This is a genomic window from Paenibacillus larvae subsp. larvae, from assembly GCF_002003265.1.
GTDB classification, from domain to species: domain Bacteria; phylum Bacillota; class Bacilli; order Paenibacillales; family NBRC-103111; genus Paenibacillus_H; species Paenibacillus_H larvae.
This window is the reverse complement of record NZ_CP019687.1, coordinates 913,769-971,439: the sequence shown is the minus strand read 5'-3', so window position 1 is coordinate 971,439 and position 57,671 is coordinate 913,769. Positions and strand designations below refer to the sequence as shown.

Sequence of the window (57,671 nt, the reverse complement as noted above, 5' to 3'; positions counted from 1 at the left end):
AATCAAACATCAGTGTACACATCACGACCAAAAACCCCATGATAAAACAAATAACAAATTTACTCGAATAATATTTCCTTCTGGTCGTGCGGATGATGCTGACTTTCATATATCCGTTCTTTCTGTCCAGCCATAACGAATCCGAATAGGGGATAGCAACAAGCAGCGGAAGAATGAAGTAAAAGGAAAAGTGCATCGCATTCATACCGTCAATACCCATCCATAGATTATACGGGGTATCTAGTTGGGAAAGTTCTAAAGGGACAGGCAGATTGGGGAGAATGCTGGTGACAATATGGATGCAGGACATCGCAATCCCCACGAACAAGGCGCCGAAAAAATGTTTATTCCAGAAAGCTTTGGCCCACTCTACTTTTAGCAACTGAATCATGATTTTCACTCCAGACAAGGAGCAGCAATTCCCAAAAGGAAGATTGCTGCTCTATGTAATTATGTAATTAGATTGAATCCGGACTCCACCAAAACCATACGTTATATGTAGAATAGATTTCGTCCTTAAAACCTCTAATCGTAATCTGACTGTTTCCGAAACGTTCGTAGGCATTATTTAATAAATAATTACCAGATCCATCAGGTCTAATTTTTAATCCTTTCTTTCCCGGTAACACGGCTGATACATAGGTTCTCGGATCATCCGAACTAAATTTTTTAGGATTTACGTATGTTGTTGCATACCACACCCGAGCATTATCTGCTTTATGCCCTTTCACATAAACAGAAGTAGCATCGGTTTTTTCCCTCGCCGGTCTTACAAAAGATGAATCCGTATATCCGGGAACATCGAAGCCTAAACAATAGTACGTGTCCTCAATATTGCCTGCTGCTTTTGCATCCGATACGCCCAGACCTGCAATACCTGCAGCACATACGGAAGCTAGGATTGCATGTTTAATAAATTTTTTCATTTTATATGTACCTCCTTTTTTTTGGCAAATCAAGTATATAGCAGAATAAGATAGTATTCAATATATTTTTATATTAAGTTTTCTTTATTTTACTAATATACGTCATTTATTCAATAAATTACTCTAAAGGTATGATTAGCCTTCAATTTTAACTTAGACATTCCGATTGCTATAATACAATACTTAAAGAGACTGCTTTCCTAAATTGTAAGGAAAGCAGTCTCTTACTAATGATTTGAACGCAGCCCCTTTAAGGATGCGGCTTTTAGTTTTACTTATTAACTCTTTTAGAAGCTGATTACTAGTTTTTAATTGGACCTTCAATTGTAGGGACGCTTTGAACAATCATTGTATGACTAACGTCAGTTGATATAACTTCACCTATTCCACCAGCAACTATGTTGGTAGTTACCACACCTTCGAATATAACTTGCCGTTTTATATCGGATAGTACAGAAATTCTTGGAGTCTCTGGTTTCCATGTATGGCCGTATGTAACGCCTAACAAAGCACTTCTAGCGGTAGTTTTTGTTATTTTCCCTGACCGTGGAACATAATCAATTGTTACGTATCCTTTAATCCAATAAAGATAATTATCATAAATGTTCTCTTCAAACGTTTCTGTTTTAATATTCTCTCGAGAGTTTAAACTTTTCGTTAGAGTGTTTAAACTTCTACTTTCTTTATCCATATAAACTGTTTGAACCTGACTTTCTGCTAATTCTTTTTGATCTTTCATATGCGATAATAAAGCTGCTAATTCATCTGGAGTTTGAACACTATAAGCATATTCACCTTTAGCTTTCTCTGCATTTGTCATTGGTCTAACTTCTTGTCCGAAAGCGGCATAAACTTGATCAAAAGATCGAAATTTACCTTTATATTTCAAAAGATAACTTGAAGGTAAACTTTCTGCAGAATTTTTCATTGCTGGCGTAGAGTTATTTTCCGCAAATACGGAAGTTGATAATGTAAAACTAAGACTAGCTATTAGAAATAGTGATAAAATACCCTTTCGCATTCAAACACTCCCCTTTTTGGAATATTTTATTTGGACATCTATATTATACTATATAAACAAAGTTATTTATGGTAATATGTTTTCTTATTTATAGTAACATGTTTACCGTTCACCCAGATACTTAGATAGTTGTTGGTTGAACGGTAGCAATTCAGGAGTAAATATCTTCATCTACCCCGACCGAGGTACTTCGCTCCCTCCATTTTGCTTTTTAATTTTGCAAAAGGTAATTATTCCACCACTGTTCAATTTGCAGATACCCGAGGAATGGAGAATGTCAGTACTAGTATATCGGCGATGGCGGACACTCAAAAATTTTTAATTCAAAAAAACGTTCATTAGAATACTAAAAACATCAACACAGACTATACGACTAAACTATTTTCTTGCTGAATTTCAAAAAAGTTATACAATGCCCCAAATAAGTTTGCATCATTTTGAAATTTACATGTAACGACATTTGGATAAACATTGCTGCACTTTTTGCATCATTTTCTATCGTTACAGGAATATTACATTGATCTTGTAATAGCCCTGCCAGGTTTTGCTTGTGTAAATACGGTAACGCACCACCGTGATAAATCATCCCCGCATTTACATCTACTGTTCCCGGACAGCTGATGGCAATTCCCTTTTACCTTTTTTTCATTTTCTTTATATACTTTTGTCATGCCCTCCAGATAATTCAAAAAAAAGAATGCACCAGCATTGGGGACCTCCTCTATTGTGATTGAACATTTTCTGGATAGGATTACAGCATAAAGAAATAACTTACAAGCCAGGCTGCATTCCATAATATGATAGCGGCTGCCACCAGGTTGAGTCCGGAAGCACAATAGCCGTTAATTAACGGGTTCAAAAAGCCCGGCTCTTCAACCAGATTTCCGAACCCGTTAATTTACAAATGAGATCCGCCACTTGCATCAATCAATTGACCGGACTTACCATAAAAATAGCTCCTGGCCCGGTATCATTTTATTTAAAATTAATTCGATTTAAAAGCTTCGTTTTCTGATAATGAAACATGGATTGAGATAACTCAAATATCGTTCCATTTACAAGGTATACTGTATTTTCAATAAGAAGCGCCGGATCATGTTCATTTACTTCCAATAATTGTGCACTTTCTTTGTCTATCTTTTCACAACTAATCACTTTATCTGCAAACCCGATGTTGAGGTGCAAGTCTTCAATTAGATAACTGTATATGGAGTTTAATGCGATTTCTTCATTTAAATATGGCACAACGTCTTTTTTAAAGAAGCTTATTTCAATCGAAAATGATTTACCGTCTACAATTCGTAATCGTTTCACAAAATATAGTTTCGTTCTTAACTGACATTGCATCCGTTCAGCTAATGCCTCATTGGCTTCTATTACATGTAACTCTAATACTTTTGTTTCAATATTTTGTGAAACAAGATTTTTCGTTAAACCACGCAGACTTCCTAAATTAATATAATCTGTTATGGGTGTTTCCCGTAAAAACATCCCGCTTCCTTGCACCTGAAAAATGTAACCCCGATTGACAAGCTGCCCCACAACTTTACGTATCGTATTTCGGCTAACTCGGAATATACTCATTAACTCTTCTTCCGTCGGCAACTTTTTTGTCTCATTGAATTTTCCCTCGCGAATATCTTTCTCTAAACTGTCCGCAATTTTTTTATACTTTACGTTCATATTCCGTCTCCTAAAATTACCTTTTTCCTTTTATAACTCTTCCCCCCTCGTTGCAATGATATGCTTATACCAGTGAAACGAAAGCTTCTTTTTACGTTTTAAGTTATTATCATGATCTACAAAAATAAAACCATACTGCTTCTTGTAACCATTTAACCAGCTTAACAGATCAATAACTGACCATGCATAATATCCTTTTAGATGAATTCCTTCTTTGATAGCACGCTTTATAACTTTTAAATGTTCTTCAACATATTTAATTCGCGGTACATCTACAATTTCTCCATCAATAATTGGATCTTCATCACCAAGCCCGTTTTCCGTTACATACATTTTAATGTTGCCATATCGCTCTTTTAACATATGCAGGCCATTTAAAAAACCTTCCGGTGATATTTCCCATCCCCATTTTGTATATGTTTTGTCTTTCATCCGTACTGTTCGATAAAATCCGTCAAAAGAAGGATTACCTGGAGCAAGAGTAGATGTTTCTCTAGAATGTTCCTCATTCTCAATATCCTTATAATATCGTTCCACTCGTATGGGTTGATAATAGTTTAAACCGATAAAATCGTTTTTCCCGGCGTTTTGTTTGATCATCTCTAACTCTTCAATCGTCCAGTTAGGTATCCATCCCTTTTCTTTTAATTGCTGTGTAACATAAGATGGATACTCTCCTTTCAGAATCGGATCATAGAACCAAAATGTCTCATATTCATTAGCATGACGTTCCGCCAAAATGTTATCCGGCTGATTATCTATGCTATATGCAGGCAAGAAAACGTGTGTTATGCCAATCTCTCCATATTGCTTTAACTGTTTGTACAAATTAACTGCTTTCGCATGTGCATAAAACACATAGTGAGTAGCTTGAAAATATTTTGGAACATCATTTTGAATGCCTGGCGGATGGGCACCTTTTAAATACCCTAACCCGCAAAACATAACGGTCTCATTAAATGTAATCCAATGTTTCACCCGGTCTCCAAATGCTCTAAAACAAATCTCTGCATACTTTACAAACGCCTCTGCTGTCCGCTTATTCGTCCATCCGCCATCTTCTTCCAGTGTCAATGGCAAGTCCCAATGGTACAAAGTAACAAACGGAACAATCCCATATTCTAAACATTCATCGATGATTCTGTTATAAAAATCTATTCCTTTTTCGTTTATCTCTCCATCACCAGCCGGTAGAATCCGTGCCCACGAGATGGAAAAACGATAAGATTCCAAGCCCATTTCAGCCATTAATCGGATATCTTCTTTATACCGATGATAATGATCAATAGCCACGTCGCCATTTGTCTGATTATATGTTTTACCGGGAATTTTTGAAAAAACATCCCAATTCGTAATGCCTTTTCCATCTTCATTCCATGCGCCCTCTACTTGATAAGAAGCTGAAGCAGCCCCAAATAAAAAATCATGTGGAAATTTCAATAGATATCCCTCCATTTATAATAACGAATTTGAATTATATCTCCCTATTTAATTTATAGGTACAAATTTTAAACTAATTATACTCTAATTAACATGCTTTTTCTATATAAAGATATCATGAACGAATCTAATCCTTTACTCGTAATTTTCAGGTTAATTTAACGAGTTTGAACTATTTGAGCAACATCGTTTGGAAGATTGGCTTATTAGGGCACAAATTCGTTTGAAGGACAAAAAAACAAAAACCAGAACGAATGAACGTCAGTCATTTTAATAAAAATAAAAAACTATTGGAAAATATCCAATAACTTCTTTATGCTCTAAATAACGATCTTTTTAAAAAGTTAAATATCTCCTCCTTAAACAATTTCAAGTTATCAACTTGCTCAAGACTTATATAAAATCGTTCAGCAGCATTTTCAACAAGATTTATGATGATTTTAGCTGTCGATTTTACATTAATGCCACCGATTATCTCGTTATTTTTAATGGCTTTATTTAATATATCCTCAAGCCAGTGATAATAAGGCTGATAGATCGCTTCCCATTTCTCCATTGAATAATCTATAGCTAGACCGGAATAACAAAGGACAATAATATTTTTGTATGCCTCTGTTATATTAAAGGTTTCGTCAATCACAACTTCCAAGACATCCCAGAAGCTTTCTTTGCCTTGAATCTTTTCCTTAATTCCTTCGAAAGTAATTGTAAGAAGATTATCAGCAATGGCTGGTATTAAAGCGTTTTTTGATGAAAAATATAAATAAAAAGTTCCTTGTGCAATGCCCGCTTTCTTTACGATATCTGAAACGGAAGTTTTATCAAATTTTTTTTCGGAAATGACTTCAATGGCGGCTTGTAAAATTTTATTGTATTTCCCGACAGAAATGTTTGCCATGTCGTTAAGAACCTTTCTCACAAAAATGAATAACTATCAGTCATCAGTCATTATTATATAGCAATACTAATATAATGTCAAAACTGATCCAGTATATATTTTCAGCTTGCTTTTATTTTTTTATTTTGCTAAAATAACTGACGAACGTTCGTCAAAATCTGAGGTGACTATTTTGAAAAGCGACGAAATCAAGGAAGCAGCTCTTAAGTATTTCACAATTCATGGTTATGAAGGAGCATCCCTTTCTCAAATAGCTGAAGAAGTGGGTATGAAGAAGCAATCCATTTACGCTCATTTCAAAGGAAAGGATGATCTTTTTCTGCAAGTTCTGCGTGATGCGAAAGAAACTGAGCTGTCTTCAAAACTCCAATATTTCAGTAAAATTGATTCGCAAAATCCCGAAAAGGATTTGTACGGATTTCTACAATTGGTAATCGACCTTTTCCAAAAAAATGAGCAGTTAAAGTTTTGGCTGCGCATGTCTTTTTTTCCACCGGTCCATCTTGCAAAAGTAATCGAAAAGGAAGTCTTAGATACCGAGAATAAGGTACAGGCGGTACTGCAAAGAAAATTTGAGGATTGGATTGATGCTAAAGTAATATACGGAGATGAAGCAAAAACCTCGAACCTCGCCTTCCTGGGAGTAGTCGATTCCATTATGTTGGAACTTGTTTACGGTAATGATGAGAAACAGCTCAAGGATAAATTAGAATCCTCTTGGAAAGTATTTTGGAGAGGTATTTCACATCAATGATACGGAAAGTAGGTGCTGATACATGAAGAAACCAATAAAAGAACAGAAGACGGTATTAATTATTCTTCTAAGTAATATTTTTATTGCCTTTCTGGGAATTGGTCTAATTGTCCCTGTTATGCCATCTTTCCTGAATATCATGCATTTATCAGGAAAAACGATGGGTTATCTTGTAGCCGCATATGCTTTAGCCCAGTTGCTTATGTCACCACTTGCAGGACGCTGGGTTGACCGTTACGGCAGAAAAAAAATCATCATAATCGGCGTATTCCTTTTTGGTATTTCGGAACTTATCTTTGGTTTAGGCACGCATGTGTCGGTGTTTTATATATCAAGGATTCTAGGGGGAACTAGTGCTGCCTTTATTATGCCCGGTGTTACTGCATATGTTGCAGATATTACATCCATTCAGGAAAGGGCAAAAGCGATGGGCTATATTTCCGCGGCTGTTAGCACTGGCTTTATTATAGGACCTGGCATCGGTGGCTTTATTGCAGAATACGGTGTACGCATACCTTTCTTCTTTGCGGCTATCCTTGCCTTTTTCGTAGGCATTTCATCCATCTTTATTTTAAAAGAGCCTCTAACAAAGGAGCAGCTTGCAGAAATTTCTGCTAATGCAAAACAAACAAACTTTATAAGCAATATAAAAAGGTCTGTTAATCCTGTTTACTTTATTGCCTTTATCATTGTATTTGTTCTCGCTTTCGGTTTATCTGCATATGAGACTGTTTTTAGCCTATTTTCTGATCATAAATTCGGCTTTACTTCGAAGGACATTGCAGTCATTATCACCATTAGTGCAACCTTCGGTGTTATTATGCAAATATTTATGTTTGGAAAAATGGTAAATAAACTCGGGGAAAAAAAATTGATCCAATTATGTTTAATCACAGGTGCAATATTAGCGATAGCATCCACCGTAGTGTCCAGCTTTTTAAGCATGCTGGCGGTAACTTGCTTCATCTTCCTCGCATTTGACTTGCTTCGTCCGGCATTGACCACATTTTTATCAAAAGCTGCCGGGAAAGAGCAAGGATTTATTGCCGGAATGAATTCAACTTATACGAGCTTGGGTAACATCCTTGGACCAGCAATTGGTGGAATACTGTTTGACGTAAATATCCACTATCCTTACCTTTTTGCTGCTGTCATTATGGTCATTGGACTCGGTATTACAGTCATGTGGAAAGAAAAGCAATTTGCAGAAAGCTTGTCGGAATAATTGGAAAGCGTAGACGCGTCTTCTAGGGAAACATGTATTAAAAGGGGCGATCCCAAAAGTCATTTGTTCATGACTTTTGGGATCGCTCCTTCATTTCTTTTATAGAGTAAACAATTTTTTCGCCGTTTCTATGGAGAGATAAAATTTTTCTGCTATTTCTATGCTTCCTCTGCCCCTTCAATTCTTTGCCGTTTTCCTATGCCAAAGATATAGTAACTCAGAGTGACGATCAGAATGAATGACGCTCCAACAATCAAAGACATGCGAGTATCCGGATTGAACCACATTCCGATTAACACCAGTGATAAAAAGATAATCGTGATGTAGTTGCTGATTGGAAAGAAAAAAGACTTAAATGGATGATCTCCCATTTGGTTTTTCCATTTTTTTCTGAATTTGAATTGACTGAATGCCAAGGCAAACCACGGCATCATACCTGGAAGGATACTGGCACTGTAAATATAAAGGAACAATTTGGAATCAGGAGCCAGGTAATTAAATAGAACTCCCACTAACAGCAACAAAATGGTTACCACAATACTGTTCTTTGGGATGCCGCTCCTGGATACTTTCCCAAAAATTTAGGAGCTTGCCCATTTTTAGCCAGCGTGTACAGCATTCTTCCCGCACTGTAAATTCCACTGTTGCACCCTGACATAGCTGCCGTCAGAACAACGAAATTAATAATGCCCGCAGCGGCAACAATTCCTACTTTGGCAAAAGTCAAAACGAAGGGACTGCCGATCTCTCCAACTTGGTTCCAGGGATAGATTGTGACGATGACAAAGATGGCGCCCGCGTAGAAAATCAAAATGCGCCAGACAATATTTTTAATCGCTTTTCGCAACGTGAATTTTGGATTTTCCGCTTCACCGGCTGTAATTCCAACTAATTCTATGCCTTGATAGGAAGCCGTTACAATACAGAGGGCAAATAGAAAACCTTCCAAGCCGCCAGCAAAAAAACCGCCATGTTTATAGAGATTCGAGAAACCGATGGGATGTCCGCCATTACCTAAACCGAAGAAGATCATCCCCGTTCCAATAACAAGCATAGCAACAATCGCGATAACTTTAATCATAGCGAACCAAAATTCAAACTCTCCATAAAATTTAACAGCAGCTAAATTGGCGGCCGCAATTATAGCTACACCCGCCAAGGCTGGAATCCATTGCGGAATGTCAGGGAACCAATACCCTACATAAATGCCGATTGCGGTAACTTCCGCCATTCCCACCGTAACCCACAATAACCAGTAGCTCCAGGCTGTGAGAAAACCAGCCAAAGGATGAATATACTTATGAGCGAAAGTTGCAAAAGATCCGGTTACCGGTTCGAGAATCAGCATTTCTCCCATGATTCGCATTACAAAAAACATAATGATACCAGCTAAGAGATATGCCAGCAGTACAGAAGGACCAGCCCATTTTATTGTACTTGCCAATCCCATAAATAAGCCAACGCCAATTGTGCCTCCGAGCGCAATCAGTTCAATATGCCGTGCCTTAAGTCCTCTAATTAATTGTTTTGACTCCTCCAAAAAAACACTCTCCTTTTGTGTTGAAGATAAAAATCCGGATTATGAAATATTTTATTTATTCAAGGAAATTATATATTCCCCCTTCCTTAATGTGGCAACAATTTTCGTGCACCTGGGTAAGAAAAAGCAATTCGGACTTTTATAAACTTTCCGATGGAAATTCCCGCCTTTAACACAAATTTTAATGCTGCTCATAATCATTTCCTTAAGACATACCCCTATCCAATTTTTTATGTAAAGCGGCTAGACGAATTACTGCTGTTGGAGTGCGGCGGATCTTCCCTTATTATTTTATAATCAGAATCGTCTAACGTCTATTATTATTGATACGATTAATCAAAAATTGCAAAAAAACGCAATTTATAACTGCCCCAGACAGTAATCAGTTCTCAAAAGCCGGCCAGGATTCGATAATTTAATTTAAAGGATAGTACGATCCGAATACTTTCGGCGAATAGTAATTGAGTCAAGTATAATAGCTTTTTGACTATAATTCTCGACATCGAAATCCCTTGATTCAGAACCGATTTCAGAAAAATGAAACAACCGATCCCCAGTTGAATACCGGGAAACGGTTGCTGCATGAGATGTCTTTTTTTGTTACTTGACAGGGTTATGACCACTTTTTCATAGATATTTTTTATTTCTCATCTAACTTTTTTAATATATTTTCCGGAACGTCTTCTTTCTTCACTACCGCCACATCGTGCATTCTTGTGTCACTGCCTTTTTTTACAGCTTTGATGTAAGTTCCGACTGGATGTTTTTCTTTAGAACCAAAGCCTAAATCAATTTTGTTTAAATCTTTATCGTACCCTACTAAATCATAAGAATAAGATGTTACACCGTTTTCCTGTGCTTTTGAATCTAGTTTTGGTTCCCCTTTGACTACACCATATACATCTGTTTTACTTGCAAAAGGACTATACCGGTCGATATTCTCGCCAAGCGAACAACCTGACAAAACGATGACAAACATTGCTGCAAGTAATATAAAAGTAAGACTTTTTTTCATTTTTTATCCACTCCTTCTTAATCTTGTTCCAGTATATCACCAAAAGAATGCTTATAGTCTTACAATGTATATAGGAATCTTACAGTTCCGTAAGGTCTTGAAAGCTTTATGCGCCGGAACTTGAAAGGGCAGCTCGAATTGCAGCATTGATAAGATATCCGAACTCTTCTGGATGGATGACAATTCTATGAATCCCTATTCGTTCAAGCCTTGCTGCGATTGCAATCGGTTAATGCAATTAACCCATGCCTTCCCGGTTCGGCATTCCGCGGATACTGGCCTTACATGGACAATAAAAATCATGAAAAAAGACCCTAGTCGTAAAAACTAGAGTCTGTAAAGCAGTTCAATTGTTATATTTTCTGAATTTCATTTTTGCTTCGCCGCAAAGAAAACCCATTGAATAACCCGCGTACTCCATATACCCCATTCGCTGCCGTACATGCGACAACATGGCGGCTTGTTTGCAGCGGACGGGTAAAATTCAGATTTTTTTGAAGTTGTTCAGCTGTAATTCTTTTTTTCGACAGCGCGTCATCAAACTCATTCTGTGCCGCCTGTTTGGCTTTAAACAACATCATCTGCACACGGCTTTGTACGTTAACCGCCCCGTCTCCCGTCGTTTCGACCGGCAGAAAAATAGCGTCAGGATATTTTTCTGTTATGAGGGATTGTACCCCGTCGGATACTCCGGAAGATGGCATGCAGCCAAATGGCTTGACGGAGATAGTCATGTTGACTTTCCGTTTTTTAACGTTCAGAATCAGTTTCCCAACTTCCATATGGCCCTCTCCGCCGCGCAGATGGTTATTATAATGCTCATGGGCAACCTGAGCAATCTCCTCCATGTCCGGCAGTTGATAACGATACAGTCCGAGAGTTCTGGCATACATTCGGAACATCACGCGAATAGCACGGTCGGCGATCCATAGCATACGTAGGCGTTTTGAGGCATTTATCCCTTTAAGACCGAATTTACCGGAGTCGGCCTCACGCAGGTTCATTCGCTTCAACGTATCAAAACGTCCTGCCCAGATGAGAAACAGGATCCAAGCCGTTACCGATTGTACTTCGACCTCGGCTCCTTCATTTTCCAAAAATCTCTGCAACTGATAGTTGCCGTCTCCCTCAGTGGTCATGGCCCAAAACTCACCGATAATGCTTACTTTTGGCTTAACTTTGGTGCGGTCTACCCGGACCGCTTCCAGTTCTTTGCGGCTTTTGGTCAATGCCGGTCTCAGTCGCCTGCGTTCGCTCAGTGCTTGGTATATATATTGCTTGCATCGCTCTAGAGCAGCATCCGTTGAGCCGGCTTCTACTTCATAGGGACGAATGCGGTAAGCGAGTGCATTCAGGATATCTCCCAGGAAAACAGCCTTTAGGAAGCTCAAAAAGAACGATGTGTCCAATTTCAAGGCGGATTCCCCGCCGGTTGCCTGCTTTAAGCCGTCCGTTTGTTGAAACAAAAGAACCCGAAACCCGTCAAAACCCGCATCGCGCAGAGCCTTTCGGTATTCCGTGACATAAGTCCCGAAGCGGCACGGGCCGCAGGAACCGCTCGTAACGAACAGGTAGTTTTTGATGATCTCTTCTTTTGATTTCCCCTCCACATCACGAAGGTATTGCAGGTTCTTAATCAAATTTCCGACCGTGAAGTATGTCGGGTTACACTGGCCGCGATTACCGAACTCTTTACCTAGGCGTAACGATTCGTTGTCCGGACAATCCAAATGCTTCACCCTATATCCTAATCCCTTGAGCGCTCCTTCCACCAAATAATCATGAGCCATCGTTAGCCCTCCGAAAAGAAGGGTTGTATTAGGCTTTTCTTTAGCCAAAAACTGTCGGGGAACAGGATCGAACCATTGGTTTTTGTTTTCTTGATCCAATCCCAGCTCCTTTTCCTGTTCTCTCTGATAGTTCAGCAGTTTGTCCTCGAGAGATAACCGTTCTTCGGTCTTTTCCTTACTTCCGGCCACCGCCATGTTCGATTTCACTCCTTTTATAAAATTGAAAGTTACATAATCCCGGTATGTTCATCACGTTTCCTGCCCATCAGTTCAGCTCGTTTTTGTTCTAAGCGTTGCTGCAGCCTCTCTTTTTTACGTGCCAAATCCTCCAGCCGCTCTTCATGAAGCCCCAAACTGTGAGCATATGTCTTGACCCTAATTTTGATCGAGCCGCCCGGTTTGTTTGCGTCGATATCGTGCAACGCCGAATATGGTGTACCTGCCGTTGATATGATCGAGTCAATTAACCCGTATGTGGGAGCATCGTGCCCGCATTTAAAGCTGGACAGGTCCAATACGGCCACATTTGGGTGGCGTGCGGCGAATTTGGCCGCCCATACCTTTTGCACGCTGTTGGAACTGAAATTTTCCGGCCATACATCAGTAACTTCAAGTGCATATTCCACCCGTCCGCTCATCAGGTCGTCTTTAAAAAACCGGTGGAGCCAAACTTCATGCTTCGGAATAGAACGCATGGATAAAATGGGATAACCCAGCACCTGAAATTCTTCGAGAACTCCGTGATTCATGCCAGGATCAAAATGATACGGACGACCGATCATCAGAATGGCAAGGCGATTTTCCTTTTCAACCTGCTCCAGAATGCCTCTGCCCTTCTCCTGCATTTCGGCATCGAACCGGTCCATCGCTTTCCAGCCCTGACCTGCCGCAAAGTCACTTTCATCTTCCGTAATTTGCAAATGTTCACCAAACGCCTCATACAACTGCTTCTTCAACATGTTTGGTTCGGTGAATGTAACCGCAGGATCCAGATAAGAGATTCCTCTCGTCTCGAAGAAATTAACCTCTTTAGTGAAAGCAGCCTTGATTACATTCGGGCTCCTGCCACAATTGGACAGCTGGCCGAATCCATTACATTATGCAAGTGGGTCGGAATATGGGTGATGCATGGAAAGACGATATAATCCAGCGCTTTTTGCTCGTGGTGCTTAAACAGCAAATTATGCACATGTGCCTGGGCTACTTTCGAAGGATAGCATGGGTCGATGGACCCGTACTTGCCTCCTTCCTGCCACATCTCTTCGCTCGTGTTATCGCTGAATACAATGTTGCGCCTATCAATACCCAGCGTTTCAAAATAGGTTCGCCAAAAAGGAGCAGTGGACCATATGTTCAAGACTCGGGGGATCCCGATCCGGACCCGACTGCGTCTTTTCATTGCTTCAGTGGAAGAGCGGGCGAACTTGCGCCTGTCCGGAGTTCTTCGAATTCCGCCAAGCCCTAACCAGCCTCGTGTCAACCGAATATCATCCGCCTCTAGTTCAGGTTCTGGCAGCGGCTCTGCATCGTAGAAATGCTGGAACATGCGGCGTGCCTCATATTCAACGAGATTCGGATAATGCTTTTTCAGTTCCTGCCGGTCCCTTGTCAATTTGACCACAGCTTCCTTGTCTTCCACTGTTCCCTTTTCGCAGGAAAAACCGGAAATGTACCGGGCAGTTTTGCCGTCCGGTGTCTTAGAATCGATAAATGTCCGGCTGCAATGGTTGGGGCAGAAGTTGCAGCGGGTCGATTCGTCGTTCCGGCTTACATAATGCAGATTGATGGCGGCTTCCAGCCCCAAAAAGGTAGAATACCCGCGCCGCTTTACTACGCGTAATGTTTCCATAGCGGCTCCAATCGCTCCCGCTTCTCCCGGATGGGGATGAACGTATATTTCAGCATCGGGAACCCGTTGTTTGATATAATCAACCTGAGCCTTGACCGCCGCCAGGTTGTATTGGGTTCCGCCTTGCAAGACGAACTTTCGGCCAAGTTCGGCCATCCGTGGAATCTGTACCACATACTGCCATACATTTTTCGGCAGAACGAGGGCGAGTCCGGCAAGCAGTTCCTCCTTGGAATATCCCTCCTTCTGAAAATTTACCCGGTCTGCATCGAGGAATACCGCGCACCCGTAAGAAAATTTGGGACTTAAGCCGGCACTGAAAGCCGTATCCGCATACTCTTGTATCGGAATGCCGAACTGGTCTGCCATCGCTTGCAGCAGCATGCCGTTGCCGGCGGAACATTGGTTGGAAAGCTTGAAGTTGCGAATATCCCGGTTTTTCAGAAAGAGGACCTTAATGTCCTGACCCCCGATGTCGCAGATCACATCGATGTCTCCGAATTGATGGACAGCACTCATCATATGGGCAACGGTTTCTACAATATTAACGTCAGCATTTAACGTTTTTTCCAAAACGTCAGCGGCATATCCGGTGGCGCCGAATCCGATAATCTCCAATTCCGCACCCTGTTTCTTTACTGTATCCCGTATCCGCTTTAACATTTCTTTAGTATCCTCGAGCGGATTTCCTTTCGAAAGTTGATATTCTTTAAGCAAGATTTCTCCTTGTTCATCAACCAGAACAGCTTTAGATGAGGTGGAACCGCCGTCAAGTCCGATTACTGCTTTCACCGCCTGACCCGAAGTGAACGTTGCTGCCGAGTAGCGGGGGATCCTGTAATTCTGGCGGAATTGTTCCAGCTCATTTTCATTAACAACCAGAGGTGGTCCCGCCTTCCCGCCGAGCCTAGCTTTCCGGCCGTGGATAATAAAATCCTTCAATTCTTTTAATCCCTTATATAAACCGATATCAACCGGTTCATGCAGCCCGTAAAGGATGGCTCCGTAAGCTGCATAATACTGTGAATTATCCGGAACGAAAATTAATTCCTCAATGGGTACATCTTTCGGATAATTGTATCCCCTTTCCTGCCAAGTCCTGGGAATCCGCTTTCGCCAACATTCCTGCAGGAAAGGCAGGTATGTATTTGGTCCTCCCAGCAGGAGAACACGATGCCGCAGTGTATTTCCCCGGGTGAGAACGGAAAGGTTCTGCATCACAATGGCATCTGCCAGAGAGCACATAATTTCCGCTGATGGAATACCGCTTTTTATAAGATTTACAATATCCGTTTCGGCGAATACCCCGCATTTAGCGGCTACATGGTGCAATTTCGAATCGTCAAAGTGCAATTTTCCCACTTCTTCCGCAGGCATCCCCACTTTGATCATGCACTTATCGATTGTGGCACCCGTACCCGAAGCACATTTGTCATTCATAGAGGTGAGTGCTTGCTTGTTCCCGGTTTCCGTATTTTCCTTGAAAATAATAATCTTTGCGTCCTGTCCCCCGAGTTCGATAACACTCCCGACATCAGGATGCAGATGCTCCACCGCCATGGTGACCGCATTGACTTCCTGTACAAATTTCGCCCCGATGTGCGGGGCAATAGGACCGCTGCCGGAGCCCGTTGCGAATACACGGATATTCTCCTGTTTTACATCTGGAAACTCATTCCCGATTGCAACCAACAAATCCAGTACTTTTTCCACTTGCTTCGTATGGTGACGCTGATAATCCGACCATACGATTTGTTTGCTTTCCGAATCCACTACCGTGGCTTTAACCGTCGTTGAACCTACGTCAACTCCAATAATGAGGGAGTCTAAGCGGTTATTGTACCTCATAACTTTTACCCCCCTTATTTCAATTTAAAAGCTTGGATTAGTTTATGTTAAAAGTGTGATATTTATCACACCGGAACGGCAAAAAGACCATATTTCCGAATAATTTGGAGAACCTCACTTTGACTGGCATCAACCGGTACAGAGATAATCTGCGGACTCATGATATCCTTCATGAGGCTATCTGGTGAGGAAATAATTAATTCTCTCAGGAATACAACACCAAGTAATCGGCTGTTCTCATTTGTCACATGCAAATAGTAAAAGGTCTCAGCCCCTGATTCTTCGTGACTAAGCCTCTTCATAACATCTGTCACCGGATCAGTTTGCGATACAATGACCACATCAATGGAAACAATCGTCACTAAGCAGCTCGCGATGCAAATAACCATGCTCGGTTTTAGACCGAGCTGTTTTTGTTTAACCTGTCTGTCGATCCCGATCAATAATCCAAAAAGTAAAGCAAGACCAAGCTTTATTACCGTTTCTACTGTCACTGATATCACCTCTTTCGATTTATCATTTCCAAATAAAAAAGCTCCCCCTGTAAAGAGAGAGCTTTACCTTTATGAAACTGCTTAGATTGAACCCGCATATCAAATAGGCCTGTTTAAGCCCATCCAATCGGCTAATGGCCACGGATGAGAATCAAAACAAGGAGAACATTTAAGACACAGATAATGCTAAATTGCAGCGAATTGAATTTTTTCAACATAACTCATACAGAATCTGAATATGGTATACAGGTAATCTTTTACCTGGAAAGGGGATGTCCTATGTATCCTGTTTATAATTATATAGGATATGAACAAAAGTGTAGAAACGTACCGGTTGCTTCCCCCCCAACACCAGGATTGGCAACCCGGACTTGAATCTATCATGGTTCCAAGGCCCATTTCGGAAAATCCAGATTATAAGGCGTGTGGGAAATTAAGGGATAAAGTGGCAATTATCACAGGTGGAGATAGCGGAATTGGCAGAGCAGTTGCATAGCGTTTGCAAAAGAAGGTGCGGATGTTGTTATTTGCTTATCTTTATGAACATGAGGACGCGAAAGAAACAAAAAACAGAGTAGAGCAACTTGGCAGACGCTGCGCTCTCCCTTATTTAAGGAGTGCAGTACAATCATCAATACAACATCTGGTTCTGCTTTTGGAGGAAACAAATACTTAATTGACTACTCGGCCTCAAAAGGGGCTATCTTATCCTTCACCCGCTCCCTCTCTCTAATTGAAAAGGGAATCCGAGTAAATCGGGACCCATTTGGACTCCACTCACTGTTTCCTGTTTTCCGGCTGAATATGTTAAAACATTCGGTACTGAAACACTTGCTGTACCTATGATGCGCGCAGGACAACTATTTGAAATTGCCACAAGCTATGTATTTTTAGCTTCAGACGACTCAGGCTATATGTCAGGGCAAATCTTGCATCCAAACGGTGGAACGATTGAGTAATAAAAACGTTACATGAAATAGAAAAAACTACCTCTCGACAATTTCATTCTACCAAAATTGTATACAATTTGTATTCCTTATTTTTGTTGGTTTTGTGTCAATTTCAATATATTAGGAGCATGTAACTGAATTTGTGTGGTAAACTCAATTTTGTATACACTATGCCTCTATATCTGAAAATGAGTTTGAATAGGAAGAAAGGGAATGTGGATGGCGAAAACATTGGTACAAGCAGCTTATATTAAAATTAAAGATAATATTATAACAGGCAAATATGAGGAGGGACTTCGTTTAACGGAAGCCAGATTAGTTAAAGATTTAAATATGAGCAGGACTCCGATTCGCAATGCAATTTCCCGTCTAATATCAGAAGGATTCATCAACCATCAAAGTCACTGTGGAATTACCGTAGCCAAGACGGCAACTTCATTTGAGGACATTACTGAATTTTTAGAGATTCGTCTATTATTTCTTAAACACTCTATTGAAAAGGCAATTAAGAAGGATAACAACTTTGATACCCCCGGCTTGAAAAAGTATTTGGAAGAGTATAAAGCTGCTTTGGAGAAGGAAGATGTAAAAACATTTTATGATGCATTGTGGAAAGTACATGAATTGTTGCTGATTCCAGCCGAAAATAAAACGATGATGAACATAATGAAACACATTCAAGGGAAATTACTGCTAGGCTCAGTCAAACATTCCTATATAAAACGAAAACCGTATGTGCATGAACAAATCGGTTTAATTGATAACTTCATTACGTATCTTGAAGAAAATGAATATGAAAAAGCGTTTCTGACATTTGAACAGATAACTAAAGAGATTATTATAAGTTTATTGTAGCCGAATTGTGCGGAGGATTAAGCGGCTATAGAGGATTTTCAAAGCAGGGACAACTATAAAATGCAATTCTTTAGGAAGTGTTGCATTGGACCTAAGCGCGTAAATAAATTCAGGGTTTATCCGAACCGGATACTCCGGATTATAGTCAAATGAAAAAGAGTATTGGTATTCCATTTAAGACCGTCAGGGGATTTATCCCTGACGGTCTCGGTTTAAACCTATCATCAACGTTGTTTTCTCTACTTTTGATAGCTGAACGTTACACAAATGTCTGATTCAACGATTGCCCTCCATCCAGCGTCAAACATGCACCGTTCATATATGCCGCATCGTTTGACAATAAAAAAGCGGCAAGTCCCGCAATCTCTTCTGGCATCCCCAATCTGCCAAGCGGCACGCTATCAAGCATGCGCTTTCCTTCTTCTTCGGAAGCAATAAGTTTATCTGCTCCACCGGTTCGCTCGATCAGGCCCGGAGCGATGGCATTGACCCGGATGCCATAACGGCGGCCCCACTCCACCGCAAGCGTGCGCGTCATAGCTAATACGCCTGCTTTGGCGCTCGCTGAATGAATAACCCCCGGCCCTGCATCCCAAGCATACGTGGCCACCATATTAATTATGCTCCCCGGAATGCCTTCAACAATCCAGTACTTACCGACTGCCTGACTGCAATAGAATGTTCCGTTCAATACAATGTTGATCACCGCATTCCAGCCATTAATAGATAAGTCCTCTGCTGCACATAAGAAATTGCCAGCCGCGTTATTAATCAGCGCATGGATACGTCCAAAAGAAGCAGCTGCTTCGTCCACCATACGCTGTACATCTTCCGGCTGCCGCACGTCCATTTGCACAGTAAGTACCTGTCCTGCAAACGTTTCAATCTCCTCTCTTGCCTCTCCCAGCTTCTCCGCCGAACGGCCCGTAATGACGACCGATGCTCCATCCTTCGCCATGCGTTTGGCCATTGCCTTACCCATGCCGCTGGAACCCCCTGTAATGATAACTGTCTTTCCTCTCATTGTTCTGCCTCTCCTTCATTGTTTACTTAATTCCCCTTGCATTATAGTTTAACATGAATATTCATGTATTTCTTCCTTTTTTTACTATATATCTCTTATTCATACACGCCAAAAAGCCACAATAAAGCGAATTGGACAGGTAGACCTAGAAAATAATGATAACGATTCAGACGGATAACCCAATCTTGTCCCGTTAAAATTACGAAAGCAGGATTTGCAACATAAGATATCCTTGCAGATTCCAATTCTTTTTCCATCCATTTTTTCCAATGCCCACTTCCTGAGTTACGACGACTTGACACCACCATCACACTATCAAAATCTTTACCTTTAACTGAATGGATAGTATTTATCGATAACAAATTTAAATTATTAATAATTTAATAAATTAGCTGAAAATTATTCAATAAAGTCTGGAAAATCAAAAAGATATCAAATTAATCCTGCATTTCATAAATATCTCGATATTTACAAAGTATGATTTTTAAGCTGATGTGTTTAGCGTTGTTGATCTTGGGTTGATTTGGAAGAGAGACACGAATTTTTGTTGATTTTAATCTTTAGAATAGTAGTATTTTCCTAAAAACTACAATTTATTTAAGTCTATTATGGGTTACATTAGAGATTTTTCATAATTTTTCAACCATGCCCCAACCCAAAACACCTCGGATGTCCCTTCAACCTAAAATACAGGGGGACTTTCTCAGTTGTAGGTTCTTATCGGCGTCCTGAATCCTATGAATCCTACTATTAGAATAATCCCTCCTGCCAAACAGAGCGCTGCCGCTGAACTGACATAGCTCCCTATGGCACCCCAAATCAGAAAGCCAAGCGGCGACAGCAGGGAAGAAATACTGGCAATCCCTAGCACCCTGCTTCTGAATTCTTCCGAAGGTACTGCAAACAAGATCGCTGTAGAGATGGTGCTCGTTATCGCAAATACAAAGCCAATGAAAAAAAAGATCAAAGATAGAAAATGATGCCTTGAATAAACGGGATCCAGATATAAAACAATCCACCGAGCAGCAGACTGACGATATATACGTACCCGCGTCTGCTTTTAAGTTTAATCACACCTAAAGTCATCGTGCCCAAAAAGAACCAAGGGAATAGAATGTCAAGAGGACACCATAGTCACTGGAGCTGAACTGGAGCTCGTTCTGAATAAGATTTACTAAATTGACATTATAACTGACGACGGCGATATTGGCTAAAGTAATAAGGAACACGGACCAGAACAGCAATTTATGGCCCCAAAAATACACCAGTCCATTTTTTAAATCAGAAAACAGATTGCTTTTTTTGATCTTAACGATTAATTTTGCGTTTATTCGCAAAAGGGAAGTGAATAATGCTCCAACTAGAAAGGTGATGCCATTAAAAAGCACAAACTGGCTGAAATTGAGCAGCATGATTGCAAACCCTGCCACAGACGGAGCCAAAATCGTTGCTGTACGAAAGACCATCTGATTGATTGAGGCTGCCCAAGTCACGTTATCCTTCTTGATCAACTCCGGGATCAATGCTCCGTATACCGGATTAAAGACGGCATCGACCATTGACAGCGAAAAGGTGAATATATAAACCTCAACTAGATTAAACGTTCTGCCAATTAAAGAAATCCCCCAAGCCGTGGTCAGCGTAAATCGCAGCAAATCAACAATAATTAGGAATTTTTTCTTCGAGACCTTATCTCCTACGATCCCGGCAATGATGGAAAGCACAATCTTGGGAACCATTCCGACTAACAATACAGTCCCCATGACAAGCGGAGAGCCAGTTTGCTTCATCACATACCACGCCAGCGCAATATTGTAGACCATCGACCCGATACTGGAAATGCCTTGCCCTACCCATAAATAAAAGACTGGAGGGATGTTAACTTTAAATGATGCTTTCAACTTTCCAACTCCTTTATGTATCGAATTCCTTTTTCCTTTTATTCAATTTTACACAATTATAAAATAAATAATGCAGCTATATAGGTTTAAGACCAAGCAGGAAGCTCACCAAGCGATATTCAGGTACATTGAATTCTTCTACAATCGTAAAAGAATCCATAGAGCTTTGGGCTATTTGTCGCCTGTTCAGTATGCGGCTCTTTTTCAAAATAAAAAGAAGAAGTCTGCTTAGTTATACGTTAGCCAAGTGTCCACTTTCTTTACAGAGGTCCATGGGAGACCAATTCCACTAGTAGCCTCTCAAACCTAATAGTATAGATTGGATGAATGTGGTATAGTTGTTCCAAAAAGAGAAGTCGACATATGCGCCCGATCAAAATCCCGTCCGTTTAACCGTGGAAGAACAAGCAAGCTTACGAGCCCTCATTTCCAAAGGCCAATCATCGGCACGAGCCATTAGACGCGCCCAAATCTTGCTGGTAGCCGATGAAAACAGACCCGGCGGTGGTTCTTTGAAGGAGCTAGAGATTGCCGAGCGGATGCAAGTGCACGTGAACACGGTATATATCGTCCGAAAAGCGTATGCCCAGCAAGGCTGGGAAGGCGCCATCGGAAGAAAAAAACGAGCTACGCCGCCGGTTCCACCAAAAGTCACTGGTGAAGTCGAGGCAAAAATCATCGCACTTAGTTGTAGCGCCCCTCCAAGTGGCAGGAGCCGCTGGACACTGGAACTTTTGGCCGATCGAGCGGTAGAGCTGAAATACATCGACAGCATCTCTCACGAGACCGTCAGGCAAGTCTTAAAAAAACGAACTCAAACCTCACCTTCGTAAATGCTGGTATCCCTCCTGAGCAGAATGCGGCGTTTGTGGCGACGATGGAGGACGTCCTGGATGTATATCAGTTGCCTTATAACGCCGACTGTCCGGTCATTTGTATGGACGAAAAACCGTATATCAATTAAATGGATGAAGCTAGGCAACCGATCCCGATGAAACCCGCCAAGTCCTTGCGGGAAGATAGTGAGTATGTCCGCAATGGAACCTGCAGCATTTTCATCTTCACAGAACCTTTAGCAGGTTGGCGTCATGTCGCGGTGCGCGAACGGCGAACTCGTATCGACTGGGTGGAGCAAGTTCGGGAATTATTGGACGTTCATTATCCCAAATGCTCCAAAAATCAAATTAGTAATGGATAATTTAAACACCCACTCCATCGCTTCCCTCTATCAAGCGTTCGAGCCCGAAACGGCCCGTCGCTTGGCTAAACGGTTGGAGATTCATTACACACCGAAGCATGGTAGCTGGCTAAATATCGCAGAGATTGAACTGAAGCGTGATGACGAGTCAATGCCTGGGACGACGCATACCTTCCATATCCGAATTAGTTCTTGAGCTATCGGCATGGGAAAGTAACCGAAACCAAAAACAAAAGGGTGTCGACTGGCAGTTTACCACCGACGAAGCAAGAATCAAATTAAAACGTCTTTACCCACAATTTAAGGATTGATGGTGTAGTAGATGTTATGAGCGATAAGTGTGTAAGCTACAGGGTTTGCTCATTCTATAATTTCCGCTATTCACCAAGAAAGTGATCTAATTTCAGTTTTTTCAATTCCCCATCCCGATATTTGTGCATGCAGTCGCCCTTAGGTGTGCGGTGCATGATTTCCGAGATTTGGGGAATGGTTCAGCCATGTAATCGAAGTAGCACAACCAAATAGCGCTAGTACATTCGTTTGTTAGAGGCTGTTTCCTGGCTTGTTGCTGGTCCTTCGAGTAATTCCATTCATCTGAAGTCTACTTTTCATTGAAGAAGAAACTGTGCGTCAATCTGGAATCTTCAACGGTCGTTCCAAACTTTTCAGTAATGGAATGAAAATACATTGACCCTTTAAATAAAACCAGCCTATTGTATCTCATAGGAATCAATTCTATCAATTCCCAAGCTGCTAAATTTTTAGTCTCAGGTACTACAAGCCTTCGATCCATATCATAAAAGTCCTCATAACCCAATTCCTTAAATTTCTCTCTATTCTGTGGCACTTTAAATATTCCTGTATTTTTATGGCGGTAAATTCCCAAACCGCCTTTACAATCTTTATCGCTGGTCAAATAAATCATCGCAGCCCAATCCGGACTGTCAATATGCATATCACTGTAAGATTTAGAGCCGTCCGGCGAATATCTGAACTTTCCGTATATATACCGGTCCGGATTAATATATATTTTCCGCTTCATTAACTCTTCAAATTTCATAGCGTGGTCTTGGGTATAGAATGCCTGGAGGCTCTCATATCCCGGGTAATTGGCATTATCGCCGAATTTTAAGTATTTCACATGTAAAGCTACATTCCTAATAGAATTAGGATCTTCATAGAAATTATCTACTACATAAAGATTATCCAGCATGTGAATCCCCCTCAATTTGTTATTTTCATTATTCGCCTATTATTCAAATATTCAGGAACCGATTTCAAAATGGCAAGCAGCTGTTCATAATTGCTATAGCTTATTCGACTAAATGCAACCTCTCTTGCAACAACGCTCAAAGTGATCATACTTTCCTTGAAGCTCGAACCCGCATATTGATAATGCTCAACGATATTCCTATAAGCTTCATCAGAGGATATTCCTGAAATTCCAATGTAGCCGCTTACTCTTTTGAGAAAAAAACCGTGGTTAATCATTGCAGATTGCCGCGCAACTTGTCTAAAAGCTTCTCTAGCAGTCATTGCAAACTTAGTTACTTCACCGTCTATTGCTGTTCTTGGAAGCACTAATCTGGGAAAAGGTTCAACCAGCAAACTTCTTCTTCTCAAAAAAACCGTTTCATCTGTTAAAAGCTCATAGGAGTCCGAATTATTGACGATTTGCAAAGCTGAAGTTGTCTTACCGCTGCCTTTGGGTCCGATGAATAAAATAGCATTGTTCTGCCTATCTTTAACTGCTGCTGCATGCAGACCTACAAACATATTCGCAAATGGTTCTTTTACAAAGGGCGGCAGAGGTGGGTCATACGAGTCCCACTGCTCTACTTGTCTATCTCCGGGTAATTGGTAAAACACCCCTTCTAAAATAGGTCCTCTATAGTCTAAGGGACTTGTTCTGTATAGATATCTGTCTGACTGTTCCCAATCACAATAAATTATTATATCTGGCACCGCAAAATTATAGCTGATTGAAGTGGAGAAGAAATCCATTATTCCATCCAGGCATTCTTTATGTTTGCATCTGACTTCAATCAGTCCACCAAGAATTTTTACCTGAATTATATACTTGCAATCAGCAAAGTCTGTAGTCCCCATAGCTCACAGCTCCTAAGAAAGTTTTATGACTGTAATATAATTCTTCCTGAAGTTAAAGTGGTCAGTTCCAAGTCCTGTAATCCTACTTTTGTAATAATTCAAGCACATCCTTCATTTAATAGCACCTTTTACGGATCAGTCATTCGTCTAAAATTTTTTCACCTGGCATCACAGTAAATTTCATTTTACCAATTTTAGCAAGAGCGCAATAAATCCAATTCAATGCGAAGGCAGTACCCATCATTCATTTCGAATAAACCCTTCATTTCTCCAGAAAGAAATCCCTACTATTCATATCGAACATAAATGTCTCTCAGGTTGTAAGGGGGTCAAATTGGATAAGCCTATTCTAACTCTTCCAGTGTTATGAAATGATTTAGGCTATCGGAAATACAGACGATAAGCATCATTTTGTTACTTAAAATTCCCAATATCGGCGTAAAAAAACTTCACATTGCCACAGGTATTTTCACGAGCAGCTTTAATCATCTCCAGGGGGAGCTATCCAATCCGGAAACCTGATATCCATCCACATACAGTTGATTAGCCAGTTGTCCCGCGTTGCAAAAATCCAGAATCCTGTCATTTTCCACAATGCTTGCTATACGTGGGAGCTAGCAAATCATAATTCAAATATTTTTTGGCTACTCATTTTTTTTACTTTTATTGATCAGTTGTATGACGTCTCTTAATTTTACTGGCTTTCCGTCAATTGATTTCATTAATGTATTTAACTCATTAAATAATCTGTCATTGATAAAGGATATATAATTATCCGTTTCATCGATTAATACTGTGTACTTCTCAAACGTTAAAAAATGACCAATTTCGTATAAAGAAGTCATAGGCCGTATCGTTTGTTTTCATATTATTCTCCCTTATACCCTATAGTAAAATGATATAATGCGATCTCAAGCGATTTATCCATTTTCAGGGTATTAAACGAAATTTCATCCTTAATTGCCGGTGTCATAAAGGTGCTTATGCCTTCTTCGGTGCAAGCAATACAAATTCTTTGTCCAACTGCTCCCAAACTCATTAAACTCATTTCATACATGGCCGGATTCAGACATTCAACTTGTTTCTTAATCCAAATGTCAACCGCTCCTGTACCTGCCCACTCCTGCCCGATGACCAATGTTCTTACTTGATCACCCGACAACGCTTCTCCTACTAAAGAAAGAATAGAATTTCTCCACACATACAAGCCTGCCTCAATGGTTTCAACATGTTTCACATTGACAATTAACTCAGTTGTATCTCGTTCATCTATGGGGATAGCATTTTTTAAGATATGATTAAATTGGGACAAGGAAAGCTTTCTGCCAGAAAACTTCCGGGTTGTTTTTCTTTCGAATAATAAGTCAGGGTTTCTCAATATCACATCGCGGCGAAAAGGGGGTTCTTGTATTCTCTCGCTGCTGTTTTGAACCTCACAATGCAACAGAAAACTCATATACCAGTTGTGATTAATCCATAATAGTAGCTCACTGTATAATTTTTTCGCTATATTTTCCGGAATCAACAAATAGGATCTACTTAATTCTGCTAGCTTTGTTTTCCCAATAGAAAAGTTCATTAATAAACCTTTTTGAGAGATGTCCCGGTCTCCTCTTCTGGAAGGCAAACAATGAGTCAACACCTCGAATTCCTCATAATTTATAACGGTCGATTTAACATTTGGCCACAAAGTATTGCATACCAGTTGACCTTCCTTGAACGTAAAATATATGCAAGGATTTGTATTATACCTTTTGGAAGCCGGCAAAGCTAATGGAACATCGGGGACAAGATTGCTTTTATTAATGGTCTCCGGGCTAACATGTAATGTACACAGATGAGGCTCCCTTACCCAATCGAAGTCATCGATATTTTCTGCGTGGATTGCTTTCGTAAGAGTTGTATAGAACCCATTGTACTCGCATAGTTGTCTAATATTTTCAATTACATGACCCGTATCAATCATCACTGCTCTGAATGACCGTATCTCTCTGTAGCGCCACATCGGGCGTTCCACTCTAGATCTTATTAAAATGGAAATAGATTCACTTCCGTAATGTGGCGGATAATCCTTTTGAAAACTATGATTTTCTATTAACGCATGGTTTTCTGCGTCATACGTATAAACGCCTTTTCTAAGCTCTCCATAATCTTTATATAAAAACAATACAGCTTCGGTCGGGTGTTTCGCGCCTCCAGATGGGCTGCGCCAATCGCGAATCCGAGCCCTTGATTATCCTTCACTACAAAAGCGTTCATACCGATGACTTGGCCGTTTAGATTAATAAGAGGACCTCCGCTGCTGCCAGGATTTATGGCACAGTCAGTTTGAATAATATTTTCAAATACCTTGTCTGAATTGGAAAATGCAAATGTCCTATTTGTTGCACTAATTACACCTGTCGTAATGGAATGTTCCAGGCCTAATGGATTTCCTATAGACATTACCCATTCACCCACTTTACTTTTTCCTGAAGATCCTAACGGTAATGGAAGAGGAGTTTTTGGAGAGTTGATTTGGATAAGTGCAATATCGCGAATAGGATCACTCCAGAGCACTTTCCCCAGGTGTGATTTTCCATTATATAACTTCACGGTGACTTGCTTGGCTTTATTCACCACGTGTTCCCCTGTCAATATGATTCCTTTCCTGTTAATAAAAAAACCTGTCCCAATTCCCTCAGTCTCTCGAGGTTGCAAATTGAAAAAGGGGTTTCCCCAATCAACATCCTCGTGATTTAGGGTTCTGATGGATACTACACTTTTCCGGGCTTTGTTGAAAATGCGTACAAAATAATTCCCGTGGTGTTTATAAGCTGAAGGTTTCCTCATTCTGGCTTGTTGTCTCAATTTGGACCAAGCTCCTTTCAATTTCATACAGCGGTCTTAATACCTTACAGTAGGCGATGAGCCAATTTCTGTTCTGAATTATTCGTATGGAACATATCGTTTAAGCCGCGTATTATAAAAATACGTCAGACAAGGAGAAAGTGATACAACTGTATTTACGTGGCTATAAAAACGGTACTATGGTTTCTTGCTGTTTTTGGTCACGCTTATTTTGAATTCACTACAATGGAGGAAGAGAAGTGGAATATCTGGATTAGATTGCGAAGTTAGGAATAACCGGAACCCATCCGGGCGGCCTTCGAATCACAACAGGCTTCTCTGGTATTCATCAAATTCCAACTAGAGATGACTGGGTGCAAGAATTGGAATTGGAATTGGCCGGGTTCGATGTTTGTTTTCCAATTTCATTATTAGGCATATGGAACCAGTGCAGCGGGGAAAATACTGATGAACATGAAATAGACTTTTCTATTTTCTCGGTTCCTGAGATTGTTGAAGCGTTATTGAACTATGCGAATTATTCCATTTGATTCCCTCCTCTTCACTCACTTGATGAACTTCCGGGTAAGCTTTACTTATAGCAGCTTCCACATCCGGCGCCATTCGGGACCCGTCCCCGCAAATATACAGGCGTGCATCTTCGTCAAGTAATTGTATCAGTTTTTCTTTATCTTCCGGGATTTTGTGTTGTACATAAACTTTAGGAGTATTACCCCGAAATCCCCTCAACATTATTTCATTATCTTAGAATGATATCCCCTTCGATGGATTGTCCTAACAGTCTTGATTACCGACATCATTTAGGTTACTATATCAGTGGTAACCTAAGCAAAGAAGAGAAAGAGTGGGGAAAAACTTGAATTTTCGTGTTTACATTTTAGCCATTGCGGCATTCGTTGTCGGGACTGTCGAATTGATTATTGGAGGGACGCTGGATTTAGTTGCGGATGATTTAGGTGTATCTATTCAGGCAGCAGGGCAGTTCATTACCATATTCTCTGTTGTATTTGCCCTTTCAGGGCCTATTTTACTGGCATTAACAGGAAAAATTGAACGCAAAACCATATATATCGGAGCATTATCTATTTTCTTAATTGGAAATCTGTTCTCAGCCTTTAGTTTGAATTATGCTATGCTGATGTTCTCAAGGGTAATGTGTGCAACAAGTGGATCACTTATCATTGCATTGTCGTTAACGCTAGCTTCCAGTGTTGTGAAGCCGCATTTTCGTGCGCGTGCGATTGGAGTTATTTTTATGGGCATAAGCGGATCACTTGTACTTGGCGTCCCATTAGGTCTTTTGCTTGGAAATGCATATGGCTGGCGGGCACCATTTGTATTCATTTCGGCTTTAACTTTCATATCGATTATTGCTATTTCTATATTCTTAACAAAAGTACCACCGGGAGCTGTATTATCTCTAAAAAAGCAAATTGCTCCTTTGAAAGAAAAAAGATTGTCAGTGCACAATTAACATCTTTTCTTTTTTTAACAGGGCATTTAACCCTATATGCATACCTGACACCGTTTTTGAAAGACATCATGCATGTTGAGGCAAAGTGGATCAGCCTGTTTTACTTTATTTTCGGAATAGCAGCGGTGATTGGCGGTGGATTTGGCGGATGGCTTGCCGATAAGTGGGGGTCAAAGAAAAGTATTATCTCTATTATTATCGTTTTTGCATGTGCCATGTTCCTATTACCTATCATGACATTTTCATTTCCGTTATTTATTGTAATGATGGCAATTTGGAGCATGCTAAGCTGGGCAATTTCACCAGTAAAGCAAAATTATTTAATAGAAATTGCACCGGAATCGGCCGGTATTCAACAAAGTTTAAACAATTCTGCGCTTCATTTAGGAATTGCCTTTGGCTCAACGGTTGGCGGGGCTGTTATTAAAACATCATCTGTTATTTATAATGCTTGGATAGGTGCCGGGTTTATTATATTAGCGCTGCTTTGTGCAGTCTTTTCTATTACGAGAAAACAATTTTTTACCGCAGAAAAAAAAGAATCTATCGCATGATAGGTTCTTTTTTAATGATTTCTTAATATCGCAGTTTCATTAAAATGCTGCGTATTTCCTCATCATTCATAAAGAAATCATGATGTTTTTCGGTAATTTTCGCAAGGGCAACATCATGATAGAAAAACTCTGTAAAGAATTTTACAAATGGCTGTGACATTGTTTTTATTGCTTGCCATGATTCTTGTTCAACCCCGGCAAATAAAATTTCCCGGTCATCCACGATAAGCAGTAAGTAGCGTTCTAATGCATCATGTTCTTTAGTTGGAATGAGGAAATGAACGTTCGGCAGTTTTGTTTCCAGGTCTCCTACGGCAAGGGCTTCAATCGTAATATCCTGCTTTGCTTTCTTTTCGAGTAAAGGAAGATATTCCGGAAATGTATCATTCCATGCGGAAATACGGATGGAATGTTTGGCATGCTCGATAAGTTGTTTACTTTGGAAGTGAATGGAAGACTGCATTTTCAAGCTCCAGACACGATCATCTGTAAAAGTTCGTTTTGAGACGGTTGATTGCAGTTCTTTAATATTGGATTGAAACTCCAGAGTTAACTTCTGAATGGCAAGCTCCAATGGCAAAGCCGTATACATCTTTTTCTTTTCCGAAACAGAATCCATGATCATACCCTTGTCGATGAGTCGTGCAAGTACCTCATATATTTTGGCTTTTGGAACACCTGAGTGTTTAACAATCGCTGATGCATCTAACGGCTCATCGCTTGAGATTACAACTTCATAAGCTTGGCTTTCATATTGTGAAAACCCAAATTTTTGCAGCATATTGCCTCCTCAACAAGTTTGACTTTATAAATTAGAATAAAGAACCATTTGTATTTAGACAACTATTTTCCTCAACATTTTTTCTTGCCAAGTTTCATTCCCTGGTTAAGTCATAATATGTGCGGGCTAAACTGCCCATAATACAAACAGGAAAATTGAAACCAATATGGAGAATGCCATGGAATTTAGAGTAGTTACCTTTAATATTCATCACGGTAGAGGAACAGACCGGAAGCTGAACTTGGACCGGATTGCTCAAGTTATTGAGAAGTCCCAAGCAGATGTCATCGCGCTTAATGAAGTGGATAAATATTTTTCACGGAGAAGCGAGTATACGGACCAGTTAGGCTGGTTGTCAGAGCGTTTAAAACTGGACGGAATTTTTGGCGCGGCAAAAACGAACAAAGTATCCGAAGAAACCGACTGCATGATTAGGGAGTACGGGAACGCTCTTCTATCCCGCTTTCCGATTGTTGATGTTAAGAACCATAACTTGAGTGTATACCCGATAAGACTTGAAGGACGTGCGTTATTGGAGGTCACTTTATTAATTGGCGGACAATGGCTTAAACTATATGTCACTCATTTAAGTCTGACCCCGTTTATACAATCCATACAGGCCGACATGATTTTGAATAAAATAATCGATGATCACCACCCCATGATTTTATTAGGAGATTTCAATACATGGCCTCAGTCTAAATTATGGAGGAAAGTAACGGCAAAGCTTACCGATGTTAGTCACTCATTTAGAAAAAAACCTTGTCTTACGTTCCCTTCGTTTCGGCCCAGAGTACGACTAGATTATATCTTTATCAGCCATCATTTCCATATATCTTCAGCTGAGGTAATCACAGAAGATCCTGCCGCGTCGGATCATTTACCATTAATAGCAACATTGAAGTTTTAGACAAACATAAATAAAGGGGATGATAGGTTTGAAAAAGGTGATTGTGCTTTTGGTCGATTCTTTGATGCCCGATACTTTAGAGGCTTGTATCCGCCATAAAACAGTTCCGGCCCTGCAATTTTTAATGGATCGGGGAAGATATTGGCCGAATTGTGTCACCGTCTTTCCAACTATGACTGCTTCAGTCGATAGTTCTCTCGTTACAGGAGTTTATCCAAATATTCATAAAGTACCCGGACTAATCTGGTACAACCCGGAGGAAAAAACCATTATCAATTACATAAACGGCTGGAACTGTATCCGGAAAATCGGCATTCGTAATTGTGCGGAGAATGTTCTGTATAACTTAAATGAAAAGCATCTTAGCAAACAAGTGACCACTTTGTTCGAAGAGCTGGACAAAATGGGGTTAACGTCTGCTTCCATCAATGCGATGGTGCACCGAAGTACTAAAAAACATCAAGTCAGGTTGCCGTTTTTACTTGATTTATTTACAGGGTTCCGGTTTAAGGAAAAAATATCCGGCCCGGACATCGTGACCTTGGGCGCAATGGCTGATAAGGAACTGAGACAGCATATCCCCCGGCATTTAAGGAAAGCTCAATACTTGTACGGAATAAACGATAAATACGCGGTAAGTGTTGTAAAGTATCTTATTAAATCCGGCAACCAGCCTGATTTTATGCTTGTTTATCTTCCCGATAATGACCATGAAGTTCATAAGAAAAACCCCGCCCATGCGGAGGAAGCGCTAATTCGGGTTGACGCGAAAATCCAGGATATTTTAAGTACATTTGCTTCTTGGGATGAGGCTTTGGATCAATGCACTGTAATCGTAATTAGCGATCATGGACAGACACGAATCGGTAAAGAAAAGAAATTTAATATTGACCTGGATATATTATTGAAATCTTTTCGGGTTTATCAACTGGGAGAAAAGCTGGAAAATCATGATTTGGTCGTATGTAATAATGAACGTATGGCTTATGTCTATCCGTTAAAGGAGAAAATTCATGATAAAGTTATAGACCAGCTTGTGGCTGATGCACGGTTTGATCTTATCGCCTGGAAAGAGGAACCGGGAGTACGAGTCAAGGAAGGAGGCTCAGGCCGGGAAATTTATTTTGAAAAAGCAGGGATTATTACCGATGTGTACCAGTGTACATGGCATATTACCGGGGAATGGTCGGTATTGGATTTGAAAAATGAAGGGGATATTTTAAATTACGGGGATTATCCGGATGCCCTTTCAAGGTTATTTGGCGCACTCTACTCTCAAGATATTCCTGTGGTTATAATTACAGCCCGCCCCAGGTATGAACTGAAAAGCCGGTATTACCCTACTCATCTGAACGGCGGCAGCCACGGCTCTTTACATAAATATGATTCACTGATCCCCCTTATTGTGACGGGAACGAAGCATCCAGTGAAAGAGCCTCCCCGGCTTGTCGACTTAAAACAATTTATAATAGAACAATTCACCGATAAGAATTAGGGTTTATACATTTCGCTGAATGAATCTAAATTTTTCAATGGAAAAAGTTCCGGCGTTAAAAAATCACCTAAGCTTATGCAGTTCTAGGTGATTTTCCCGTATTTATTCAAAAGAACATGTTTGGACATAAATAAATACATGGGAGCCTGCTTTTTTATAAATTTTAACGGGGAACGGGCAGATAGGAAATAGATTGGCAGCATGGTTATACATTTGCACCATTTATATATTTTGCTGGAGATAGGGATGGTTTCAAAACCTAAGCTGCCACATCCTCTGTTTAGCATCGTAATCCCGATAATTCCTTTGATTTCCCGGGATTTTGGATGGTTATGTACATATTCTGCAAGATCCGGCAACGAGTTTAGAACCATTCGGTAAAGAAGTCTTCCCTTTGCGATTTCATTTTGTAAAGAATTCATGTTCTTTAAAAGAATGACATTATGCAAATGAAGCTTCAACAAAATATCGCCTTTGTTAATTCGGGTTCCGTCGGATAAAGTTATATCTCGTCCTCTGTAAAAGGTCAGTCTGACCCGAAATGTACTCTTTCGTCCTTGCTGTCCAATACACTTTAATCTGCTAAAGGAATAATAGATAGGATCTATAATATTCCAAATGGACATAGCGATTGTTTTTACCCGCATGAAAATTTCCCCTTCATGAATGATGATACTTTTATTTTGTCGTGGGAAATAAAAATTCATGTCTGGAAATTTCAGTTTTTCTTCCTCTTCCTTAAATAGCCAAATTCTATTTTACAGATGTTTTTTAAGATGTTACATTCTCTTCATACCATGGGTTTAAATGCACCATTACTTCTTCAACATCCTGAATTTGATTTTTTATGGAATTCTTGATCAAGCGGCTAATGTCATGGCCTTCTTGAATTGTCAAATCGTTCGAAATGCTCACCCTTATATCAACAAGAATATAATGGCCGTGTTCCCTTGCCCGAATTCGATCAATTCGTTTAACTTGTGGGATCGATCGGACTATATCCTCCAATTGAATCAATTGTTCTGAAGGCAGATTTTTTTCCATTAGGATCCCAATAGATTCCTTTCCCATTTCATAAGCTAATTTCAGAACAAAATAGGACACGATCATTCCTGCAATCGGGTCTCCATATTGAGTGAAGGGAATACCATAACGCTCACCAATTAATGTAGCACCAATTCCTGCTACAGCAGCAGTAGAGGCATATACATCAGCAAGATGGTCGTTTGCGGTTGCGGTCAAACTTTTACTTCTTTGTGTTTTCCCAAGACGGATACAATATATATAGAGGCCTTGCTTCCATATTAAGGAGATGAACGCAGCAATTAATGCAATGATACTGGCTTCTGCTGCCGGCTCAAATAGGACTTCTACAGATTTAAAGACCATCAAAACAGCTGCCATAGCCAGAATAATTGCAACAATGGCTGAAGCAATGACCTCTGCTTTACCGTGACCGTATGGATGGTCTGCATCAGCAGGTTTCTTCGACACCATTGAAGAGGTTAGTGCTGCGAAAGTGGCAATCACATCACCGGCATTATGAATACCGTCAGCAATAAGCACTTGGCTGTTGAATAAATATCCAACGACAATTTTTAATGCAGTCAGCACTACATTGCTTATAAGACTAATCCATAATGCAAGTAATGAAGATAAATTATTCATAACATGCTATCCTCCTCCACTTTCGATACAGTACTTTGACATTGTACCGGATCAAATTCGTGTGGGTCTAGAGAAACAGTTTTGAGTCGATCTCTAAAAGTAAGACAAATGGAAAACCATTATTCCTTGGAAAATAAGTTGCGGGAAAGCAAATTACTTTAGCTAAAAAACACAAAATCAAGGCATTATGCCTGAATAAACAACCTCAGTTTGGTTTTTAACCAGACCAAGGCTGTTAGCCTTATTCTTAAACATTGAGGAAGGAATCGGAATAAGAAAAAGCTATCTAAAATAAGGATACGGGTGCCTAGTCATTGTACAAAGTACGATGACCAGAAGAATGAACAGAATGAGAAGAAGCAGAATTGTACCGATATTTTTCATCAGGCCACCTTAGCGGAAAACCGCCTATTCCTTTCTAAAAAAATAGAAAATTTAATTTATTTTATGGTGTAAATCAAACAGATGCTTGGACCTTTTGAGAAATGTGCAATTATACTTTCCCGAACCAGAATTATTCCATGTAATTGGATACCTCAACCAAATTCTCATCCGGGTCCCGTACATAAACTGAAATGATCCTGCCGGCAGAACCTGGAACTGCCCTTTTAGCCTTGGGCTCAAATTCCTTCCCTGCTTATAATAAATCCGTCAGTCCCCCAATGATGACCCAGCCCAAAAAACCGCCTAAAGCCGTTCCCGCTACATAGACCCCCATCCCGATTGCCTTCGGAGAAAATTCTTCGTTCAAAATAAGCCATCGCAATGGAAGGAAATCCTGCAATGCTAATACCCTCCAAAAATTTTTTATTTAACTTCCAGCAACAAAATACGACTTATGAGCAATGGCAGACATTTATTGGTATTTATTTAAATATTTTCACCGATTGTATTTACATATTTTCTAATATATGTTATTTTTTAGATGGAATATACTTTTATATGATTTCATCTACTAGTTGTTGGAAGGAGGTGAGAAAATATGAAGAAAGGTGTTCTATTTTTGCTGACACTGGTATTATCTATAGCTCTACCCATGAGTGCAATGGCAGCCATAGTAATCGATGGTGACCAAAAACTAGATAGCGATGGTGAATGGAAAGATTCTTTCTACTACTCTAAAAGTGATGGCAATGAAGGCCGTTTCCACATCAATGATTATACGAAGACCGGACTGACAGTAAAAATTGTCGATCCAAATGGAAATACTATCTCATCCTATAATACCAAAAGCGGGTTCGAAAAGACTGTTTACTTTACTCCAAATAAAGAAGGAAAATACACAGTAAAAGTAACACATAATAACGGAATCGGTAGTAAAATTTTCGGAATAAGAGTTAGGATCTACTAAGCCTAAAGGCTAATACTTAAGCTAAGTTTTCAAAAGGGTGCAAGTTTTTGTCCTGATCGAAAGACAAGAACTTGCACCCTTTAGTCACCGGAGTTAATTATTCGAATAGATTCTTTCAGGTACCCGATTACCCCCATCTTCTGTTGATTCGTCGGCTTATTACATGACTAGTTTACTTTTATTCCTGAATTTATTCCATATGCTTCGGAATCTCCCCTTCAGGAATTTCCCCCTCTCTATTCAAGTAATAGTGACGAACCGGTTTTAAATGATCATCTAATTCATAAACTAGGGGTATACCGGTTGGAATATTTAAGCTTGCTATACCGTCAGGCGATCTATCATCCAAGTATTGAACAAGTGCCCGTAGTGTATTGCCATGAGCTGAGATGATCACTTTTTTTCCTTTTTTCAAGTTTGGCGCAATTTCTTCATCCCAATAAAACAAAACTCTTCGTTCTGTATCTTCGAGATTTTCCGTAAGAGGAAATTCCCCTTCCTTTAATCCTTTATATTTTGGATGAGCAGCTTCGTATCTTTCATCATTTTTTGTAAGGGCTGGAGGGCGGACATTTGTTGATCTTCTCCATAACCGGACCTGGTCTTCTCCATATTTTTTTGCTGTTTCTGCTTTGTTTAACCCTTGAAGGGCCCCATAATGCCTTTCATTTAAACGCCATGTTTTGTGGACCGGAATCCATACAAGATCCAATTCATGAAGGCAAATCCACAATGTTCGAATGGCCCTTTTTAAAACAGATGTGTAAGCAATATCAAATGAAAATCCGTTTTTTCTTAAAATGATTCCCGCTTCTCTCGCTTCGTTGAGTCCATTGGGGGACAGGTCTACATCTGTCCATCCGGTAAACCTATTTTCAAGATTCCATATGCTTTGTCCATGACGAATCAATACAAGTTTGATCAAAAGTGAATCTCCTTTCAATAAAACAAAAAACAGTGAAAAGTTCTTGCAGGTGAATTCAGTAATTTTTTGATGTCAATTTATCCAGCCTTTTAAATTCATACCCTTGTTTTCTTGCATTGTCAATGATTCTGCCCAGAGCCTCTTTGTTATCCTTAGAAACCGAATGAAGCAAAATGACCGCACCCGGGTGAAGTTGATCCATGACCTTTTTGTATGCATAGTTCCATCCTTTTTGATCTCTTATATCCCAATCTTTATAGGCAAGGGACCAAAAGACGTTGGTATACCCCAATTCCCTGCTGGCTGCCAGTATCCGGTCGCTAAATATCCCTCTTGGCGGACGCAAAAAATGCATCTCTTTTTGTCCCGTTAAACTTGTGACTTCCTGCTTAACTCTATCAAGCTCATCCCTTATTTTATCAGTGGAAATTTGGGTCATATCGGGATGGCTCCACGAATGATTACCTACAAGGTGGCCTTCATCAACCATTCGTTTCACTAAATCCGGCTGGTCTTTTACAAAATGCCCGGTAACAAAGAAGACTGCTTGAACCCTTTTTTCCTTTAAAACATCTAAAACTTTGCCTGTATTTCCATTTTCATAACCGTTGTCGAATGTAAGAAAAAGTTCCTTTTGGCCTGTGTCCCCCAAAAAAATAGCTCCATGTTTCTGGATAATATCTTTAAATCCCTCCTGGTCAATAGAAGGAAGTTTGCCATTTTTGCTTTTTTTGAATCCAAAATGGTACGGATGATTTTCTTTTTCAGCGGCTTCCACAACTAAAGGAAACAGGAAAATGAATAGCGCCATTAATGTAAAAAGCAAGGTATTCCGTTTCATTGATGCAATTCCTCCATTATCATGAACTATGACTCTGGAAGTAATATGCCACTAAGCGATTTGTTGTATTCAGTTTAACTTTATTTTTATGACCCTCAAATCAATTGTTTCTGCTATATCTCATTTCTTCTCTTGGTTATCCTCCAAAATCTGATGAGTATGTATAGAATAATACAACCGGTAAAAATTAAAATATTTTCAAAAGACCGGATTGATCCCAATATGCCGTTATGCAGGATAGAAAATTCTTGTTTAGTACAAAGAAAGCCTATTGTTACTAATAAAAGCAAATCAGCCGATAATAGCAGGACAGGAAAAGCACCTTTGCATCGTTTTTGTAGAACAGCAACATTCCAAAGTAAAGCCGTTAATTCCAAAACAAGTACGCTTATCGCGGCACCCGCATAACCGAATCCCGGAATAGCCGTTAAATAATAACCCAAAACAGTCGAACAAATAAGGCCAAGTATTAATCCTGTAAGAGGGGCTCTTTTGAAATCGGATGCCCAAAGGACGGTTGTGATTAATTCCCGTATACCCGCAATCAAAGGAGCAAAGGCCATAAAACGGATTGCTTTGGCGGCTGAGCTATTACCGAAAATGAACACAGAAAGCTCATCAGCGTGAAAAAAGAAAAATAACATGGAAGCAATGCCGCTAAGCCAACCGATTTCTATGGATAATCTGGAGCGTTCAACAAAGCTGTCCTTATTATTGTTCTGCCAGTCTGCTGCCAATTTTGCAGCAATCGTATAGGATAATGCTGCCGTTAAAATAGTAGGCATATATACGATAATTGATGCCATTCCGAATATTTCCCCATAAATAGAAATGGCATCTGATTGGTTCAGGCCAGATTCCTGTAACCTGTTTGGTATGATTAGTGCATCGAGAAAATCGGCTGCCGGCATAATTAACCGTGTTAAACTGATAGCAAATGATGTTTTCAGTAATAATAGGATCCCTGATCCAACTATGAAGGATGGGCGGTTTGAATTTTCAGAAATGCCGTTCATCAATCCTTTCTTGTATATCGTGAGCCAAAGAAACCATAAAGCAGCAATAGCCCCCGTGCAAGCACCAAAAACAGCTCCCCCTGCCGCAGCGTGGGTGCCATAATTGATCCATAATAGAACAAATAAAAGCATGGTACTTACCCTGACAGTTTGTTCAATTAATTCAGAAGCGGCTATATACCCGTAAAATTCGATGCCTTGAAGAAAACCGCGGAATAATTGAAGCAGCGGTACAACCAAAAGTGCTGGCGCTAAACAGCGGATAGGAAACTCTAATTGACTATCCCCGAGCAAACGGGCGGTTTGGGGGCTAATGCATAGCAAATCAAACTTGAAATTCCGCCAAAAACTAAAAAAGGTATAACCAAACCTTTGAATAGTCGCCGGCCGCGCTGTTTATTTTTGGCAGTGGTTAGTGCTAATGATGTTGGGAAACCACCGGTAAGTAACGTTAGCACAAATCCGTAAACGGAATAAACAATTTGGTAAATCCCTGTTCCTTCAGAACCCAGTATCCGGAACAAGGGGATGCGAACTGTGAAGCCAATGATTTTAACAAGAAAAATTACACTTGTTCGTAACGCCGTTTGTTTAATAAAGGAAGGAAGTTGCATCTTCTCACCCCGGTATAACCTTGTCTTCTTTGATTATATGAACAAGATTGTAGAGGTAGACTTTCTGCAGCTTCCCAATTAATCATTGATATGAATAAGAAGATACTTAGTTGATTTATCCCAGCCAAGGTCAAACGGGACACGATAACGGTCTGCAGTATGAGAGTTGACTAAAGGATATCCTTTCGCATCATGTCCGATTACAACTGAAAAATGGTCAACATCCCCTCCAATATGTAACCAATAACATCACCTGGTTGTAATTTAGCAATTGCACCATCAGGAAATTTATCATTGGATCGGGTAACTTCCATAAAATCTCCCTTTGCAATCAGACGCCCGTACCCGGAATAAAGCAAGTAATTTTTAAAAGCATCAGTTTGTACCCATGCCCGGCTTCCGCCTCCCCAATATCCCCAAGCACCGTTCATGCGTAATCCGCCGCCTTCTTTTGTATCCCCAAGTACCTGGGATACAAAATTAGTACAGTCGCCACCCAAGGATGTGTAATCTTTGTACTTGCGGTTATACCGGTTATTATTCCCGGCTCCCCAGGCTAAACCCGCATATTTATTGGCATATTCTACCGCATGTTCACGGTTGTATTTATTTCCTTTATTGTTTGCTTGTATAGAATCACTATTGGCAAAAGGATGAGGAAATCCGGCCGGTGGATCGGGTATTAAATCCGGGTTTTCTTCAAGCGGATCCAAATACCACTCACGTAGTACTTTCCAATTGCCGTCTGTCTTTTTTACTGTCAATGCATGTCGTGTACCGACTCCAAACGATTGTGGCGGCAGGTCAAGTTCTTTGTAGCCATAAGATATTTTTGCTGATTGCACCAAAGAAATTTTTGCCAATTCCCCATCTCTTTTAATCCGGGTGATTCGTATTTCGGGTACCGCCTCCGTAAGACTTATACCACGTTTATCTGCCCACGAATTGATATACTGGCCGCGTTTGAGTTCCATTTGGTAAGCATAACGACTTCCCCTTAAATTCTGGACATAATACTTATTTATCGTTTCGGGGAGCCGATTTATTAGAAAGGAGTTTCGGTCTTTGTATAACTGCTGCAAGAAAAGCGTGATTTCCTCTTTTACCTTATCCTGTTGTTCATTTAACGCATAAGCATTCAGCGGTGCCAACCCGACAATTAGTGTGATCCCAATTAAAACAAACAAACGGAACAAAGCAATGCCTCCTTATACTGGTTATCAGGGGTTTAACTACAAGACCATTCCACATTAAGAATTTCCCCAAAAAATAAAAATATGTACGGAGTAGGTCACGGAAAAAGGATAAGTACAAGTTATATTAGTCCCTTCGAGGTAACATTGTTTATTTTATTTGAATATGATAATCCTGGTATTTCCTAACATTGTCACCCCTCTTCCCCCCAGCCCTGTGCGGGGGGTTCTTTTTACTTTCTTAGTACACTTATTGGCTATTTCGGTGCCCCTATCGTTCACGACAAGTTCTCTCCAATTCCGCTCATTAAAATCAGGCATACAATAATAAGGAGCAAGATCCATCGCGACACCATAAATCAGACTGCCTTCGGAAGAAACTTATTATTGGAAACGGAGGGGAAACTCAGCGTCATAATAACAACTGAATTTAAAAATGAACCGCTCAAACCAACGGTATGAACGGTTCAATCCTTATTCAAGCAGCAGTTGAAAACCTTCCAGTTCTTCTTCTGCATCCCGAAAAAGCTGAAGTAAAAGCCGGCTATGATCCCCAAGCTTTTTTTCACTTTCTTGAAAATGTACCCACCGAATAGTAAGCGGCATGGCAACATATCCTGTAAGACAATCCCATAATGCGTCAAGATTATTCCCATAATAATCGGGCAACTCCAATGCTTCTTTCAAAACAGTATGCAGTTGTCCAAGGTTACCGATTTTCCTGCCATCTAATAAAATATCGTGCAACCCCAAATCCCTCCTATCATTCATTTCATTTGTTGAAATGTTTCGTAATGGTCTTCCGTCTTGTAAATTAAACCATCATTTGAAAATACAATTCTGTCCTTACCCCGGTGGCCTGATTTATAATTGATATCCGCTTCATGTAAGACTCTTCCTTTTTTGTTAGGTAATTTTCCTTCACGATTTTGATAAATATCACCCCCAATGCTTTTTCCTGGAGCAACATTCTGCAAGTTTCCTTTCTGGGGGTCCCAGCCCAGTTTTTTAGCTTCATTTTTTGTAATGAAATTATCCGGCAATTTGTTATGGGCCTTTAGATAATTTGCCACATCTTCGAAACTGGTCAGGCTATTTGCTGGTTCCGTCTTTTTTTCAGATAAGCCGCAACCAGCGAGAAGAAACAAACTTAATAATACAAACAATACAGTTTTCCAGACTTTCAATACAATTCATCCTCACTTTATTCATATTGAAGTTGTTATGATTAGACGAAATTCGCCTATGGTATTTACGGAGTTGATAATATTTGGTTCCATTTATTATCCAGCTGATAAATACTCTTCTTGATTAATTAGGCATTTTCTCTTCCAGCTTCTTTTCATGTAATTGGGAATATATCCCTTGACGAAGTGCTGACGTAACCTCATCCAACAGAACAATGGGTGCATCTTTCAACATCGCTCTTGAAATTGCAATCCTCTGTTTTTGTCCCCATTGCAAAAATTGTCGGTATATTAGCTTTAAACCGCAGGAGCTTTGGTTATTCCCGGATTTCAAAATCTCATGGCACGACCCGGCCTGGATTTTCTTAAGGCCGGGTCGTATAACATATACTCTATCTTCTTTTATTAAACATTTTGCGACCAAGGTAATGAAAGCTTCATTAGCATACTACTTCTGATCCCATCGTCCCTTCTTTACATAACTCTTTTTGCAATGCCCAGTACGACGCCCGTTCCGGATTATTTACTTTATAATGGGCAATCCTTCCTCACTCCATTGCACGATTCCCCCTTGCAAGTTCATGACGTTTGTGTAGCCGTGAGCCTGCAAAATGCTTGCAGCAATTGCCGAGCGCCCTCCTGTCCGGCATTGGACCAGTACCGGCTTGTCGGTTGGCACCTCGTGAATGCGCTCCGGCAGCTTCCCAAGCAGGATATGCTGCGCACCCGGGATATGGCCTTCCTCCCATTCCGCCCCGGAACGCACGTCCACAACTGTCAGTTCCCCGCCTTGAACCTTGCCGGCAATGTCTTTAGGCGTTACCTCAGGATATGATTGCAAACCAGCCATTGCAGCATGGGTATCCCTCCACATCGCGGAAGTTTCAATTATCCCCTCAATCCGGTCGATACCGATGGAACGCATGTCACGGACAATCCCTGGCAGTAGTTCCGCCTCCCCCATAATGTACAACGGCCGTTCGTCTTCTATGAGCCATCCGGCCCATGATGTAAAGGAACGGTTGTAAGGCAGATTAATCGTTCCCTTCACGTGCCCGGCTGCAAAACCCGTGCAAGGCCTCGTATCAATGATAACAGCTCCTCTTTCCACAAGGCCGGCGGCAGCTGCTATCGTTCCCTCAATCCGCTTTGGTTCGGGAAGATGGGAAAGAAGCGCCGGACCTTCCCGGTTCATCCGCTTCATACGGGGAAAATAAGTTGGGGGCTCGGGCTGCCCGGCTAATAAGGCGGTGGTAAACGCCGACTCAGCATCAAAGGACAAGCCCCAATTGAAGCGTTTCTCATAGCCTACAGTAGAGGACGGAATTGCACCGAGCGCCTTGCCGCATGCACTGCCCGCCCCGTGTGCCGGCCATACCTGGGCATATTCAGGCAACTCCGTGAAGCGCTGAAGGGATTGGAACATCTGCCGCGCCCCCTGCACAGCAGTGCCTGCCAGCCCAACCGCCTTCTCCAGTAGATCCGGCCGGCCAACATCGCCGACAAATACGAAGTCGCCAGTGAAAATGCCCATCGGACAATCAGCTCCTCCGCCCCGGTCAGTCAATAGGAATGATACGCTCTCGGGAGTATGTCCCGGTGTATGCAGAACCTCAAATTCGATTCTGCCCACATGGAATCGGTCTCCGTCTTTCACAATCCGGTGCTTGACCTTATCACTCATGAAAGCATAGGACCAATCCGGACCGCCTTCGCCTGATACGTACAGCATTGCCTTGTGTTCTTCCCCTATTTCGCGGACGCCTGATATGAAATCAGCGTGGATGTGGGTTTCCGCAGCGGCAACGACTGTTAATCCTTCAGCCTGTGCCGTCTCTAAATACGGTAGAACATCACGGGCCGGGTCGATAACGATCGACTCTCCCGTCGCTTGGCAGCCCACGAGATACGAAGCGTGAGCCAGTTTCTCATCATAAAAATAACGCAGCAGCATAAATGCCGCTCTCCCCTTTCTCTGAAACAGTAAACTTCCCCGTTCCTGCCCCTTGCCTGCTGCATTGCCGCTGGCTACATGCGTCCCTTCAGCATGCCGTTCCAGTACAACTTTGGCAGCAGATCTTTCTTCAGCACATACATACTGTACCGCTCCTTCGACTGATCGAACGGGAATGTCTCCCGCGGAGTTAAGTCATAATCAAACTCCGCCAAAATAAGCCGATTATACCCAGTTACTAGCGGACAAGACGTATAACCGTCGTAACTTGCATCGGGCGGCTGTCCCGCCAGCACATTCAACACATTGCGGGCTACCACTGGAGCTTGCTTGCGAATAGCTGCACCTGTTTTTGAGGTTGGCAGATTGCTGCAATCTCCCAAAGCAAACACATTCGTGTACCGGACATGCTGCATAGTATGCTTATCAACCTCAGTCCATCCGCCCGGACCGGCTAGGGGACTATCCCGTATAAAAGACGGGGAAGACATCGGGGGCACGACATGAATCATGTCGTATCGGAATGTCTCCCGTTCCTTCGTGTCCACATGTTCGAAGATAGCTTCCCGGTTGCCGGAGTTAATTTCCACCAGATTGAGTTTGTATTTTGTCGTTATTCCTTTACGCTTCACTACCTGATTGAGCGATGCAGCATATTTCGGGACGGCGAAAATAGATTCATTACCCGAAGCGAAGATAATCTCGCTCTTATCCCTTACACCCGACCGCCGAAATGCATCATCGGCCAGATACATGATTTTCTGTGGCGCGCCACCGCACTTGATGGGTGTGTTCGGGTGCGTGAAAATCGCGGTACCGCCGCGGAATTCACGGATTGACCTCCAGGTGCTGTCCACGTAATTGTAATCATAGTTGCTGCAGACGCCATCGCGCCCGATACATTCCCTCAACCCTTTGATCCGGTCCCAATCCACCTGGATTCCCGCTGCAACAACAATAACATCGTATCGGACGATGGTTCCGGTTTTGGTTACGATACGGTTTTCAACCGGGTGGAAATACGCGACCCTCTCCTGAAGCCAGTCGGCTCCCTTTGGAATAAGCGATTGTTGGTTGCGCTCTGTTATTTCCTTTCGTACAACTCCGCCGCCGACAAGCGTCCACAAGGGTTGATAGTAATGCTTGGCCTGAGGATCGACGATCACAACGGAATCGCGAAGTTCTTTCGATGCGCGCAGCAAGCGGGCTGCAACCGATAATCCGGCGCTGCCCGCCCCGACAATGGCAACGGCATAATGAAGTTGCTTTTGCATTACTTCCCCTCCCCCTGCTCCAAAATACTGCCGATCTGTTTCAAATGCATCATGCTTTGAGACTCCCACGGCTAATGCCGCAAGCTGACACCTTCGGTATCACTGGGATTCTTGGGTGGTAGTCGGTCATGCATTTCTGCTAACCGTAGTTCCCCCAAGTTCAGGGCTGTCTCATCAGCCCGTCCTAAGACAGTACATATAGCATCTTAGGCTGACAGACTGTTACCATCTGCCACAGGTTGATTCATGATATTGATCGCTCCAACCCGATCTCGATGAGCGTTGAATCCGCATGAACATTCGTACCCTCTGTCTTTCGCTTTGTTCTTCTCCGCACAGGCAGGACATGTTTGAGAAGTGTAGGCAGGATTTACCTCCACAATCTTTATGCCGACTAGGTTTGCTTTGTAGGAGATGAATTGTTGAAGCTGATAAAAAGTCCAACTATGCAGATTCTTTGCGTTTTTGCGGCTTGTTCTTGCCGTCTTGCGAATATTCTCCAGTCGTTCAAGCTTGATTATGGACACATTTTCCTGAATGGCTGTATCGACAATTTGCCGACTAATCTTATGATTTTGATCTTTCATCCAACGTTGCTCTTTATTACCTGGCTTACGAATGGCAGACAATTTTTTGAGTTTACCTAATTTACGTCTGCGTTGTTGGTACTTTCTTCGTATATACTTGTTTTCTCTGCCGTTTCCAAAGAATCGGGTTTTACCCGTAGAAGTTACAGAAACAGCGGGAACTTTCAAACCAAGATCAATACCCATGATGTTTTCGTTGTTTGTTACGCTTGTAGGTACTTCTATTGAAATTTGAGCGTACCATTTTCCTGACTTTTCGATAATACGCATCAATCCAAGTTTGGCTTTTCTTAACAGTTCCATATCTCTGCTAGTCGCTGTAGCCCGAAACGCTGTTTTCTTCGTCTTTTTATCTACAACGATAGGAAACGCAACTGTATTTTCGGATACCGTGTAGTTTTGATTGTTAACGAAATATACAGATTTTTTAAGAATTGGACGAACACCAAGTTTCTTGATTTTACTGAAAACACTTTTGGCATCACGAATCGCTTGATTACAAACGGCAGACGGAAGAACTGTTTCTACATCTTTTGTAGTCATTTTCGGAAATGCCCCTAATTGTTCAGCCCGTTTGGTTAATTGATTGACTACCCGAATGTACTCATTTCCCAATTGACGTAGAATGGCTGGTTGATCAGGAAATATGCGTATTTTAACGGTTAAAGCTTGCATGTGTTCACCCCCTTTTCTTTTGTTCTTGGGCATAACGCTTTACTGTTTCGCTTGATACGTTTCCTGCTGTACTAACGAAAAAAGAACGTGTTCACAGACTAGGCAAATGAGCAAGATGCTTGAACTCCTGCCTTAATATTCGAGAGGTCACTCCCTTCACTTTTGCCATTACGTCTGATGGAGAATCGGTGGGAAGGCAATTCAGGAACAGATGGACATGATCGGGCATAACTTCCATTGCCACAATAAACCAGCTATTCTGATGGCATATTTCAGCCAATAGCTCCTTGAATCGAATTTTCACTTGTTTTACTAACACTTTTCTTCGATAACGAGGGCAGAATACAAAATGATAGTTAATGAGAGATACTGTTGTAGCTGTACGTCTATATTCTTGCATAAACCAATTGTATCCGTTCAACTATACAACTACAACAATTGAACGAAAAGTACACGCACATGGCTATGTGTTTGCCCTGCCCATCCCATGAAGGGATGTTCTGGCAAAGCCGGCTTTCATCCCACGATTAAAACCGTGGGCTTTCAGTCGGAAATTACTGTAATCCAATGTCTTAAATGGATCATTCATGCACCAATGGTCAAATTATATAGAATTTATTTCCTATAAAACGGCAAAAAAGCAGTCTCTGCCCAGTGTTCTTCTCTTTCAATCCGGATAGATTGAAAAGAAAAAACACCGAATGATGCCGGAGAATGTTCATTACAATTCTCTTTCTAGGTAAAACTAATTTTGAAATACAATGCCATTAATCCATACGAGACCTGCTCAGACCATATGTTAAAATATACCATAATTTATAGGATATATCAAAAGTTAAAGCTAAAAAAGAAAATGATTAGAGAAACGACTCAATTTCTTAACTTATTTCCATCCGAAGGGTACAAGAAATAGTTAAATCTGAACCGTATTCATCTACATCTTCTAAATTAAACGCTCACCAGTTATTTTATGAAATTGATCCAAACAATCAAATTGGGTGATTTTCATAGGGATAACACCTTTTCCAATCGTTCTTGTCTAACATATAATGTGGAACATTGCTCCAAATATTTGGTAGAAAGAGGGGATACATCTCGTGATTGAATTAAGCTTGGCTTTTCAGGATAAAGATGGGGCCTACGCAGAACATGCCGGAGCTGTTCTAGCCTCAGTATTCTGCAATACGAGTTCCAGTGTTAATGTCCATATCTTGCATGATGAGACTTTGACCGAAGCAAATAAACAAAAGTTAATTGAATTAACAAGCAGCTTTAATCAGACTATTCATTTTTATCCCGTTACAATTCCTGATAATATGCTTCAAGCAATGGCAGGTGTGAAATCTATTAGTTTCTGGACCCAGGCCAGCATGTACCGTTTGCTTATTCCCGCATTAATACCGGTAGACAAGATTATTTATCTGGATTGCGATGTATTGGTAAATATGAACATTGCTGAGCTGTGGGAAGTACAATTGGGTGATTTTTATTTAGCTGCAGTTTGGGATCAGGCCATTATGGCAGCAGTGCAGCATATTATCCCCTACGGGCTGAATCCAGATTCCTATTTTAATTCCGGGGTTATTTTATTTGCGTTGAACAATATCCGTAAAAAAATAGACTGGTACGAAGAAATGCTTAACTTTTTGCGGAGATACCCCGATACCAGCATGCCTGACCAGGATACATTGAATGCGGTGTTCGGAGAAAATTACCTCCAATTGGACCGGCGTTTTAATTTTTTTAACATGGTCAGTCCCCATCATGACTTTAACAACAAAATTGTCCATTTTGCCGGATCCGAAAAATGCTGGGATGTTCATTCTCCCGGGGCCAATCTGTATCAGGAATACCTTAGCCTGACACCTTGGAAGAAGCATACAGATGAAACATCCATGGGCGTACATCCTTTAGATGGGCAGAGAGACAGCAAATCCAAGAATTTGAAAGCGCCTAAGCTTAGACCGTTGCGAAGAGTTCGGAAATCTATCCGGGAAAATATGTATTCTAAAAAAAGAAACAGGCGGAGAATAAAAGTTCGACGAAAGAAGATTATCCGGCTTTCTTTGACCGAAACGAAATATATCAAACTAAACGGGAGCAAGAAGGCCGTTAGGGTCGGACCAGGAAAACGCGTTCGACGGCCTAGAAATTAGTTTAAATTGTTCCTGTCATTCCCGTTGCCACCATTTTCTGAATCTTTTGAATCCTGAAATGTTAAGGAAACGTGAATAAATCAGGAAAACACTATTCTATAGGGGGAGGTTCTTATGAAGGGGTTAATTTTATGCGCAGGCCAGGGAACAAGGCTTCAACCGTTCACTTATGCTAGACCTAAGTGTATGCTTCCGGTAAATGGCGAGCCTGTTATTGTTTCTATCATCAATAAAATGGTTCATATTGGGATTTGTGAAATAGGAATTGTGATTAATGCCTCACAAGGGCAAATTCCAGCAATGTTAGGCAGCGGAGAGGCATATAGGTGTTCGCTTACCTATCTGCTTCAAGAAAATAGCCTGGGCCTGGCTGATGCTGTCAAAAGTGCTTATTCGTTTATACAGGGTGAACCTTTCCTTCTAATACTTGGTGACAATTTGATAGAAGGATCGATCATGCCCCTGATTGATTTTTTAGGCAGTGAAAAAGCCGATGCTTCCCTTCTTCTCGCTCACGTGAAGAACCCCCATCAATTCGGTGTTGCAGATGTCTCCATTAATAAAGTTGTCAGGTTGGAGGAGAAATCGCAAAACCCCAGTTCTGATCTTGCTGTTGTAGGTGCATATGCATTCAACAGTGATATTTGGAAAATACTCGACCGGCTAGAACCGTCCAAACGGGGGGAATATGAATTAACCGATGCTATACAGCTGCTAATTGACCAAGGCAAGCATGTGGCCTATTGCATAACAACGGAACCTTTCTTTGATATTGGCACTCCCGAACGCTGGCTGGATGCGAATCGTTATAAAGTAAGTAAAGATTCAAGGAAACAAAATATAAAGAAGCAATTATTTCATAGTACCGATACCGCCATTATTTCCCCTGTTCATATCGATCCCTCCGTTAAATTGTATCAGAGCGTGATCGGCCCTTATGTGTATATTGGGCCCGGCTGCATCCTGAATTGCTGCCGGATAGAGAACAGTATACTGACAGATCACGTCCAATTGTCTCACGTGTTTGTGCGGGATAGTATATTCGGCTCTAACGTCAAATTTTCCGGTCCCGTTGACGATACAAAACCAGCTAAATTCATTATGGGGGATAAGTCAAAAGTTGAGGAATGATTGAATAGACCATTCCATATGTCATGGAATTGAGATTATCTTTAATACATTATCTGATCTTTATCATTATAAAGAGGAGGAAATATCAACATCAATATGACCGATAACAATACTTACCATCCCTAAGGGTGTGCAAAGATTAATATCCGGAGCCACCCAGATATACATAACATGGGACAAGACCAAGACGAAATTTCTAAAGAACAACCTGAGACCTGTACCAGTTACCTAGAGAGACAAATTCATCTACCATTAAACTATGCTTGCCTCATGGGATTTCCAACAGACATTTAGAATGGGGCCACCTGTTGAAAGTTCTATATGCCCAAAAAAAGATCGCTCCAGGGGGAGACGCTCTTGTCAATAGTCTTGTTTATGCTTTCCTTTAGAACCTAATTCTTCAATTTTTTCTTTCACTATTGCGACTAATGCATCCTTGCGGGTGTCATGAATGGCTCTCGGTTCGTAAATTGTCGGGTTATGCTCCAATACCGTTCTGACAGCATTCCCTCAAGACATAAGAAGTTCTGTATTGTAGTTCACCTTCGCATGACCCAGCCCAATTACTTTTTTCAGCTTGTGAAGTGGAATCCCGGAGGCACCATGGAGAACTAAAGGAATCTGAACGGATTCGGCAATTTCTGCATTTCCTTAAATCCTAATACGGGCTCACCCTGGTACTTTCCGTGAACAGATCCCAATGCTGCAGCTAAAGCGCCAATATTGGTCTCTTTAACAATAGTTGTGCATTCCGTTATATCGGCATATTTTATTCCGCCGACAAGCCCGTCTTCCATTCCCCCCACTGTTCCCACTTCGGCTTCTACGGAAACACCATCAAGATGGGCACGCCGCTGATGATTCCATGTATGTTACAGGACAAATAATACATGTTAATGGTGGCATGATTCGGTATTCGTAACGTGAAAGTTTGATGATTTTCAGCCCGGAAGCAGAATTTGTTTACGGAATACATTACGAATCAATTCATTAGGAATAATGGTTCCTTTAAGAACTCCATTTTCTTCTACCAACACAATACCTGCACGTTTTTTCCCAAGCAACGCAGCCACTTCGCCAATATCCTTTTTCATGGGAACAATTGCTGCTTTCCAAGTGGCAAAATCAATGGCACTACGGTCTAACAACCTGTTTATTTTAGCTTCCAAGGGTTCCTGATCATCCATACGCCGGAGACATAAACAACTGATAATGTAAGTTTTCAGCTTGAGACTTGGAATTATTTCCCTCCTTTTTTTCACAACATTTTATGCAAGTTGGATTTTATGTGATGGATGTCTATCTCTATTTCTGCATTTTTCGGATAAGTGATGGAGTATACATAATCCTTTACTGGGAACGAAATGGAATTATACTGGGCAAAATTCGAAAATGAACCGATGTAATACCCATTTTGAACCTCAATCCGCTTTACTTCTAATACCCTTAAAGGTACGGTTAATCCGGTTTTTAGAACCTTCGAAAGCGATTCCTTCATTGTCCAGAGAACCATGAGTAAATTTTCATAGGGACATGGGAGCTGTAAAGCAAGTTCTTTTTCATGTTCTGTTAATTCTGCCTCCACTCCACTACTCATAGAAAGATCAATCTTTTCCATATCAATACCTATTACGAGCATTTCAGGAAACGCTACTGCGGCTGCAAGTTCATCACAATGAGTTAGACTTACCTGTAAGTTGCTGTTTGATTCACACACGGCAACAGGCTGATTAAAAATCCCATTTTCAATCCTTATTTTTTTGGGATTATCTTCACCCATTAGCCCGGATATCGCTTTTTTTGCAGAATACCTGCCCAAAAGGTAACTGGTTCTTCTCCGCTCATAAGCAAGTGTTTGAAAATAAGCATGTTCATCATCATGAAGAAAGCCTTCAACGTTATTGAGGTAATCTCCATATTTACAAAAATGAATAGGTATCTTAAAGATTTCACTCGAAGATTTTAAAAGAAAGTGGGCCGAATATGTATAATTCGTTTCAGTCCCGGCTTTTTCTAATTCGTTATGTATCATGTTCCGCTCCCCAAATCTTTTTTTAAATTATTGGTATTGATATAATCTTCTTTCTGCTGTTTAAAAATCCTTTAACGAAAAAACATAGAATTTGTCGAAATTATATCGATGAAAAGCTTATTTTCATTCACAGATTTTAATTTAAGTAAGTTGACTCTCACGTTACGTAATAGATTAAGTTATAAAACAAAAGGTGATTATAATGAAAATTCATATAGAAAACACTATTGCTCAATTTGAAACATTGCTTTCATTGCCCCATGAAAAAAGAGAAGAACAGAATACAAAGGGCTGTGAGCATTATTCTTCGGTTCATACAATTACCCCCATATTTCCAAGTTCAATCCCCCTCTTGCGGCGGCTTCGGTTTTGGTGTTTGCCCGCGGACTATATTGTTCTGGCTGGTTAATCTTGGACGGGTAAGCATGGCCCATCTGGGAGTCCGAATGAACGTATCCTTCAAATCACTTGGAATAAGCGGGACAAATGGGCTCATATAAGGAATACCAAATGAGCGTAGGCTGCATAAATGGAGAAGCAATGCAATAAATCCCGTAAAGATTCCTAGAAGGCCAAAGGAAGCAGCCAGAATCATTAAAGGAAAACGGAGAATGCGGATGGGAATCGCCATATTGATCGAAGGGAATACAAGATTAGAGATGGCTGTTATCGACACGTCAATAAACATTGCAGCTGATACCAGTCCGGTATCTACCGCAGCTGTCCCTACGACCAGGGTACCTACTATAGAAATGGCCGACCCGATAGCCCTGGGCATTCGAACTCCGGCTTCCCGTAAAATTTCGAAAGTCACTTCCATAATGATTGCATCGAAAAAAGCTGGAAACGGAACATCTTCCCGCTGTGCCATTAAATTGACCAGAAGCTCTGACGGAATCATTTCCTGATGAAATGTAGTAATGGCAATATACAAAGAAGACCCTAGAAAAGCGATGAAAAAACAAAGCAGGCGCAATATCCGGAGCAAACTGGCGATATCCAGACGCTGGTAATAATCCTCAGCTGCTCTTGGGCCTGTTTCCTCTTCTTGTTAAAAATCCGTTCCATGAATCCCACTTCATGTCTTCCCTTCATTCTTTTCCTTGATATCTAATTATTACCTTGTCGCCGCATTTGCTTGTATATTCAAAAAATGTTGAAAAAGAGAAAAAATATCAGAATTCCATTCCTGTTTATGCTTTTATGCTCTAACGTCAAAAAGAAAAAGAACCAAAGGGTATTCCCTTGATTCTTTAAATTACAAATGAACTCTTAGACCAATATCTGGCATCATCTAATTGCTGGGTCCATCCCCGGAGGTTGCATCCCCTCTTTGCCGCCGCCATTGTTTAATCAGCGGTAGATAAGCGGATTTCTTATTTTTCAATGTTTGCCCGCGGCAAGAACCAATTCCAAGTGATATCCCGCTTCCCGATAAATGCTCGGCACCATGCTGGTTTCGTGATACTTGCCTGTTGTCCAAGCCTCAACCTGATCGTGATACCAAGGACTCAGCAGTTGCCCCGATTGCCCGGGCCCCACAATATTGAACGATTTCAGAGGATCTGCGAGATCAATTACCGTTCGCCAGGCTCCTCCCAGATTCACTTCCCCTGTTTTCGCATCCCATTCCGCCATGCCTACCGTGACTTTGCTGCCACCCATGCTTACTGCCTTGGCATTAAACAAAAGTCCAAGCGGCTTAACAGTACTGAGCGGATGTGCAAATTTAATCTGGTGAAAACGGCCCCACTGCCACTTTTCCGGGTCGCTGCCTTGCAGGGAAACCGCTTGATCTACGGCAAGCTGGAAAGAGCGCATCGCTACCTTTTGGAAGCCTCCTTTATCATCAATCCACGGAGCCGGTTTTCCGGCAATCGCCTTTTGAAGCAGGGAATTCCGTACATTCGCTTTATTTTCAAATAATTCCATGAGATCATCGGTCACTTCAGGTTTAAATATGACATCTTCAAGCTGTCTAATCCAAAAAGAAAAAATCAATGGAGCACCCTGTTCCGCATCATCATCCTTGTTCCAGGCCTGAAGCAAATCCGCTGCATTTTGATCAATCGGACGAAGGGAATCGTTTTTTCGCAGGGCCGCTAACAGTCTCTCCAGGAATTCCTCTGCCAGCAGATTGCGGCGGTCAAATTGAAGTTTCTTAAGATCCTCTACTTCTAAAATTTCCTTACTTTCCAGCACCTGTTGGATACGGGCTGCCCGGTACGGTTCAGACCAGGAGTTTGTAATGTAGTAAGGGTATTTGTCATCAATGACCTTGTTATTGGCGGTTGCGATATACCCTTTTGACGGATTAACGCTGGTCGGTAATTCTTCCCGCGGAATATATCCGGTCCATTCATATTCGCCAGTCCACCCCGGAACCGGAACCTGACTGTTCCCGCTTGACCGGATGGGGATTTTGCCGTTTGCCCTGTAAGCTATGGTCCCGTCATTCGAGGCAAAAACAAAGTTTTGAGCAGGAGCCTCAAAATAAGAAAGTGCTTCTTTAAACTCCTCCCAATTCCGTGTTTTGCCAAACCGCTGAAACGCCTCAAGTTCTTTTGTAGGCTCCAACGGGGTCCATCACAACGCAAGCGCCAGATCTTGCCGATTATCCTCAGCGAATTCGGAAATGATCGGACCATGCCTTGTTACAGCCACCTGATAAGAAACCGCTGGTTTGCCCTTGACCTTTATCTCTTCGTTATAGAGCTTAGCGGGCTCCCATTTTCCCATATATTCAAATTCATTCGGATTGTCCGGATTTCGTTTCTCTATATATAGATCCTGGACATCCGGGTTCAAATTTGTGACTCCCCAGGCCAAATGCTGATTATGACCAAGAATAATACCCGGAATACCTGCGAAAACAACTCCGCTAACATTCAAATCTTCTGCCTGAAGGTGTGTTTCATACCAAATCGATGGAGTACCGAGTTTCAGATGCGGATCATTTGCAAGCATGGGTTTTCCTGATGCAGATTTTTTACCGGAAATAACCCAGTTGTTGCTGCCGCTAGACGGATCAGGGATCACGGCCGCCGCAAACATAGCACGGAGATCGATGGGATGATCCTTCATCGCCTGTATGATTAAGGGTCCCCCTTCGGGTAAGAGGGGAATAACTCCAGCGCCATTTCCGGCGATACCCGCTGGGCAAGCTGGTAGCGGAATGCCTGCCTGGCCCAATGTCTGCCAAGATCATAGGCCATATATTTGCCGATCACCAGTGAATCAACCAGTTCCCAATCATTCGGCTTATATCCCAGCAGGCGGAATTCAACCGGAAGAGATCCTGAAGCCTTTGCCTGATGAATATACTGATTCACACCTTGGGCATACCATTCCAGCACATTCTTGGCATCAGCGGAATAAGCGTCCAGAGAAGCTTCTGCAGCCCTGCGCAGGCTGAACGCCCGAAAAAACTTGTCGCGCTCCAACGTTTGTTCCCCCATGACTTCACTTAACTGTCCTGAAGCTGTTCGTCTCATCATATCCATTTGAAACAACCGGTCTTGGGCCGTCAGATACCCTTGGGCCACATACAAATCATGCTCATTCCGGGCCTCAATGTGCGGCACGCCGTTCACATCCCGCCAAACCGAAACCGTCTGCTGAAGTCCCTCCAGTTCCAACTTTCCCTCAATAACCGGAAGACTGCTCCGTGCAATCCAATAAGCTACACCCGTTACGATCCCGATTAATAATACAATAATAAGCGCCGTTATCCATACGACGCGCCATCCGCCTCTTTTTTTCTTTGGCAGCCGTTCTGTGGCCGGGGATGTGCCTGTCGTACTCATCATAACCCTCCTTAAAATAAAATTTGGGTATATGCATTTTTGATTGGTAATTTATTCATATTATCTTTAACAAGGTTTATGCCGGAGTTTTCATTAAAAAAACTTCTGATTTTGGTTTATTTCTTGCATTAATTGAAATCTTTCCATATATTGAGCATTATGGAGCAAATGAAGACGTTGCTGAGGGAGCGTTAAAATGTAATACCGAGGAAGAGATTGACCGGGTCTTTGGGGAATTATCCCGGGAAGGCTCTGTTTTAATGCCGTCAGCAGCTTACCCGTTTAGTGAAAAATTTGGCTGGGTTAAAGATAAATACGGAGTTACATGGCAATTAAATCTTATTAAATGAAAATCACTTTATTACCCAGCAAGGAAGTTGAATTCAAAGACTTTTGTCGGCAATCTGAGAGCCGGGAAATGTTTCCCGGCTCTCTGTTTATGATCTTTAAAAAGTGAGAATCTCTCTTATTCGTATGCACCTTCGTGAGAGGAGCAGGATCATTGCCCGGAAATGACGTTTACCGTTTCCGTATAGATACGTTTTCGATCCTCGTTTTTCAGCAGATGGAAACTGATTAAATCAATTAAATATAATACGCTCATATCCAGGCCCGTGGATAGATACTGATATCTAACGGGATGTATGGTCCATATGACTTTATGAGCCATCTTTGTCAAGGGAGTATCCCCGAAAGCTGTGAAAGCTATCAACTTTGCTTTTTTGCCTTTGGCAGCCTCTAAAGATTTTAGCAGATCTTTAGTTTGTCCGGAACGTGAGAAGGCAATGACCACATCGTCCTTTTCTAACAACACGCTTCTTATGATCATTAAATGGGGGTCTGTCACTGCCTCGGAGTAAAACCCCATACGGCTTAAACGGTAATTAAATTCTTGTGCCGCCAGCCCTGAACTTCCTAACCCGTAAATAAATAGACGCTTCGCTTTTTTTATCAATGAGAGTACTTCTTTTAAAGGTTCATTTTCTATTAAAGATTCGATGTCGTTAAACATTTCTTTATACTGATTCTTGAGTTCAACATCTAATTCATCTTTAGTATGATCATAAGATTCGCGAGCCAGTTTCAGCTTCAGTTCGACAAAACTTTGACACAGTACTTTCTTGGAAAACCTTGTTATGCTTGCAACTGAAACGCCTGTCTGATCCGCAATTTCTTTAATATGACATTGTGCAGCTGCAGCCGGTGATGACAATAGAAAATCGGCTATTTTTTTTTCTTTCTCAGAAAAAGAGGAGTACTTCGATTGAATGGTTTTTAATAATGAATCCATTTTTTCCGCCACTCCCCCTTTCCTTTTTTACTTAATTAACTGTGCAGAGCATTTATAAATCGGGCCGTTATTTGCTGCGGTCTTGTTATAGCACCGCCAACAATTACGGAATGAGCCCCCATTTCCAGGACTTTTCTCGCCATTTCAGGTGTGAAGATATTCCCTTCAGCTATTGCAGGAATAGATACCACATCTAATACTCTCTTTAAAAATTCGAAGTTATTATCATATAGTTTACAGCCTTTTGTTGCATTTGTATATCCATAAAGCGTAGTCGATACACAATCAAAACCAGCTTTTTCTGCTTCTATTGCATCTTCCACCGAAGCAATGTCTGCCATTAGCTGCATATCCGGGCTCTTTTCTTTTACATACGCTATAATGCCGGGTATTGTTTCATTCATCGGACGTTTTCTGAGCGTCGCGTCCAATGCGATCATTTCGCAGCCGCTTTCCAACAGCTCATCAATCTCTCTTCTTGTAGCTGTTATATAAACTTCACTATCCTTGTAATCTCTTTTAACAATACCGACTACGGGTACGGATACTTCCTTTTTTATGGCAATCACGTCTTCTTTAGAATTAGCACGTATACCGGATGCCCCGCCCTCTACTGCAGCTAAAGCCATTTTCGACATAATAAATGAGCTATGAAGCGGTTCATTTTCAAGGGCTTGACAAGAGACTACCAGTTTCTTTTTGATTCTATTCAACATTTTATTACTCACCTACTATTTCTGTTATTTCATTTTTAATAATCGTTACATCCGGTCCATAAATAACCTGAACACCATTTCCGTTCTTTAGAATTCCTTTGGCTCCGGTTTGTTTCAAAACATCATCCTGAACCAAATCCGCATTCTTAACCGTTATTCTTAAACGGGTTGCGCAGCAATCAACTGCATCCAGATTATCCTGCCCGCCTAAAGCAGAGATAATGGTTTTGGCCCGTTCACTCTTATTAGTCATGGCAACTTGTTCGGAAGCATCTTCTCTGCCTGGCGTCTTAAAATTAAATTTCTTGATCAAGAACGAGAAGGTAAAGAAGTACAAGAAGAACCAAGGTATTCCAATTAGAGGAACCATGAACCAGTTTGTTTTATCCGCACCCTGCAGAACACCAAACAATAAGAAGTCAATCAATCCTCCTGAAAAAGTCTGGCCAATCGTGATCTCAAAAATATGCGCAAGCATAAAGGCTAAACCGTCGAAAATGGCATGAACCAAATACAAAACAGGTGCGATGAATAGGAATGCAAATTCGATTGGTTCCGTAATACCTGTTAAGAAAGAAGTAAGAGCCGCCGAGGCAAGAAGTCCGGCAACTTTCTTTCTGTTCTCGGGTTTGGCTGCGCGATAAATGGCCAAAGATGCCCCCACTAATCC

44 protein-coding genes and 15 pseudogenes (2 of these 59 running past the window's edge) are annotated in these 57,671 nt (G+C 41.1%); 14 read left to right on the top strand and 45 right to left on the bottom strand.

Annotated features, from left to right (window positions below):
* The 7 genes and pseudogenes from BXP28_RS05150 to BXP28_RS05120 form a co-directional block, all read right to left on the bottom strand.
* Nucleotides 1-391: the 5' portion of a hypothetical protein gene (locus tag BXP28_RS05150; RefSeq protein WP_077584931.1), read on the bottom strand. 92 nt of this gene lie to the left of the window's left edge; the window shows 391 of its 483 coding nt (coding positions 1-391); its start codon is at nucleotides 389-391; its stop codon lies off the left edge, out of view.
* A 67-nt stretch (nucleotides 392-458) separates the two neighbouring features.
* Nucleotides 459-926: a DUF2712 domain-containing protein gene (locus BXP28_RS05145; protein WP_023484569.1), complete on the bottom strand. Its 468-nt coding sequence runs from the start codon at nucleotides 924-926 to the stop codon at nucleotides 459-461.
* Between the two features lie 301 nt (nucleotides 927-1,227).
* A complete protein-coding gene (locus BXP28_RS05140; protein WP_023484568.1) occupies nucleotides 1,228-1,947 on the bottom strand; it encodes a hypothetical protein in 720 nt (239 codons plus the stop codon).
* Nucleotides 1,948-2,312: 365 nt separating this feature from the next.
* Nucleotides 2,313-2,429 (bottom strand): annotated as a pseudogene (locus tag BXP28_RS25525) (hypothetical protein); the annotation flags it as partial.
* A 493-nt stretch (nucleotides 2,430-2,922) separates the two neighbouring features.
* On the bottom strand, nucleotides 2,923-3,630 hold the full coding sequence (locus tag BXP28_RS05130; RefSeq protein ID WP_023484567.1) for a GntR family transcriptional regulator: 708 nt from the start codon (nucleotides 3,628-3,630) through the stop codon (nucleotides 2,923-2,925).
* Nucleotides 3,631-3,660: 30 nt separating this feature from the next.
* Entirely contained in the window at nucleotides 3,661-5,070 is a 1,410-nt protein-coding gene (locus BXP28_RS05125) for a glycoside hydrolase family 1 protein (RefSeq protein ID WP_036654219.1), read from the bottom strand.
* Between the two features lie 313 nt (nucleotides 5,071-5,383).
* Nucleotides 5,384-5,968 carry a TetR/AcrR family transcriptional regulator gene (locus BXP28_RS05120; RefSeq protein WP_023484565.1) on the bottom strand — a complete coding sequence of 195 codons (585 nt, stop codon included), beginning with the start codon at nucleotides 5,966-5,968 and terminating at the stop codon, nucleotides 5,384-5,386.
* 172 nt (nucleotides 5,969-6,140) lie between these two features.
* On the opposite strand from BXP28_RS05120, the gene BXP28_RS05115 reads away from it, so the two are divergent.
* A complete protein-coding gene (locus tag BXP28_RS05115) occupies nucleotides 6,141-6,722 on the top strand; it encodes a TetR/AcrR family transcriptional regulator (protein WP_036654217.1) in 582 nt (193 codons plus the stop codon).
* Nucleotides 6,723-6,744: 22 nt separating this feature from the next.
* Nucleotides 6,745-7,947: an MFS transporter gene (locus tag BXP28_RS05110; protein ID WP_023484563.1), complete on the top strand. Its 1,203-nt coding sequence runs from the start codon at nucleotides 6,745-6,747 to the stop codon at nucleotides 7,945-7,947.
* 158 nt (nucleotides 7,948-8,105) lie between these two features.
* On the opposite strand, the pseudogene BXP28_RS05105 reads toward BXP28_RS05110, so the two are convergent.
* The 6 genes and pseudogenes from BXP28_RS05105 to BXP28_RS23965 all read right to left on the bottom strand — a co-directional run.
* A pseudogene (locus BXP28_RS05105) lies at nucleotides 8,106-9,487 on the bottom strand (amino acid permease).
* Between the two features lie 640 nt (nucleotides 9,488-10,127).
* Nucleotides 10,128-10,502, bottom strand: a complete 375-nt coding sequence (locus BXP28_RS05100; protein ID WP_023484561.1) for a YxeA family protein — start codon at nucleotides 10,500-10,502, stop codon at nucleotides 10,128-10,130.
* A 353-nt stretch (nucleotides 10,503-10,855) separates the two neighbouring features.
* Nucleotides 10,856-12,487, bottom strand: coding sequence for a 2-hydroxyglutaryl-CoA dehydratase activator-like protein (locus BXP28_RS05095; protein ID WP_023484560.1), 1,632 nt, complete (start codon nucleotides 12,485-12,487; stop codon nucleotides 10,856-10,858).
* Between the two features lie 32 nt (nucleotides 12,488-12,519).
* A pseudogene (locus BXP28_RS05090) lies at nucleotides 12,520-15,989 on the bottom strand (BadF/BadG/BcrA/BcrD ATPase family protein).
* A 65-nt stretch (nucleotides 15,990-16,054) separates the two neighbouring features.
* On the bottom strand, nucleotides 16,055-16,291 hold the full coding sequence (locus BXP28_RS23970; RefSeq protein WP_235430705.1) for a CBS domain-containing protein: 237 nt from the start codon (nucleotides 16,289-16,291) through the stop codon (nucleotides 16,055-16,057).
* A gap of 39 nt (nucleotides 16,292-16,330) precedes the next feature.
* Nucleotides 16,331-16,483 (bottom strand): annotated as a pseudogene (locus BXP28_RS23965) (MgtC/SapB family protein); the annotation flags it as partial.
* A 279-nt stretch (nucleotides 16,484-16,762) separates the two neighbouring features.
* On the opposite strand from BXP28_RS23965, the pseudogene BXP28_RS05080 reads away from it, so the two are divergent.
* Nucleotides 16,763-17,442 (top strand): annotated as a pseudogene (locus BXP28_RS05080) (SDR family oxidoreductase).
* 204 nt (nucleotides 17,443-17,646) lie between these two features.
* A complete protein-coding gene (locus BXP28_RS05075) occupies nucleotides 17,647-18,288 on the top strand; it encodes a GntR family transcriptional regulator (RefSeq protein WP_023484557.1) in 642 nt (213 codons plus the stop codon).
* Between the two features lie 259 nt (nucleotides 18,289-18,547).
* Here BXP28_RS05075 and fadH read toward each other — a convergent pair whose 3' ends face one another.
* Nucleotides 18,548-19,312 (bottom strand): 2,4-dienoyl-CoA reductase, encoded by a 765-nt coding sequence (fadH, locus tag BXP28_RS05070; protein WP_036654212.1) that lies wholly within the window; start codon nucleotides 19,310-19,312, stop codon nucleotides 18,548-18,550.
* Between the two features lie 1,082 nt (nucleotides 19,313-20,394).
* Entirely contained in the window at nucleotides 20,395-21,213 is an 819-nt protein-coding gene (locus BXP28_RS05065) for an MFS transporter (protein WP_023484555.1), read from the bottom strand.
* A 70-nt stretch (nucleotides 21,214-21,283) separates the two neighbouring features.
* Between BXP28_RS05065 and BXP28_RS05060 the strand changes: the two genes are divergently transcribed.
* The 3 genes from BXP28_RS05060 to BXP28_RS24965 all read left to right on the top strand — a co-directional run bounded on the left by BXP28_RS05060 (nucleotide 21,284) and on the right by BXP28_RS24965 (nucleotide 22,607).
* A complete protein-coding gene (locus BXP28_RS05060) occupies nucleotides 21,284-21,445 on the top strand; it encodes an IS3 family transposase (RefSeq protein WP_077584930.1) in 162 nt (53 codons plus the stop codon).
* Nucleotides 21,446-21,551: 106 nt separating this feature from the next.
* Nucleotides 21,552-22,046, top strand: coding sequence for a helix-turn-helix domain-containing protein (locus tag BXP28_RS23550; protein ID WP_077584929.1), 495 nt, complete (start codon nucleotides 21,552-21,554; stop codon nucleotides 22,044-22,046).
* Between the two features lie 255 nt (nucleotides 22,047-22,301).
* Nucleotides 22,302-22,607 carry a transposase gene (locus BXP28_RS24965; protein WP_198963590.1) on the top strand — a complete coding sequence of 102 codons (306 nt, stop codon included), beginning with the start codon at nucleotides 22,302-22,304 and terminating at the stop codon, nucleotides 22,605-22,607.
* Between the two features lie 405 nt (nucleotides 22,608-23,012).
* Here the strand turns inward: BXP28_RS24965 and BXP28_RS05045 are convergent, their stop codons facing one another.
* The 5 genes and pseudogenes from BXP28_RS05045 to BXP28_RS05020 form a co-directional block, all read right to left on the bottom strand.
* Nucleotides 23,013-23,624 carry a DUF6445 family protein gene (locus BXP28_RS05045; RefSeq protein WP_023484554.1) on the bottom strand — a complete coding sequence of 204 codons (612 nt, stop codon included), beginning with the start codon at nucleotides 23,622-23,624 and terminating at the stop codon, nucleotides 23,013-23,015.
* 11 nt (nucleotides 23,625-23,635) lie between these two features.
* Entirely contained in the window at nucleotides 23,636-24,520 is an 885-nt protein-coding gene (locus BXP28_RS05040; protein ID WP_036654209.1) for a P-loop NTPase family protein, read from the bottom strand.
* Between the two features lie 868 nt (nucleotides 24,521-25,388).
* Nucleotides 25,389-26,486 (bottom strand): nitroreductase family protein, encoded by a 1,098-nt coding sequence (locus tag BXP28_RS05030; protein WP_144029557.1) that lies wholly within the window; start codon nucleotides 26,484-26,486, stop codon nucleotides 25,389-25,391.
* A 128-nt stretch (nucleotides 26,487-26,614) separates the two neighbouring features.
* Nucleotides 26,615-27,139 (bottom strand): S1C family serine protease, encoded by a 525-nt coding sequence (locus BXP28_RS05025; RefSeq protein WP_235430703.1) that lies wholly within the window; start codon nucleotides 27,137-27,139, stop codon nucleotides 26,615-26,617.
* Nucleotides 27,140-27,838: 699 nt separating this feature from the next.
* A pseudogene (locus BXP28_RS05020) lies at nucleotides 27,839-28,075 on the bottom strand (hypothetical protein); the annotation flags it as partial.
* Nucleotides 28,076-28,214: 139 nt separating this feature from the next.
* On the opposite strand from BXP28_RS05020, the pseudogene BXP28_RS05015 reads away from it, so the two are divergent.
* Nucleotides 28,215-29,398: pseudogene (locus tag BXP28_RS05015) on the top strand (MFS transporter).
* Nucleotides 29,399-29,420: 22 nt separating this feature from the next.
* On the opposite strand, the gene BXP28_RS05010 reads toward BXP28_RS05015, so the two are convergent.
* Complete coding sequence (locus BXP28_RS05010) at nucleotides 29,421-30,179, bottom strand: TrmB family transcriptional regulator (protein WP_023484548.1); 759 nt, start codon at nucleotides 30,177-30,179, stop codon at nucleotides 29,421-29,423.
* Between the two features lie 178 nt (nucleotides 30,180-30,357).
* Between BXP28_RS05010 and BXP28_RS05005 the strand changes: the two genes are divergently transcribed.
* Complete coding sequence (locus tag BXP28_RS05005) at nucleotides 30,358-31,089, top strand: endonuclease/exonuclease/phosphatase family protein (RefSeq protein ID WP_036656631.1); 732 nt, start codon at nucleotides 30,358-30,360, stop codon at nucleotides 31,087-31,089.
* Nucleotides 31,090-31,108: 19 nt separating this feature from the next.
* On the top strand, nucleotides 31,109-32,584 hold the full coding sequence (locus BXP28_RS05000; protein ID WP_235430704.1) for an alkaline phosphatase family protein: 1,476 nt from the start codon (nucleotides 31,109-31,111) through the stop codon (nucleotides 32,582-32,584).
* 83 nt (nucleotides 32,585-32,667) lie between these two features.
* On the opposite strand, the gene BXP28_RS04995 is transcribed toward BXP28_RS05000, so the two are convergent.
* From BXP28_RS04995 to BXP28_RS22465, 4 genes and pseudogenes are all read right to left on the bottom strand, one after another.
* A complete protein-coding gene (locus BXP28_RS04995) occupies nucleotides 32,668-33,231 on the bottom strand; it encodes a YkoP family protein (protein WP_036656629.1) in 564 nt (187 codons plus the stop codon).
* A 124-nt stretch (nucleotides 33,232-33,355) separates the two neighbouring features.
* Nucleotides 33,356-34,252, bottom strand: a complete 897-nt coding sequence (locus BXP28_RS04990; protein ID WP_024094102.1) for a cation diffusion facilitator family transporter — start codon at nucleotides 34,250-34,252, stop codon at nucleotides 33,356-33,358.
* 514 nt (nucleotides 34,253-34,766) lie between these two features.
* A pseudogene (locus BXP28_RS23960) lies at nucleotides 34,767-34,889 on the bottom strand (VOC family protein); the annotation flags it as partial.
* Entirely contained in the window at nucleotides 34,890-35,036 is a 147-nt protein-coding gene (locus BXP28_RS22465; RefSeq protein WP_198963589.1) for a hypothetical protein, read from the bottom strand.
* A gap of 198 nt (nucleotides 35,037-35,234) precedes the next feature.
* On the opposite strand from BXP28_RS22465, the gene BXP28_RS04980 reads away from it, so the two are divergent.
* Nucleotides 35,235-35,603 carry a hypothetical protein gene (locus BXP28_RS04980; RefSeq protein WP_024094104.1) on the top strand — a complete coding sequence of 123 codons (369 nt, stop codon included), beginning with the start codon at nucleotides 35,235-35,237 and terminating at the stop codon, nucleotides 35,601-35,603.
* A 190-nt stretch (nucleotides 35,604-35,793) separates the two neighbouring features.
* Here BXP28_RS04980 and gpmA read toward each other — a convergent pair whose 3' ends face one another.
* The 12 genes and pseudogenes from gpmA to tnpA all read right to left on the bottom strand — a co-directional run bounded on the left by gpmA (nucleotide 35,794) and on the right by tnpA (nucleotide 46,269).
* Nucleotides 35,794-36,528: a 2,3-diphosphoglycerate-dependent phosphoglycerate mutase gene (gene gpmA, locus BXP28_RS04975; RefSeq protein WP_024094105.1), complete on the bottom strand. Its 735-nt coding sequence runs from the start codon at nucleotides 36,526-36,528 to the stop codon at nucleotides 35,794-35,796.
* 55 nt (nucleotides 36,529-36,583) lie between these two features.
* On the bottom strand, nucleotides 36,584-37,369 hold the full coding sequence (pdaA, locus tag BXP28_RS04970) for a delta-lactam-biosynthetic de-N-acetylase (RefSeq protein WP_023484542.1): 786 nt from the start codon (nucleotides 37,367-37,369) through the stop codon (nucleotides 36,584-36,586).
* 113 nt (nucleotides 37,370-37,482) lie between these two features.
* Nucleotides 37,483-38,709, bottom strand: a complete 1,227-nt coding sequence (locus BXP28_RS04965) for an oligosaccharide flippase family protein (RefSeq protein WP_167552490.1) — start codon at nucleotides 38,707-38,709, stop codon at nucleotides 37,483-37,485.
* Nucleotides 38,658-38,999 (bottom strand): oligosaccharide flippase family protein, encoded by a 342-nt coding sequence (locus BXP28_RS24960; RefSeq protein ID WP_077584927.1) that lies wholly within the window; start codon nucleotides 38,997-38,999, stop codon nucleotides 38,658-38,660. Before BXP28_RS24960 ends, BXP28_RS04965 begins: the two co-directional genes overlap by 52 nt.
* 78 nt (nucleotides 39,000-39,077) lie before the next feature.
* Nucleotides 39,078-39,973 (bottom strand): annotated as a pseudogene (locus tag BXP28_RS04955) (amidase domain-containing protein).
* A gap of 693 nt (nucleotides 39,974-40,666) precedes the next feature.
* Nucleotides 40,667-40,939 (bottom strand): barstar family protein, encoded by a 273-nt coding sequence (locus BXP28_RS04950; RefSeq protein WP_023484539.1) that lies wholly within the window; start codon nucleotides 40,937-40,939, stop codon nucleotides 40,667-40,669.
* A gap of 20 nt (nucleotides 40,940-40,959) precedes the next feature.
* Nucleotides 40,960-41,379, bottom strand: a complete 420-nt coding sequence (locus BXP28_RS04945; RefSeq protein WP_023484538.1) for a ribonuclease domain-containing protein — start codon at nucleotides 41,377-41,379, stop codon at nucleotides 40,960-40,962.
* Nucleotides 41,380-41,563: 184 nt separating this feature from the next.
* Nucleotides 41,564-41,656 (bottom strand): annotated as a pseudogene (locus tag BXP28_RS23955) (ATP-binding cassette domain-containing protein); the annotation flags it as partial.
* Between the two features lie 246 nt (nucleotides 41,657-41,902).
* Nucleotides 41,903-43,333, bottom strand: coding sequence for an MBL fold metallo-hydrolase (locus BXP28_RS04935; protein WP_023484536.1), 1,431 nt, complete (start codon nucleotides 43,331-43,333; stop codon nucleotides 41,903-41,905).
* A gap of 74 nt (nucleotides 43,334-43,407) precedes the next feature.
* Nucleotides 43,408-44,607, bottom strand: a complete 1,200-nt coding sequence (locus BXP28_RS04930) for an FAD/NAD(P)-binding oxidoreductase (protein WP_036654194.1) — start codon at nucleotides 44,605-44,607, stop codon at nucleotides 43,408-43,410.
* 206 nt (nucleotides 44,608-44,813) lie between these two features.
* Nucleotides 44,814-45,869, bottom strand: coding sequence for an RNA-guided endonuclease InsQ/TnpB family protein (locus BXP28_RS04925; protein ID WP_036654192.1), 1,056 nt, complete (start codon nucleotides 45,867-45,869; stop codon nucleotides 44,814-44,816).
* A 4-nt stretch (nucleotides 45,870-45,873) separates the two neighbouring features.
* Nucleotides 45,874-46,269 (bottom strand): annotated as a pseudogene (gene tnpA, locus BXP28_RS04920) (IS200/IS605 family transposase).
* 697 nt (nucleotides 46,270-46,966) lie between these two features.
* Here tnpA and BXP28_RS04915 point away from each other — a divergent pair.
* A complete protein-coding gene (locus tag BXP28_RS04915) occupies nucleotides 46,967-48,025 on the top strand; it encodes a glycosyltransferase family 8 protein (protein ID WP_023484726.1) in 1,059 nt (352 codons plus the stop codon).
* A gap of 114 nt (nucleotides 48,026-48,139) precedes the next feature.
* Nucleotides 48,140-49,156, top strand: a complete 1,017-nt coding sequence (locus BXP28_RS04910; protein WP_023484727.1) for a sugar phosphate nucleotidyltransferase — start codon at nucleotides 48,140-48,142, stop codon at nucleotides 49,154-49,156.
* Nucleotides 49,157-49,516: 360 nt separating this feature from the next.
* Here the strand turns inward: BXP28_RS04910 and BXP28_RS04905 are convergent.
* From BXP28_RS04905 to BXP28_RS04885, 5 genes and pseudogenes are all read right to left on the bottom strand, one after another.
* Nucleotides 49,517-49,998 (bottom strand): annotated as a pseudogene (locus BXP28_RS04905) (class II fructose-bisphosphate aldolase); the annotation flags it as partial.
* A 99-nt stretch (nucleotides 49,999-50,097) separates the two neighbouring features.
* Nucleotides 50,098-50,325 (bottom strand): hypothetical protein, encoded by a 228-nt coding sequence (locus tag BXP28_RS04900; protein WP_104932488.1) that lies wholly within the window; start codon nucleotides 50,323-50,325, stop codon nucleotides 50,098-50,100.
* Between the two features lie 89 nt (nucleotides 50,326-50,414).
* Nucleotides 50,415-51,188 carry a 4'-phosphopantetheinyl transferase family protein gene (locus tag BXP28_RS04895; RefSeq protein ID WP_023484729.1) on the bottom strand — a complete coding sequence of 258 codons (774 nt, stop codon included), beginning with the start codon at nucleotides 51,186-51,188 and terminating at the stop codon, nucleotides 50,415-50,417.
* A 340-nt stretch (nucleotides 51,189-51,528) separates the two neighbouring features.
* A pseudogene (locus BXP28_RS04890) lies at nucleotides 51,529-52,215 on the bottom strand (spore germination protein); the annotation flags it as partial.
* Between the two features lie 356 nt (nucleotides 52,216-52,571).
* Nucleotides 52,572-54,994 (bottom strand): annotated as a pseudogene (locus BXP28_RS04885) (penicillin acylase family protein).
* Nucleotides 54,995-55,191: 197 nt separating this feature from the next.
* Between BXP28_RS04885 and BXP28_RS23950 the strand changes: the two are divergent.
* A pseudogene (locus tag BXP28_RS23950) lies at nucleotides 55,192-55,344 on the top strand (VOC family protein); the annotation flags it as partial.
* Nucleotides 55,345-55,493: 149 nt separating this feature from the next.
* Here BXP28_RS23950 and BXP28_RS04875 read toward each other — a convergent pair.
* The 3 genes in view from BXP28_RS04875 to BXP28_RS04865 are tightly spaced (at most 35 nt apart) and all read right to left on the bottom strand, a layout consistent with a single transcriptional unit that may run on beyond the window.
* Nucleotides 55,494-56,285: a MurR/RpiR family transcriptional regulator gene (locus BXP28_RS04875; RefSeq protein ID WP_036656619.1), complete on the bottom strand. Its 792-nt coding sequence runs from the start codon at nucleotides 56,283-56,285 to the stop codon at nucleotides 55,494-55,496.
* A 35-nt stretch (nucleotides 56,286-56,320) separates the two neighbouring features.
* Nucleotides 56,321-57,001: an N-acetylmannosamine-6-phosphate 2-epimerase gene (locus tag BXP28_RS04870; RefSeq protein WP_036654189.1), complete on the bottom strand. Its 681-nt coding sequence runs from the start codon at nucleotides 56,999-57,001 to the stop codon at nucleotides 56,321-56,323.
* A 4-nt stretch (nucleotides 57,002-57,005) separates the two neighbouring features.
* Nucleotides 57,006-57,671, bottom strand: partial view of a PTS transporter subunit EIIC gene (locus BXP28_RS04865; RefSeq protein WP_036654185.1) — the end only. The gene runs 867 nt beyond the window's last position; only the last 666 of its 1,533 coding nucleotides appear in the window; the start codon falls outside the window, past its right edge; its stop codon occupies nucleotides 57,006-57,008.

Bases quoted from the DNA above. Each gene is read 5' to 3' on its own strand.
- BXP28_RS05145 (WP_023484569.1), bottom strand. From the start codon at position 926: ATGAAAAAATTTATTAAACATGCAATCCTAGCTTCCGTATGTGCTGCA.
- BXP28_RS05140 (WP_023484568.1), bottom strand. From the start codon at position 1,947: ATGCGAAAGGGTATTTTATCACTATTTCTAATAGCTAGTCTTAGTTTT.
- BXP28_RS05130 (WP_023484567.1), bottom strand. From the start codon at position 3,630: ATGAACGTAAAGTATAAAAAAATTGCGGACAGTTTAGAGAAAGATATT.
- BXP28_RS05120 (WP_023484565.1), bottom strand. From the start codon at position 5,968: ATGGCAAACATTTCTGTCGGGAAATACAATAAAATTTTACAAGCCGCC.
- BXP28_RS05110 (WP_023484563.1), top strand. From the start codon at position 6,745: ATGAAGAAACCAATAAAAGAACAGAAGACGGTATTAATTATTCTTCTA.
- BXP28_RS05100 (WP_023484561.1), bottom strand. From the start codon at position 10,502: ATGAAAAAAAGTCTTACTTTTATATTACTTGCAGCAATGTTTGTCATC.
- BXP28_RS05095 (WP_023484560.1), bottom strand. From the start codon at position 12,487: ATGGCGGTGGCCGGAAGTAAGGAAAAGACCGAAGAACGGTTATCTCTC.
- BXP28_RS23970 (WP_235430705.1), bottom strand. From the start codon at position 16,291: ATGAAGAGGCTTAGTCACGAAGAATCAGGGGCTGAGACCTTTTACTAT.
- BXP28_RS05075 (WP_023484557.1), top strand. From the start codon at position 17,647: ATGTGGATGGCGAAAACATTGGTACAAGCAGCTTATATTAAAATTAAA.
- fadH (WP_036654212.1), bottom strand. From the start codon at position 19,312: ATGAGAGGAAAGACAGTTATCATTACAGGGGGTTCCAGCGGCATGGGT.
- BXP28_RS05060 (WP_077584930.1), top strand. From the start codon at position 21,284: ATGCAGCTATATAGGTTTAAGACCAAGCAGGAAGCTCACCAAGCGATA.
- BXP28_RS24965 (WP_198963590.1), top strand. From the start codon at position 22,302: ATGTCGCGGTGCGCGAACGGCGAACTCGTATCGACTGGGTGGAGCAAG.
- BXP28_RS05045 (WP_023484554.1), bottom strand. From the start codon at position 23,624: ATGCTGGATAATCTTTATGTAGTAGATAATTTCTATGAAGATCCTAAT.
- BXP28_RS05040 (WP_036654209.1), bottom strand. From the start codon at position 24,520: ATGGGGACTACAGACTTTGCTGATTGCAAGTATATAATTCAGGTAAAA.
- BXP28_RS05030 (WP_144029557.1), bottom strand. From the start codon at position 26,486: ATGATTGATACGGGTCATGTAATTGAAAATATTAGACAACTATGCGAG.
- BXP28_RS05010 (WP_023484548.1), bottom strand. From the start codon at position 30,179: ATGCTGCAAAAATTTGGGTTTTCACAATATGAAAGCCAAGCTTATGAA.
- BXP28_RS05005 (WP_036656631.1), top strand. From the start codon at position 30,358: ATGGAATTTAGAGTAGTTACCTTTAATATTCATCACGGTAGAGGAACA.
- BXP28_RS05000 (WP_235430704.1), top strand. From the start codon at position 31,109: ATGATAGGTTTGAAAAAGGTGATTGTGCTTTTGGTCGATTCTTTGATG.
- BXP28_RS04995 (WP_036656629.1), bottom strand. From the start codon at position 33,231: ATGCGGGTAAAAACAATCGCTATGTCCATTTGGAATATTATAGATCCT.
- BXP28_RS04990 (WP_024094102.1), bottom strand. From the start codon at position 34,252: ATGAATAATTTATCTTCATTACTTGCATTATGGATTAGTCTTATAAGC.
- BXP28_RS04980 (WP_024094104.1), top strand. From the start codon at position 35,235: ATGAAGAAAGGTGTTCTATTTTTGCTGACACTGGTATTATCTATAGCT.
- pdaA (WP_023484542.1), bottom strand. From the start codon at position 37,369: ATGAAACGGAATACCTTGCTTTTTACATTAATGGCGCTATTCATTTTC.
- BXP28_RS24960 (WP_077584927.1), bottom strand. From the start codon at position 38,999: ATGCAACTTCCTTCCTTTATTAAACAAACGGCGTTACGAACAAGTGTA.
- BXP28_RS04935 (WP_023484536.1), bottom strand. From the start codon at position 43,333: ATGCTGCTGCGTTATTTTTATGATGAGAAACTGGCTCACGCTTCGTAT.
- BXP28_RS04930 (WP_036654194.1), bottom strand. From the start codon at position 44,607: ATGCAAAAGCAACTTCATTATGCCGTTGCCATTGTCGGGGCGGGCAGC.
- BXP28_RS04925 (WP_036654192.1), bottom strand. From the start codon at position 45,869: ATGCAAGCTTTAACCGTTAAAATACGCATATTTCCTGATCAACCAGCC.
- BXP28_RS04910 (WP_023484727.1), top strand. From the start codon at position 48,140: ATGAAGGGGTTAATTTTATGCGCAGGCCAGGGAACAAGGCTTCAACCG.
- BXP28_RS04895 (WP_023484729.1), bottom strand. From the start codon at position 51,188: ATGATACATAACGAATTAGAAAAAGCCGGGACTGAAACGAATTATACA.
- BXP28_RS04875 (WP_036656619.1), bottom strand. From the start codon at position 56,285: ATGGATTCATTATTAAAAACCATTCAATCGAAGTACTCCTCTTTTTCT.
- BXP28_RS04870 (WP_036654189.1), bottom strand. From the start codon at position 57,001: ATGTTGAATAGAATCAAAAAGAAACTGGTAGTCTCTTGTCAAGCCCTT.